This is a genomic window from Puniceicoccus vermicola, assembly GCF_014230055.1.
GTDB lineage: Bacteria > Verrucomicrobiota > Verrucomicrobiia > Opitutales > Puniceicoccaceae > Puniceicoccus > Puniceicoccus vermicola.
The window spans coordinates 1-56,758 of record NZ_JACHVA010000138.1 but is presented as its reverse complement, the minus strand read 5'-3'; the positions used below and the strand labels follow the sequence as shown (position 1 = coordinate 56,758).

53 protein-coding genes (1 of these 53 cut by a window edge) are annotated in these 56,758 nt (G+C 56.2%); 36 read left to right on the top strand and 17 right to left on the bottom strand.

Annotated features, from left to right (window positions below; all coding sequences use genetic code 11):
- Window positions 1–1,339: the final stretch of a response regulator gene (locus H5P30_RS22580; RefSeq protein ID WP_185694649.1), read on the top strand. 1,766 nt of this gene lie to the left of the window's left edge; only the last 1,339 of its 3,105 coding nucleotides appear in the window; its start codon lies beyond the left edge, outside the window; it ends in the stop codon at window positions 1,337–1,339.
- Between the two features lie 168 nt (window positions 1,340–1,507).
- Here the strand turns inward: H5P30_RS22580 and H5P30_RS19785 are convergent, their stop codons facing one another.
- Together H5P30_RS19785 and H5P30_RS19780 are read right to left on the bottom strand one after the other, a co-directional pair.
- Window positions 1,508–1,951, bottom strand: coding sequence for a hypothetical protein (locus tag H5P30_RS19785; RefSeq protein WP_185694648.1), 444 nt, complete (start codon window positions 1,949–1,951; stop codon window positions 1,508–1,510).
- A gap of 80 nt (window positions 1,952–2,031) precedes the next feature.
- Entirely contained in the window at window positions 2,032–2,475 is a 444-nt protein-coding gene (locus tag H5P30_RS19780; RefSeq protein ID WP_185694647.1) for a helix-turn-helix domain-containing protein, read from the bottom strand.
- A gap of 532 nt (window positions 2,476–3,007) precedes the next feature.
- Here H5P30_RS19780 and H5P30_RS19775 point away from each other — a divergent pair.
- The 5 genes from H5P30_RS19775 (at window position 3,008) to metG (ending at window position 10,096) form a co-directional block, all read left to right on the top strand.
- On the top strand, window positions 3,008–4,435 hold the full coding sequence (locus H5P30_RS19775; RefSeq protein ID WP_185694646.1) for a sensor histidine kinase: 1,428 nt from the start codon (window positions 3,008–3,010) through the stop codon (window positions 4,433–4,435).
- Between the two features lie 97 nt (window positions 4,436–4,532).
- On the top strand, window positions 4,533–5,240 hold the full coding sequence (locus H5P30_RS19770) for a type 1 glutamine amidotransferase domain-containing protein (protein ID WP_221774419.1): 708 nt from the start codon (window positions 4,533–4,535) through the stop codon (window positions 5,238–5,240).
- Between the two features lie 151 nt (window positions 5,241–5,391).
- Window positions 5,392–6,729, top strand: coding sequence for a sensor histidine kinase (locus H5P30_RS19765; RefSeq protein WP_185694644.1), 1,338 nt, complete (start codon window positions 5,392–5,394; stop codon window positions 6,727–6,729).
- 85 nt (window positions 6,730–6,814) lie between these two features.
- Entirely contained in the window at window positions 6,815–8,428 is a 1,614-nt protein-coding gene (locus H5P30_RS19760) for an ATP-binding protein (protein ID WP_185694643.1), read from the top strand.
- Window positions 8,429–8,566: 138 nt separating this feature from the next.
- Window positions 8,567–10,096 carry a methionine--tRNA ligase gene (gene metG / locus H5P30_RS19755; RefSeq protein ID WP_185694642.1) on the top strand — a complete coding sequence of 510 codons (1,530 nt, stop codon included), beginning with the start codon at window positions 8,567–8,569 and terminating at the stop codon, window positions 10,094–10,096.
- 4 nt (window positions 10,097–10,100) lie between these two features.
- Here the strand turns inward: metG and H5P30_RS19750 are convergent, their stop codons facing one another.
- The 4 genes from H5P30_RS19750 to H5P30_RS19735 form a co-directional block, all read right to left on the bottom strand.
- A complete protein-coding gene (locus H5P30_RS19750) occupies window positions 10,101–11,411 on the bottom strand; it encodes a hypothetical protein (RefSeq protein WP_185694641.1) in 1,311 nt (436 codons plus the stop codon).
- 29 nt (window positions 11,412–11,440) lie between these two features.
- Entirely contained in the window at window positions 11,441–12,127 is a 687-nt protein-coding gene (locus H5P30_RS19745) for a hypothetical protein (RefSeq protein WP_185694640.1), read from the bottom strand.
- 121 nt (window positions 12,128–12,248) lie between these two features.
- Window positions 12,249–12,464 carry a hypothetical protein gene (locus H5P30_RS19740; protein WP_185692507.1) on the bottom strand — a complete coding sequence of 72 codons (216 nt, stop codon included), beginning with the start codon at window positions 12,462–12,464 and terminating at the stop codon, window positions 12,249–12,251.
- A 261-nt stretch (window positions 12,465–12,725) separates the two neighbouring features.
- Window positions 12,726–13,829 (bottom strand): hypothetical protein, encoded by a 1,104-nt coding sequence (locus H5P30_RS19735; RefSeq protein WP_185694639.1) that lies wholly within the window; start codon window positions 13,827–13,829, stop codon window positions 12,726–12,728.
- Window positions 13,830–13,986: 157 nt separating this feature from the next.
- Between H5P30_RS19735 and H5P30_RS19730 the strand changes: the two genes are divergently transcribed.
- From H5P30_RS19730 to H5P30_RS19710, 5 genes are all read left to right on the top strand, one after another.
- Window positions 13,987–15,078, top strand: coding sequence for an Mrp/NBP35 family ATP-binding protein (locus H5P30_RS19730; protein WP_343075456.1), 1,092 nt, complete (start codon window positions 13,987–13,989; stop codon window positions 15,076–15,078).
- Window positions 15,079–15,097: 19 nt separating this feature from the next.
- Window positions 15,098–15,334 carry a hypothetical protein gene (locus H5P30_RS19725; protein ID WP_185694638.1) on the top strand — a complete coding sequence of 79 codons (237 nt, stop codon included), beginning with the start codon at window positions 15,098–15,100 and terminating at the stop codon, window positions 15,332–15,334.
- A gap of 149 nt (window positions 15,335–15,483) precedes the next feature.
- Window positions 15,484–15,852, top strand: a complete 369-nt coding sequence (locus tag H5P30_RS19720; protein ID WP_185694637.1) for an ArsR/SmtB family transcription factor — start codon at window positions 15,484–15,486, stop codon at window positions 15,850–15,852.
- 22 nt (window positions 15,853–15,874) lie between these two features.
- Window positions 15,875–16,387 (top strand): arsenate reductase ArsC, encoded by a 513-nt coding sequence (locus tag H5P30_RS19715; protein WP_185694636.1) that lies wholly within the window; start codon window positions 15,875–15,877, stop codon window positions 16,385–16,387.
- Window positions 16,388–16,566: 179 nt separating this feature from the next.
- Entirely contained in the window at window positions 16,567–17,517 is a 951-nt protein-coding gene (locus H5P30_RS19710) for a permease (protein WP_185694635.1), read from the top strand.
- A gap of 60 nt (window positions 17,518–17,577) precedes the next feature.
- On the opposite strand, the gene rpmG is transcribed toward H5P30_RS19710, so the two are convergent.
- The 3 genes from rpmG to H5P30_RS19695 are packed head-to-tail and all read right to left on the bottom strand — an operon-like array spanning window position 17,578 to window position 19,571.
- Window positions 17,578–17,754 carry a 50S ribosomal protein L33 gene (gene rpmG, locus H5P30_RS19705; protein ID WP_185694634.1) on the bottom strand — a complete coding sequence of 59 codons (177 nt, stop codon included), beginning with the start codon at window positions 17,752–17,754 and terminating at the stop codon, window positions 17,578–17,580.
- Window positions 17,755–17,805: 51 nt separating this feature from the next.
- On the bottom strand, window positions 17,806–19,161 hold the full coding sequence (locus tag H5P30_RS19700) for a diadenylate cyclase (RefSeq protein ID WP_185694633.1): 1,356 nt from the start codon (window positions 19,159–19,161) through the stop codon (window positions 17,806–17,808).
- 35 nt (window positions 19,162–19,196) lie between these two features.
- Window positions 19,197–19,571 (bottom strand): NADH-quinone oxidoreductase subunit A, encoded by a 375-nt coding sequence (locus tag H5P30_RS19695; RefSeq protein WP_185694632.1) that lies wholly within the window; start codon window positions 19,569–19,571, stop codon window positions 19,197–19,199.
- Window positions 19,572–19,740: 169 nt separating this feature from the next.
- Here H5P30_RS19695 and H5P30_RS19690 point away from each other — a divergent pair, with 169 nt between their 5' ends.
- Window positions 19,741–20,514 (top strand): DUF3108 domain-containing protein, encoded by a 774-nt coding sequence (locus tag H5P30_RS19690; RefSeq protein WP_185694631.1) that lies wholly within the window; start codon window positions 19,741–19,743, stop codon window positions 20,512–20,514.
- A 6-nt stretch (window positions 20,515–20,520) separates the two neighbouring features.
- On the opposite strand, the gene glmS is transcribed toward H5P30_RS19690, so the two are convergent.
- A complete protein-coding gene (glmS, locus tag H5P30_RS19685; protein WP_185694630.1) occupies window positions 20,521–22,374 on the bottom strand; it encodes a glutamine--fructose-6-phosphate transaminase (isomerizing) in 1,854 nt (617 codons plus the stop codon).
- A 103-nt stretch (window positions 22,375–22,477) separates the two neighbouring features.
- Between glmS and H5P30_RS19680 the strand changes: the two genes are divergently transcribed.
- The 7 genes from H5P30_RS19680 to purH all read left to right on the top strand — a co-directional run bounded on the left by H5P30_RS19680 (window position 22,478) and on the right by purH (window position 30,710).
- Complete coding sequence (locus tag H5P30_RS19680; protein ID WP_185694629.1) at window positions 22,478–23,761, top strand: glucose-1-phosphate adenylyltransferase; 1,284 nt, start codon at window positions 22,478–22,480, stop codon at window positions 23,759–23,761.
- Window positions 23,758–24,609 (top strand): universal stress protein, encoded by an 852-nt coding sequence (locus tag H5P30_RS19675; protein WP_185694628.1) that lies wholly within the window; start codon window positions 23,758–23,760, stop codon window positions 24,607–24,609. The genes H5P30_RS19680 and H5P30_RS19675 overlap by 4 nt, the downstream gene beginning before the upstream one ends.
- A gap of 645 nt (window positions 24,610–25,254) precedes the next feature.
- The gene (locus tag H5P30_RS19670) at window positions 25,255–26,040 is read left to right on the top strand and encodes a (Fe-S)-binding protein (RefSeq protein WP_185694627.1); all 786 of its coding nucleotides are present in this window, start codon (window positions 25,255–25,257) and stop codon (window positions 26,038–26,040) included.
- On the top strand, window positions 26,021–27,424 hold the full coding sequence (locus H5P30_RS19665) for a LutB/LldF family L-lactate oxidation iron-sulfur protein (protein WP_185694626.1): 1,404 nt from the start codon (window positions 26,021–26,023) through the stop codon (window positions 27,422–27,424). Before H5P30_RS19670 ends, H5P30_RS19665 begins: the two co-directional genes overlap by 20 nt.
- Window positions 27,421–28,026 carry a LutC/YkgG family protein gene (locus tag H5P30_RS19660; RefSeq protein WP_185694625.1) on the top strand — a complete coding sequence of 202 codons (606 nt, stop codon included), beginning with the start codon at window positions 27,421–27,423 and terminating at the stop codon, window positions 28,024–28,026. The genes H5P30_RS19665 and H5P30_RS19660 overlap by 4 nt, the downstream gene beginning before the upstream one ends.
- A 99-nt stretch (window positions 28,027–28,125) precedes the next feature.
- Entirely contained in the window at window positions 28,126–29,082 is a 957-nt protein-coding gene (locus H5P30_RS19655; protein WP_185694624.1) for a transposase, read from the top strand.
- A 71-nt stretch (window positions 29,083–29,153) separates the two neighbouring features.
- A complete protein-coding gene (gene purH / locus H5P30_RS19650) occupies window positions 29,154–30,710 on the top strand; it encodes a bifunctional phosphoribosylaminoimidazolecarboxamide formyltransferase/IMP cyclohydrolase (RefSeq protein WP_185694623.1) in 1,557 nt (518 codons plus the stop codon).
- A gap of 445 nt (window positions 30,711–31,155) precedes the next feature.
- Here the strand turns inward: purH and H5P30_RS19645 are convergent, their stop codons facing one another.
- A complete protein-coding gene (locus H5P30_RS19645; RefSeq protein ID WP_185694622.1) occupies window positions 31,156–31,950 on the bottom strand; it encodes a fumarylacetoacetate hydrolase family protein in 795 nt (264 codons plus the stop codon).
- A 104-nt stretch (window positions 31,951–32,054) separates the two neighbouring features.
- Here H5P30_RS19645 and H5P30_RS19640 point away from each other — a divergent pair, with 104 nt between their 5' ends.
- Window positions 32,055–32,450 (top strand): hypothetical protein, encoded by a 396-nt coding sequence (locus tag H5P30_RS19640; RefSeq protein WP_185694621.1) that lies wholly within the window; start codon window positions 32,055–32,057, stop codon window positions 32,448–32,450.
- Between the two features lie 239 nt (window positions 32,451–32,689).
- On the opposite strand, the gene accD is transcribed toward H5P30_RS19640, so the two are convergent.
- From accD to lpxA, 5 genes are all read right to left on the bottom strand, one after another.
- Window positions 32,690–33,559: an acetyl-CoA carboxylase, carboxyltransferase subunit beta gene (accD, locus tag H5P30_RS19635; RefSeq protein ID WP_185694620.1), complete on the bottom strand. Its 870-nt coding sequence runs from the start codon at window positions 33,557–33,559 to the stop codon at window positions 32,690–32,692.
- A 63-nt stretch (window positions 33,560–33,622) separates the two neighbouring features.
- A complete protein-coding gene (locus H5P30_RS19630; protein ID WP_185694619.1) occupies window positions 33,623–34,378 on the bottom strand; it encodes a ComF family protein in 756 nt (251 codons plus the stop codon).
- On the bottom strand, window positions 34,365–35,117 hold the full coding sequence (truA, locus tag H5P30_RS19625; protein WP_185694618.1) for a tRNA pseudouridine(38-40) synthase TruA: 753 nt from the start codon (window positions 35,115–35,117) through the stop codon (window positions 34,365–34,367). The genes H5P30_RS19630 and truA overlap by 14 nt, the downstream gene beginning before the upstream one ends.
- Window positions 35,114–36,133, bottom strand: coding sequence for a 4-hydroxythreonine-4-phosphate dehydrogenase PdxA (gene pdxA, locus H5P30_RS19620; RefSeq protein ID WP_185694617.1), 1,020 nt, complete (start codon window positions 36,131–36,133; stop codon window positions 35,114–35,116). The genes truA and pdxA overlap by 4 nt, the downstream gene beginning before the upstream one ends.
- Window positions 36,111–36,971: an acyl-ACP--UDP-N-acetylglucosamine O-acyltransferase gene (gene lpxA / locus H5P30_RS19615; RefSeq protein ID WP_185694616.1), complete on the bottom strand. Its 861-nt coding sequence runs from the start codon at window positions 36,969–36,971 to the stop codon at window positions 36,111–36,113. Before lpxA ends, pdxA begins: the two co-directional genes overlap by 23 nt.
- A 246-nt stretch (window positions 36,972–37,217) precedes the next feature.
- On the opposite strand from lpxA, the gene H5P30_RS19610 reads away from it, so the two are divergent.
- From H5P30_RS19610 to H5P30_RS19535, 16 genes are read left to right on the top strand one after another with little or no spacing between them, the layout of a single operon-like run.
- On the top strand, window positions 37,218–37,667 hold the full coding sequence (locus H5P30_RS19610) for a division/cell wall cluster transcriptional repressor MraZ (RefSeq protein WP_185694615.1): 450 nt from the start codon (window positions 37,218–37,220) through the stop codon (window positions 37,665–37,667).
- A gap of 16 nt (window positions 37,668–37,683) precedes the next feature.
- A complete protein-coding gene (gene rsmH, locus H5P30_RS19605) occupies window positions 37,684–38,613 on the top strand; it encodes a 16S rRNA (cytosine(1402)-N(4))-methyltransferase RsmH (RefSeq protein WP_185694614.1) in 930 nt (309 codons plus the stop codon).
- The gene (locus H5P30_RS19600; RefSeq protein WP_185694613.1) at window positions 38,610–38,975 is read left to right on the top strand and encodes a hypothetical protein; all 366 of its coding nucleotides are present in this window, start codon (window positions 38,610–38,612) and stop codon (window positions 38,973–38,975) included. The genes rsmH and H5P30_RS19600 overlap by 4 nt, the downstream gene beginning before the upstream one ends.
- Before the next feature lie 16 nt (window positions 38,976–38,991).
- Window positions 38,992–40,773 carry a penicillin-binding transpeptidase domain-containing protein gene (locus H5P30_RS19595; RefSeq protein ID WP_185694612.1) on the top strand — a complete coding sequence of 594 codons (1,782 nt, stop codon included), beginning with the start codon at window positions 38,992–38,994 and terminating at the stop codon, window positions 40,771–40,773.
- Window positions 40,770–42,359: a UDP-N-acetylmuramoyl-L-alanyl-D-glutamate--2,6-diaminopimelate ligase gene (locus H5P30_RS19590; RefSeq protein WP_185694611.1), complete on the top strand. Its 1,590-nt coding sequence runs from the start codon at window positions 40,770–40,772 to the stop codon at window positions 42,357–42,359. The genes H5P30_RS19595 and H5P30_RS19590 overlap by 4 nt, the downstream gene beginning before the upstream one ends.
- A gap of 10 nt (window positions 42,360–42,369) precedes the next feature.
- Entirely contained in the window at window positions 42,370–43,791 is a 1,422-nt protein-coding gene (locus H5P30_RS19585; RefSeq protein ID WP_185694610.1) for a UDP-N-acetylmuramoyl-tripeptide--D-alanyl-D-alanine ligase, read from the top strand.
- Window positions 43,792–43,794: 3 nt separating this feature from the next.
- Complete coding sequence (gene mraY / locus H5P30_RS19580) at window positions 43,795–44,895, top strand: phospho-N-acetylmuramoyl-pentapeptide-transferase (RefSeq protein ID WP_185694609.1); 1,101 nt, start codon at window positions 43,795–43,797, stop codon at window positions 44,893–44,895.
- Window positions 44,896–44,945: 50 nt separating this feature from the next.
- The gene (locus H5P30_RS19575) at window positions 44,946–46,184 is read left to right on the top strand and encodes a Mur ligase family protein (RefSeq protein ID WP_185694608.1); all 1,239 of its coding nucleotides are present in this window, start codon (window positions 44,946–44,948) and stop codon (window positions 46,182–46,184) included.
- A 60-nt stretch (window positions 46,185–46,244) separates the two neighbouring features.
- Window positions 46,245–47,501 (top strand): muramidase family protein, encoded by a 1,257-nt coding sequence (locus H5P30_RS19570; protein WP_185694607.1) that lies wholly within the window; start codon window positions 46,245–46,247, stop codon window positions 47,499–47,501.
- A gap of 39 nt (window positions 47,502–47,540) precedes the next feature.
- A complete protein-coding gene (locus H5P30_RS19565; protein ID WP_185694606.1) occupies window positions 47,541–48,698 on the top strand; it encodes an FtsW/RodA/SpoVE family cell cycle protein in 1,158 nt (385 codons plus the stop codon).
- Window positions 48,698–49,852 carry a UDP-N-acetylglucosamine--N-acetylmuramyl-(pentapeptide) pyrophosphoryl-undecaprenol N-acetylglucosamine transferase gene (locus tag H5P30_RS19560; protein WP_185694605.1) on the top strand — a complete coding sequence of 385 codons (1,155 nt, stop codon included), beginning with the start codon at window positions 48,698–48,700 and terminating at the stop codon, window positions 49,850–49,852. Before H5P30_RS19565 ends, H5P30_RS19560 begins: the two co-directional genes overlap by 1 nt.
- The gene (gene murB, locus H5P30_RS19555) at window positions 49,849–52,065 is read left to right on the top strand and encodes a UDP-N-acetylmuramate dehydrogenase (RefSeq protein WP_185694604.1); all 2,217 of its coding nucleotides are present in this window, start codon (window positions 49,849–49,851) and stop codon (window positions 52,063–52,065) included. The genes H5P30_RS19560 and murB overlap by 4 nt, the downstream gene beginning before the upstream one ends.
- Window positions 52,062–52,988: a D-alanine--D-alanine ligase family protein gene (locus H5P30_RS19550; RefSeq protein ID WP_185694603.1), complete on the top strand. Its 927-nt coding sequence runs from the start codon at window positions 52,062–52,064 to the stop codon at window positions 52,986–52,988. Before murB ends, H5P30_RS19550 begins: the two co-directional genes overlap by 4 nt.
- Window positions 52,985–53,890, top strand: a complete 906-nt coding sequence (locus tag H5P30_RS19545) for a cell division protein FtsQ/DivIB (protein ID WP_185694602.1) — start codon at window positions 52,985–52,987, stop codon at window positions 53,888–53,890. Before H5P30_RS19550 ends, H5P30_RS19545 begins: the two co-directional genes overlap by 4 nt.
- A 45-nt stretch (window positions 53,891–53,935) precedes the next feature.
- Window positions 53,936–55,144 carry a cell division protein FtsA gene (gene ftsA, locus H5P30_RS19540; RefSeq protein WP_185694601.1) on the top strand — a complete coding sequence of 403 codons (1,209 nt, stop codon included), beginning with the start codon at window positions 53,936–53,938 and terminating at the stop codon, window positions 55,142–55,144.
- Between the two features lie 2 nt (window positions 55,145–55,146).
- A complete protein-coding gene (locus H5P30_RS19535; RefSeq protein ID WP_185694600.1) occupies window positions 55,147–56,334 on the top strand; it encodes an FtsZ/tubulin family protein in 1,188 nt (395 codons plus the stop codon).
- Between the two features lie 168 nt (window positions 56,335–56,502).
- Here H5P30_RS19535 and H5P30_RS19530 read toward each other — a convergent pair.
- Window positions 56,503–56,758 (bottom strand): integrase core domain-containing protein (locus H5P30_RS19530; protein ID WP_185694572.1); only part of this gene is annotated, 256 nt, incomplete at its 5' end.

Genomic DNA, 56,758 nt, shown 5'->3' with positions numbered 1-56,758 from the left:
TTTAAGTGGAGAAAACTTTACGGAGGACTTGGAAATTCGGACACTTTCCGGAGATCGGCATCGGGTCGTCATTTCGGGATATGCAGAACCACGGGAGGACACAGGGTTCTGGGTCTTTGGATCGGTTCAACTGGCGGATCGAGAGCATCAATTGCAGTTGGAGTTGCAGCAAAAGACTCGTTCGCTGGAGGCCGCTCTTTTCGCCCAGAATCGAGTTCTTGCTAATATGGGGACACAGCTTCGGATTCCGATGAATGTATTGATTGGGATGACCGAAGTTCTCTCCCGGAAGAGTTTGTCTGAGGAGGAAACAGGTTGGGTGCGATCGGTTTCGGAAATTGGTGAGATGTTCCTTTCGGCTTCCGACGACTTGGTGGAGATATCCGAGATGCGATCCGGAAATTTGATCCGGAAACCTGTGGACTTCCGGCTTTCAAAACTAGTGCGCGAATTGAGCGAGTCTTTTCTCCCCCGGATGGAGGAGAAGGGATTGGTTTTCCGGGTCCATACAGCGCCTAACGTTCCGGATCTCCTTTTTGGGGAGCGAATCCATCTGCGGAAAATTTTGGCGAACCTTATCGAGAATGCTTTGCGCTACACGGAAAAGGGGGCGGTCGACCTCCGGTTCTCGGTCGATCGTAGAGACGGCAAGAATTTGACTCTTCTGTGTGAAGTGGAAGACACCGGAATGGGGATTTCTCCGGAGAATGTGAAAGAGATCTTTGATCCTTTCGTTTGCCTGAGTTCGGATGAATCTGCGGGAGAGTCTGGATTGGGATTGGGGCTCACGGTTTGCCGGGCCATGGTCGATTGGCTCGGAGGAGATATCGGTGTGGAGAGCGTTTCCGGCGAGGGATCGCATTTCTGGGTTTCGGCCCCTCTCAAAACTTGCGGAGAAGAGGTCAAAGTCGATGACAAGGGTTGGGCGGATGTGAAACTGAAGGGCCAGAAGGTTCTCGTGGCCGAGGACAATCCAATCAATCAGGAGGTTATCGAGATGATCCTTAAAAAGGCGAATCTCTCCTATCAAACGGTTCGCAATGGCCAGATTGTCCTCGAGCTCCTGCCTAAGGAACCATATGACCTTATCCTCATGGATGTTCGGATGCCAGTCATGGATGGAATCGAAACGACGCTGCGCATTCGGAGTGGAGAAGCAGGTGAGGCATTTCGGGATATTCCCATCATTGGAGTGACGGCAAATGCTATGAAGCATCAGATTCGCGAATGTGTCGAAGCTGGCATGAACGAGGTTTTGGCCAAACCGTTCTCAGTTGAGGTTCTCGTCGACTTGGTCCGTCGCTATCTCGACGGGCGTACCCTCGAAGAGAGTTTTTGATTCGGCGGATCCTTGGAAATGGGAAGTGTTGAGCGCAGACCCGTTTGCAGAGCGATCGTCGGATCGCGGAAAAGTCGATTCAAGGTAGCACAGGCTGCCAGCCTGTGGCGTTTCCCGTGAGCGGCCCCCGCAGCTGAGGCGGTTGACGGGCCTCGGGGAATCGGAAATTTAGATCCGGAGTCCGATGGAGACTGCGCCGAGCCATCCGTCTCCGTCGCCTTCTACTCGACGGTATCCACCGAGCGAGAGGACAAAGGAAGAGAGACTTCCTTGAAGCTCGACCCCCATGTAGGTGACGTTTCTATCGGCACCAATTGGTTCGAACCAGGTCCGGAGAACACTGGCCTTAACGCCGAAACCGAGACCATCGCCGATCGAGTCCATCCCGATCATCACTTTCCCTCCACCGATGCCGACTTCTCCTTCCAGCACAGGACGCAGGGGAATGCTTCCGACCTCGACCTTGTCGCTGAGATAGAGCCCGGCGTTTCCACTTAAAATCAGGGGGCTCGAGAGATTTACTCCGACGAATGTCTCTCCGCGAGCTGCGGTGAAAGGGGCCAAGGCGGCGATGAAAAGGACTAGGGCTAGAGAGCGAAAGCGATTGTTCATGGGATGATCCCGTCGAAATGGGAACCAAGAGTCAAGGCCGGGAAGCTTCCGGCCATCCTTTTATAGATTTTCTAAACTCTTTAATGCTGGGCCTGTGAAGCGTCGGATGATTTGTCGGCCAATTGATCTTTCGCAAGTCGGGCGACATCCGAAAGGGGTAGGTGTAAGCGGAGCTGGATAAGCGCGTGATCCACCGCTCCGGGGACGGTTGCAGTTCGGTCGAGGTATTTTTTTAGATGCTCCTCGCACTCCTTTCTCCGTTTTAAGTACTCGTTTCCGGAATCTTCGTTAACTTGGTGTGTGGCCGGGAGGTCGGTTTCGTCTGATTGAGGAGAGTTGCCTACTGGGTTAATATTGGCACTTTCAAAGAGTTCGATAATCTTCTGTACGTGACGACCCGGTTCTCTGCCATTTTCGAGCTGGCTTAAATAATCACGGCTGATGCCCAGGCGTTTGGCAAATTTTTCCTGAGAGATCCCGTAGGAATTGCGAAGTTTGCGTACTCTATCGGCGAAATTTTGCACCTTGCTCCAATTTTATGTTGACTGAGTTAATGTTTTGGCCTGTTTATGGAGTAAGCAGTTAAGACGTAGGGACTGTCCCGCACAAGAGAAATGGGATATTCCAAATGGGGAATTCAATATTTCACAGAATAGCTTAGGTTACCTTGATTCTTTTAGACCAATTTCAGCAGGGCTACGCAGCGCGGCATGTACGTGCTGCTTGTTGGCAGCAGCCGCTTGGGTCTCGGAGAAGAGGTCGCTTCATCCCATGAAATTCGTCGATCATCAGATTTGTTTTCTGGTCGAATGCGCCCTTGAAGGCGTGGAGGATCGATCTGCCGAAGAAAGAATCGTTCTGTATGAAGGAGTAGCAAAAATCCATCCGGATCCCAAGATATCCCAAAAAGCGTTGGAATGCGCTCGGGCGATTCGGGAAGCAGAATGTTCGCAAATACAATTCCTCAAGGATTGTGAATCGGTGGTTCGGAACGGTGGTTAGGATCTCAAATGGTCTCGATCTTTCTCCCTCCTCAGGTGGCAAAAAAATGCAGGTATGGCTGTTTCTCCTCTCATTTTCCTACAGCGATGGCGTTGGTCTTACATTCTCTCAATGATTGAGCGTTCCCTGTTGCCGAGCTGGTTGAGCATTCTCAATTTTCGCATGAAAGGTAGCCTGCCAATTTCGGAGAAGGTTCGGCGGTATATTCTCATGGGATTGTCCATCCCGATGTCGATTGGCGGGTTCGTATTTCTCGTTTACAATTTGTTTGCCAGAAACGATGTGCTGCTGCCGCTCAATCTCCTGTTGATGACTGGCGGATTGAGTGGGATCATTTTGGGGGCCTTCCAACTGCATCGGACGGCCTTGGGTATAATTTTGATGGTGGCGATGATCGCCTTCGCTTCGTCGGCCATTCGTTTCAACAATGGTGCCGAGAATTTCTTAATCATGGGGATCATCGCGTCGATGCTCATGTTCGACAATCGACTGGTGCGTTGGTCTATCGCGGTAATTGACGGAATTTTTCTGAATGCAGCGAAGTTGATCCTTCTCGGGAGTCCGGGCTCGGATGATCTCGCCATCTCGCCACTCTACTATTCCGTCAGCCTTTGGGTTTTTCTTTTGGGGACGATCGCCTTTCTCGAGGTCTTTCGGGTCGTGAATCAAAAATCTCGTTTGCAGATGGAGAAGGAGCACAAAAGCTTGGAACAGCAAGCTGAAGAGCTGACGCTCGCCAACGAATCGAAAGAGAGCTTGTTTGCTATTCTTGGCCATGATCTTCGGGGGCCAGTTGGAAATGTGCGATCCTTTCTGGAATTCCTGCAATCGGACGATCTCTCTCAAGAGGATCGCCGGAAACTGCAAGATGAGTTGATTCAGGAGGTTGGAAATCTGGAGGTTTTACTCGACAATCTTCTGGGGTGGGCTTCGACCCAGTTGCAGCAGTTGGTTCCGTATCCTGTGGACTATCGGTTGTGCGATCAGGTTGGAGAGGTGTTACAGGTGCAGTATGAATCAGCCTCGCGGAAGAATATTCGTCTAATCAATGATGTCGATTCTACGCATTGGGTGTGCGCAGATCGGGCTCAAATCCAGACGGTCTTGCGGAATCTGGTGTCGAATGGGATTAAGTTCACTCCTCAGGAAGGGGAGGTGCGGGTGTCCTCCAAGGATCGAGGAGATATGATCCTGATCATGGTGGTGGACAGCGGGATTGGAATTTCCGCGGAGAGGATTGTCACCTTGCGCAGCGGCAATATTCAGAAACCGTCTCGAGGCACGAACCGGGAGAAAGGTTTCGGGATCGGACTCAGGATCTGTGATCAATTTATTTCAGCCAACGGGGCACGATTGTCGATCGACTCAACGGATGGTGAGGGGAGTCAATTCTACTTTTCTCTGCGGAAAGGTAGGACTGATGAGTCAAATCGTGCCGATGGGGATCTGGACTTGGACGGTAGAGCTTTGAGCGCGGAATAGAATCTTCAATGTCAGTTGAAACTGTCCGGGCTTTGGCTTGTTTGCTTCTATGTCTCGCCAATCTCTTTCACTCATTTTCATTTCAATTTTGCTGGCTTTGCCGATTTCTGGTCTCTGGGCGAAGGATTCCATCTTATTGGTGGTGACGAATCACTCCGAGCTGGGAGATACCGGTAAAGAAACGGGGTATTTTCTCTCCGAAGTTGCCCATCCTTGGAAGGTTTTCCGTGATGCGGGCTATGAGGTGGTGTTCGGGAGTCCGGAGGGAGGTTTTGCGCCGATGGACCCCAAGAGTTTTGATCTGGAGGATTCGGTAAACCTTGAATTCTGGCAAAACCTTGATGCCGTCGAGGGCCTCGCTACGACTCTCTCTTTGGAAGAAGTCGATCCGGATGAATTTGCTGCTGTCTTTTTCGCCGGAGGTCATGGGGCAATGTGGGATTTTCCGGAAGATTCCGATCTCCAGGAAACGGCGGTCTCCATTTACGAAAGCGGTGGCGCGGTCGGGGCGGTATGTCATGGTCCTGCGGCGTTGGTCAATATTCAGCTCTCTGATGGATCTTACCTGGTTGAAGGGAAGAAGGTCGGGGGCTTTACCAATTCAGAGGAAGAGGCTGTTGGATTGACCGACACGGTTCCGTTTCTTCTCGAGAGCCGTCTCGAAGAACGCGGAGGCGATTTTGTCGCTGGTGCGGATTTTCAGGAGCAGGTCGTGACGGATGAACGCCTGGTAACAGGTCAAAATCCGGCTTCGGCCGAAGCGGCCGCTGAGGCGATTGTGAAGATTCTTCAAGGATCGAAGTAGAGAGACATTTTTAGCATCGATTCATCTCCGGGGCGTTTCAAAAGGAACGTTCTCGGAGATTTTTTATTTTTGAGTCAGGGGGCGGAATTGACCGCCGCCTTTATTGGGTTGGAATCACGGCTCCGATAGGATCAACTTCCGGAATCATTCGATGAATTCTAATTCGCTTTTACCGGCCTGGCTCAAATTTCTCGACTTTCGGGCCGAGGACCATCTGCCGATCGCAGAGAAGATCCGCCGGTACATTACTTTCGGGCTCTCCGTGTCGATGGCGATCGGAGGATTATTCTTCACGGTGTACAATTCTCTGATCGGGAGTGATTTTCTCGTTCCCCAAAATAGGCTTCTTTTTATGGGAGGGGTGTTTGGGGTAGTCCTGACTTTGATTCAAATGTACCGGGTCTCCTTTGCCGTGATTTCGGCTTCGGCCATGGTCTCGTTTTTTGTCTCGTCAGTTCTTTTCGATAATGGCGCGGAGAACTTCTTGGTCACCGGAATCGTGGCCACCATGTTCATGTTCGACAATCGGCTCACTCGCTGGTCGATCTCTGTCGCCGAGGGAGCCTTCTTTATCTATGCGAAGTATCTTCTGTATGAGAGCTGCGGAATGAGTAATTCGGGCGTCTCATTTTTACACCATGCGACCAATCTTGTTCTTTTTCTCCTCGGACTGGTCGCTTTCCTCGAGGTTTTCCGTGTCGTGAATCGCAACTATCGGCAGCTCCTCGAGGAACAGCATGGACAGTTGGAGAAACAGCATAAGCAGTTGGAGGAGCAAGCGACCCAGATGGCGGAAGCCAATGATTCCAAGGAGCGGCTTTTTGCGATCCTCGGCCATGATCTGCGAGGTCCGGTCGGTAATGTTCGGTCTGTGCTGGATCTGTTAAGGGCGGGGGAGTTGACCCAGAAGGAAAGTGAAGAATTCTTGGAAGAGTTGGGTCAAGAGGTTGGAAATCTGGAAGGGCTGCTGGAGAACCTTCTGGGATGGGCGTCTACCCAGTTGCAGCGAATCGAGCCGTATCCCGTCGATTATTCTATTCGGAATCAAGTGGAGGAGGTTTTTCGGATCCAAACCGAAGCGGCGGGTCGAAAGAAGATTCAATTGGTGAACGATGCCGACGAGAAACACTGGGTGCGGGCAGATCAGGCCCAGATTCAGACGGCACTCAGGAATTTGGTCTCGAACGGAATCAAATTTACTCCGGGAGGTGGAGAGGTTCGGATCCATACCGAGCTACGGGGAGGAAAGGTTCTCATCGTTGTATCCGATAGCGGGGTGGGGATTTCCGAAGAGTCGATTCGCGCTATGCGGCGGGGCCAAATCCAGAAGCCGAGACGGGGAACTCACCAGGAAAAGGGCTTCGGAATCGGGCTGCGAATTTGTGACGAATTCATCTCCGCGAATGGAGATCGTCTCTCTATCTCTGCAGAGGAAGGAAAGGGGAGCGTCTTCTATTTTTCTCTGCCGCTAGGTCATTTGACTGAATAGCTCCGGTGGCGGTGTGGCCCCTCAGGAATAGCGCGATTCATTGAATTCGGTTGATGGGTGGGCTTATTGCAGGCATCCTGTAACCGTGTCATTAGACAAAAAAGAAGGTAAGCGCCGTTTCGCTCTGTCGATCTTGTGCGGGATGATATGTTTGATCGTTCTCTGGGTTGGAATCTACTCCTACATACGCTGGTCAAAGGAGATTTGGGAAAAGGATGAGAGAAGCCGAATCGGGGAGGTTTTGGTTTCCTTGAGGTCGAGCTTGGAGAATCAGCTCTACGCAAGGATTTACTACACCAAGAGCGTTGCCGCCTATGTTTCCCTCCATCCAGAAATTGAAGACGATGAATTTCACAATCTCGCCGCAGAACTGGTGGGGACGGATGAGGTCATCAATACCATGTCATTAGCTTCCGATGGGGTGATTACCGCAATCCATCCCACCGAAGGTCACGAAGCGGCGATCGGCTTGAACCTTTTGGATCACCCGGAGCGCCGCCGCATCGTCGAACAAACGATTCGTACCGGGAAGACCTATGTCGCCGGACCTGTCGAGTTAGTGGAAGGCGGGATCGCCTTCATCAGTTACACTCCGATTTTCGACAAGACGACCGACGGCCCGTGGGAATTTTGGGGAATGACCGATATTGTCATTCTGGAGAGTGAGCTCTTCGCTGCCGCTGGGCTGAGTGAAACGGAGGACAATGCCAGAATTGCTCTCAGAGGCTATGACGGAAAAGGGGAGGCGGGAGCTGTCTTTTTCGGGGATCCGGCAGTTTTTGACAATAATCCCGTCAAGGTCGCGATTCAACTGCCCGATGGTGAATGGATCCTCGGAGGATACCCCGTCGGTGGTTGGTCGGGATACTTGGACCAAGACCGGACCATGCTGATTCTCATGGTGGGGAGTTCGGCGATTATCGCGGTCCTGATAAGCTTTCTGGCTGGAGCGATCATGAAGTTGCGAACCTCTCGTGAACAGTTGAGGGAGCTGGATGAAGACAAAAATCGGCTGCTTTCCGTGATTGCTCATGATTTGCGTTCTCCGATTTCGGGAGTCTCTTCCCTTTCTCACGAGTTACTCGAGCCGGGCGATTCTCCATTGTCGGAAGATCAGCGGGAGATACTGGAGATGATTCACCAGAGCTCCAATGAAAGCCTTTTCCTTCTGGAAAATCTGCTGAACTGGGTCCGTTCCCGTGAGCATGGGAGGATGACGCACGCCGAGGAGGTTGACCTCGGCCTCTTGTGTGAGGATGTGAGATCGTCTTTCCAGCCCGCTTTGCGGAGTAAATCTCTCGTGGTTCACAATAAGGTTCCCGAGGGAACAAAAACCTTCTTTGACCGACGGATTCTCGAGACGGTCCTCCGCAATCTGACCTCGAATGCCATCAAGTATTCACCGAAAGGGTCTATGATCTTGATTGGCGTGGGAGAGGAAACCGACGAGACCATGGAGATCTTTGTGCGGGATGAGGGCGCAGGTATGAGCCCGCAGCGGATACGGGAAATACTGACCGCTGGCAGAAATCGAGCTTCCTTGCCGGTGGGGCGCGAGAAAGGATCGGGAATCGGGATTCTCATTTGCCGGGACCTTCTCCGCCGCGGTGGTCAGGAGATGCGGATCGAGAGTGAGGAAAAGAAAGGGACGACGGTCTGGTTCTCTCTGCCGAAACATTCTCCCTCGGGCGAGGAATGATCGCCCGCGTTGGGGCGAGAGATCGCTTCGAGGTTTGTCGTTGGCCCTGATTTTTGCGGTGAATCTTCCTCTTTGACCCGATCCGGGAATTTCCGGGGTTGAGTTTGGGCCGGGGTGGGGATTCCCTAGAGGTTTTCGATGAAAAAGTTCTACATAACCACCGCTATTGACTACGCCAACGGCATGCCCCACCTCGGGCATGCGTATGAGAAGGTTCTGACTGACGTCATTGCCCGGAGTCGTCGAATGGTCGGCGAGGACGTGTATTTCCTAACCGGCATGGACGAGCATGGGCAGAAGGTCCAACAATCTGCGCAGCGTCAGGGGATCCAGCCTATCGAATTCACGAACGGGATTGCCGAGCATTTTCTTGGTCTCTGCAAAGACCTGAATATCTCCAACGACGACTTTATTCGGACCACCGAAGAGCGCCACCGAAAGGTCGTGCAAGAGCTTCTGCAGCGCCTCTACGACGCAGGCGAGATCTATGAGGCTGAGTATGTTGGTTTTTACAGCACCCGCGCCGAACAGTTCGTTCTCGAAAAGGATAAGATCGACGGTGAGTGGCCTGAAGAATTTGGCGAAGTTCAGGAAATTAAGGAGCGCAATTACTATTTCCGTCAGAGCCGCTATCAGGAATGGTTGATTCAGTTTTTGCGGGACAATCCGGATTTCATTTATCCCCGTTACCGCCTGAAGCAGGTTCAGGAATTTCTCAAGGAACCTCTGAACGATCTCTGCATTTCGCGTCCGATCGAGCGACTCTCTTGGGGGATTCCACTTCCGTTCGATGAGAAATTTGTCACCTACGTGTGGTTTGATGCATTGGTGAACTACATATCGGCCGTGGGGTATGGCACGCCTAAGTTTGATGAAGTTTGGCCCGCGGACTATCACGTCATCGGCAAGGACATCATGCTTCCTCCGCACTCGGTTTATTGGCCGATCATGCTGCACGCTTGTGGAATTGAGTTGCCGAAGCACCTTCTTGTTCATGGCTGGTGGACACTCTCAGGTGCGAAAATGTCCAAGAGCACGGGCAAGGTCGTCAATCCTCTGGAGATGGTGGATCAGTTCGGCGCCGATTCGTTCCGCTACTTCGTCATGCGGGAGATGACTGTCGGCCAAGACAGCGATTTCTCCGAAGATCTATTCCTGAACCGCTACAATGGTGAGCTCGGGAATGACTTGGGCAATCTCCTGAGCCGTCTCCTCAACATGGGAGGTCGCTATGCCGGCGGACAGGTGCCGGCCGCAACGATTTCCGAGGAGCCCGAAGAAATCTTAAAGAAGAGCTGGATCGATTGTTGGGGGAAGGCCCGCGAAGCGTTCGACGGTTTCCTCTTCCACATCGCACTCGAAGAGATTTTCAACTTCATCAAATCGATCAATCGTTATGCTGAGGTCAGAGCTCCTTGGAAGTTGGCCAAGTCGGAGGATCCGGCCGATCGTGTCATTCTCGAAACCTCACTGGCGTTAATGGCTGAAGGCTTGCGTTTGGCTGCAGGAGCCCTGCGTCCGGTGATGCCGGAAATCTGCGAACGGATTTTCGATCTCGTTGGCGCGCAACCCGTCGAGCTTTGGGATGATTCGATGGAGTGGGGCTCTTCCCTGGAAGGAGCGTCTCTTGGGGAGAAGACGATTCTTTTCCCCCGTCCGGAACGCTGAGCGCTTAGGAATCGTCCTTCGTGGCCGCAGAGGGAATTGCACTCGCGGGCACATTGGTCGCCGGAGCCGCTGCATTGGAAGGCTCTGGGTCTTGGCTGCCCTCATCCGAAGGCTTCGCCGGAGCCGGACTCGGTGTGGGAAGAATCGCTTGAGGATTTTCGGAGAGCATTTCTGCATCGCGGGCTAGATTGGCGGCAAAATCGACTTCTTCGGAAAAGCTCTTCGCTGCTTTCTGGAACTCGTCCTCGTTTCCGTCCAGAAGGGATTGGAAGACGAGACCAAGGCTACGGAAGGCGTTGTAGAAGACTGGATTGACCCTGGGCAGTATGCTCTCAATGTCGCGGAGTCGGTTGGTGATGGATTGCTTGATCGTCGCATTTTTCCGAAGGTCCCACAACTCGACCGAGGTGGTGATGAGTGGAACGCCGTTTTCGATCAGTTCGAACCGGTCGAGAATGAGTAGTTGTTTGGCGCTTCGGGTGATGGGAAGCACGATTCCGTTCTCCCGGTGAACAATGTCTTGGAATCCAATCACCCACCATCCTTCAATTCCGCCAGGGAAGGTGCCGATCTCCTCGTCCAGCTGCAGCAGAACTTCCAGTGGTGAACGTCCGGCGACGATGCTGTCGAAGTAGTTGCGGATCGCTTTTTCTTTGCCCAGTTGACGGGTGACAAGTTGTAGAAACCAGTAGGAGGCAATGCGCTCGGAGGGTGTCAATTGATCGAGGTCGGTCTTGTTGACCATCTCCTCCAGCGAAACCATCTCGGATTCTTTTCCGAGCTCTTTAAGATATTCTTCCAAAGCCGGGCGGATGCCGACCTGTACCTCAAGATTTGCACCAGCGATCAGCCAGGCAGGAACTTGCTCGGCTCGCTGTCGGTCGGATAGGGTGTACACGAGCTGCCGGAGGTATGCCTCTGTCAGCACTTGGGTGAAGAGGGAGGCGGAGAGATTTTCGTTCCAGGCAATGGCGAGGCCGTAGTCTCCCGCGATGTCTTGATACAGCATGTAGGATTGGCCCTCCAGATTTCCGGATCCATCGGGGGCCAGTTTTACGGTGATGATTGGGATTCGTTCCAGCGGCGGGGTCAAGAGTCCGTCGCAGACTTCCAGAACTTGGCGCCCGATCTTGCGGGCGATCTGCAGAGAGCCTTGGTCGGCCGCTACGAACTCAAAAGTACCGGCGCGGCCTTCGAAGATTTGGGGCTTGTCGTCTGACTGGGGAGTTTGGCCAACATCTAGGGATTTTTGAGCCCAGCTGGCAGAGATTCCCAGCGTGAGCAGGGAAACGAGGGATGCGGAAATCCATTTCATCGGTCGAGGGAAACTGGAGTGGAGCCGGATTACCGGGGTTGGAGAGTCATGGTGTCGTTCTCAATCGAGATCGACTTTATCTGTGACCAGGCCGTGACGATCGGAGAGTCGCTGGACATCTCTTGTACGGATGTGGCGAGCCGCGAGACAAAGAGCTTCGCGAGAAAAGGAGGAATGCGGGCTGAGTTGATCCAAGCTTCTCCAACCGAATAGTGAGGGCCTTCTCCACCATTAGTGAAGTCGCCTTGGGCAATCAGAAATCCTTCGGCTTCCATACCGAAAAAAAGCACCTCAAAGGGGATGATCATTTGGAGGTCGCTGTCCGAGATGGCGAAGTTGGGAGTGTCGGGCAGCAGGGCGTAGGAAGGTGTCTCGTTCTGCTGGGATTGTTGCTTTCCCAATGTGAAATTTAAATATTGGCTGGCGATCTGGTTGAGCTCCCCCTCGCGTAGCCTGATACTTTGGTTGCTCGTCAAACTATTCTGGGCGGATTGCATGAGTTGCTGCCACCCTCCCGAGGAGCTCGTGCTGCCGAAGCGGAATCTCTCTGTGAGAGGATCCTTTTCGCTTTCTAAGGCTGAGCGGGAGCGGACTAAATCGGGAGTTCTGCGGACCTCGTAGGTGAAGCCGAGGATGACTCCGAGGATTGCGGCGGCGGCGGCTCCGATAAGGACGCCAGTGAGGGTAGCTTCTTTATTCTTACTTGTCCGAACCATTCGAATCAAAATCCTGTGAGGATCGGCGGCGAAAGGCAACCGTTTGCTTGCGGGGACAAAGCGAAGTTCGGGAAGTCTCAAACCTGCCTGATCTTATACCGAATTTAGTAAGTTTTGATCCTTATGGTGCAGCGTAGAATCGAAGCAGCGCAAGGCGCAGGGATCGGATTCGTATCGAGATACGCTCCGATCCCTGCAACGCCGCGACCTTCGATTCTGGGGCATCCCCCTGGGACGGGCGGGAAATGAGCCTGAGCAGCGTTAGCCCAAATGGCACGGGTCGCAGACCCGCCTCCAATTGGGCCGCCTCGCTCAGACTCATTTCCCATCCCGCCATAACTATCAAAACTTCCTAAATTCGGTATTTAACCCTTCGCCCGGTTCTCCTCGCGTAAATCCTCATCAGGCTGAGTGATCCCTTTTTGAGGAATGGGGCATGAGGTTCCAGATGGTTCAGCCCATCTGGACCGTATCTGAGCCGGCTCGATTTTTGATCGTGGTGCGCGTAGATTCTGTCTGCGGCGGAAGAAACCGAAACAAAAGAGGGGAAGTGCCAGAGCACTTCCCCTCTCGGAATCGAAAAGGATCGATCGAACGACTAGTTCGCCACGGGAATCGTCAAAACCGGAGTCTGACCTTGGGCATCGCCAGTGCGGAGCGCGAACATTTGCGATAGAAGCATAAAGGTGGCCTTACTCAGAAGGTCATCATCCTTGATGTAGAACCAAGTCCCCCGGTAGCGCACCGCGGTGGATGCGTTGTCGGGCTCACTGTTGGAGCTTTCGACACGGAAGAGGCCGTCCAGCGGCTCATTCCAATCGAAGACGGTCCCATCGTCGTAAAGAGTCTTCGTGACTTTGCCGGATTCAACATCCTTTTCGGGTACGTTGACGCCCTGGGAAAGGAAGAAGAGAACCCCGAGAAGAGAGCGGGTGTTGATCTCGATCAAGTCCCCATTGGAACTCGGGACTGCCGCTGCACCCGGTCTGACCCGGTAGACGTCGAGTTCCGGATCGAGCGAGAGGAGTTCGCGCAAACGATCGGCATCTTCATTGCTGCCTGGGGCGGGAAGAAAAATAACGGGTTCGTAACCGTTCTCGGACTGCACTTCCCCCATTTGAATCGCGTTGTGTCGTTGGAGCTGAAAGAGCGTATCGGCCACCTCACGGAATTCCTTGAACTGGGGCAGAATCTCCGGCGTCGGACCTGAGGCACCCATCGCATTGTTCATGCCATTGGTGCGTTGAATGACCATGCGGGAAACGGTGTCCATACTCCAACCGGAATTTGTCAGGAGAGAAATGTCTTCAAAAGTAATCCGGCCGAGAAGACGGTTGAAAAAATCATCTCCCTGGAGAGGTGTATAGGAAATGGTCGGGCGTTCCGCAAAGCTGATGCCAGTGTTCCCGGAAAGTGCATCCGGGGCGCTGCCCGAGAGAGGAAAGGTGCCAGCCACCCCGAGGCTGCTGTTCAGATCAAGTTGGGAGGTAATGGAAGAGGCTTCGAAAAAGTATGGAGCGTCGCGGTAGCGGAGGCGGACGATGTTGAGGAGCAACTGCTCCTCGCCTACCTTTTGCATGGCGACATTGTATCCGTTCGCAGTCCCCCGGTAAGTCGATGGAGAGATCGTGGCGCACCCACTTAGTAATAGGGTGAGTATTGCCGGAAGAAGGAAGAGGAGATTGGGTTTCGGTGTTTTCATAAAAATCGGTTACTATAAATGGAGAGCGTAAAGGCGAGGATTTATTCCCTCTTTCATAGCGGGGATGGGGCGGTCGGATGTCTCCAAATATTGAATTCTTTCGGGAACGCTTCGTTTCCCTTTGCAATCAAGGTTACGATTCTGTTGAAAGGAGGCTGTGTCAGCAGTTACGGAAGAAATGGTTCGCAGCGCGTTGTCAAAGGTGCCCTATCCAGGGTTCACCAGAGATATCGTTTCCTTTGGTATTGTGAAAGCCGTCGAGGTCTCTGGCGGGGATGTTTCCGTATCCCTTGCTCTGACCAGTTCAGATCCGGCGGTAGCCCCAGCGCTGAAGAAAGAAGCGGAAGCGGCGATTTCTGCGATCGATGGCGTCACAAAAGCCGAGGTGATGGTCGCTGTGAAGTCGAAGAAAAATCCGCAGGAGGAAGAGCAGTCTGCCCCTGAGGAAAGTCCGATGCAAAAAGTGCGGATTGCTATTGCTGTCGCCAGCGGCAAGGGCGGAGTCGGTAAATCGACGTTTACCGCGAACCTCGCTTGCGCAATGGACCGCATCTTGCGGGAAGAGGGCAAGCCCTCATCGGTCGGAATCATGGATTGCGATATTTACGGCCCCTCCATTCCGTTGATGATGGGGGTCAACCGTCGCCCGGAAGTGGTGGACGGGATGATCCAGCCGTTGGAAAATTTTGGGGTTCGGGTCATGTCTATGGGTTTTCTCGTCGAAGAGGATATTCCCGTCATCTGGCGTGGACCGATGGTGATGAAGACGATTCAGCAGTTCGCCAGCAATGTGGATTGGGGGGAGCTCGAGATCCTTTTTATCGATTTGCCGCCGGGAACCGGAGATGCCCAGCTCTCGCTCGTCCAGACCGTGCCGCTTGAAGGTGCTGTCGTCGTTACGACTCCCCAGTTGGCCGCGGTTAATGTCGCCCGTCGAGGGGCGATGATGTTTGATAAGGTCAGTGTCCCGCTGGTGGGAGTTGCCGAGAACATGAGCTACCTGCTGGATGAAAAGTCGGGAGATCGTCAATATCTCTTCGGCGAAGGGGGCGGGGCTCGTACCGCTGAATTTCTCCAAACCGATTTACTGGGCCAAGTTCCACTCGATCCCCGGATTCGGGAAGGCTGTGATCATGGCGTGCCCATTGTCGTCAGTGATCCTGATCTCGAATGTTCCCAAGTGTTCCGCCAAATCGCTCAGAAGATTTGGGATAAGTTCAAATTGACAAAGAATGATCAATCGAATTAGCCTTTCTGTATAGGTGGTAATGAGATCGCCGAAAAAATCCTCAGAGAAAAAACCCGTGGCCGACTTCGCTGGGCAATCAAGTCTCTATAAAGAATTCCTCGCTGAGAGGGAAGAGATCTTGCGCCATAAATGGATCGAGTCCGAGAAGCAGGGCACTGATATTGGGTTTGAGAAAGCGCTGCTCGATTGGATTCGCAAGCATCGCGAACAGTGGCGCTCGGCTCGTCGCGAGACGAAGAGCAATTCATTAAAGTAATTCGTAGGTAGGCTTCGGTAGGTGAGGCCTTTTTTTGTGCCCGCGGATTTTAAATGCGATCCTGCGTAGGCAGTCGTTCTTTCTCGGTTTTAATCTGTAGTTTACTATATTCTATTGACAGAATATTCTATAGGTGGAATATTGCGTGAATGGATGTCGTTCGTGTCTATAAGTGTCTATGTGATGTGCAGCGGCTGCGTATCCTGAATTTGTTGCGGGAGGGGCCGCTCTGCGTTTGCCACCTCATGGAGATTCTCGAAGCCGATCAGGTAAAGATGTCGAAGCAGCTGCAGTATATGAAGAAGCTGGGGATGCTGGAGGTGGAGAGAGTTGCTCAGTGGAGGATTTATCGCATTGCGACTCCGACGAATCCGCTGGTGGAGGAGAATCTACGGTGTCTTCAGGATTGTGGCCCCGAGGATCTGCGGTTTGCCGAAGATCTTCGAAAGCGCAAAGAGGTATTGGCGAGGAGCGATGAGGGCGTGGTTTCTGCCTGCTGCGCCAGTTGTTCTGAATAAGTTCTCTCAAAAACGAAAAATCATGGAAAAGTTAAAGATTCTCTTTCTCTGCACGGGGAATAGTGCGCGCAGCATCATGGGGGAGTATATCCTTCGGAAAAAGGCATCTTCCCGTTTTGAAACCTACAGTGCGGGTGCAGCTCCCAAGGATGGTCCTCATCCGTTGACCCTGAAGGTGCTGAGAGAGCGGTTCCTAATCGACGCTTCGGATGCGCGGAGCAAGTCGTTGGATGAATTCAAGAACGTCCAGTTCGACTTTGTCATCACTGTGTGTGATAACGCTCGGGAGAGCTGCCCTGTTTGGCCGGGGCAGCCCATCCTTGCTCACTGGGGCTCGCCGGATCCGGCTGAATCGAATTCGGAGTCCGTGTTCATCGCAGTGGCGACCGAGATCGCCCGCCGAATCGATCTCTTTCTCAACCTGCCCCTGAGTAAGCTCGACCAACTCCGGGCTTCGATTGAGGAGGAGACCCGCAAAATCGGGGAAATGACGTTGGCGGAGCAACCTTGTCCTTCTCAAACCCAAAGTATCTAAGAAAAACCAAATCAAAGAATGAGTGCTGAAAAGAAAGATGCGAAGTCATCCAACTGTGAATCGCCAAAGCCGGGGCTTTTCCGACGCCTAATGGCGAAGCTAGATTCCTCTCTGAAGGAGAAGGCTGAAAAGAGCGAATGCTGCTGTGGTTCCGAAAAAGACGGGGGCAAGGGCGGTAAATGTTGCTGAATGCCGCGGATTGGCTCGTTTACGGTCTTCTCGGAATAGATCCCAACACCCGCTTCGGCGGGGCGGTTCAGTTCTTCGTCTATGATTCGATGAAGATCTTCCTGCTGTTGGCGGGGATGATCTTCATCATCGGCGTACTGCGCACCTTTCTCCCGGAGCGGAAGCTTCGGGAGTGGATGGGCCGCGGAGGGGTTTGGGGGAACGTCATCGCGGCGGTTTTTGGCGCGGTGACTCCGTTCTGCTCCTGTTCCTCGATCCCGATTTTTATCGGTTTTCTCCGCGCCGGGGTGCCGTTGGGGATTTGTTTCTCCTTTCTCATCACTTCACCGATTATTAATGAGTATCTCGTTGTGCTCATGGCTGCCGACTTCGGGATTCCCATCACCCTGGTTTATGTGGGGAGCGGGCTGTTGATTGGCGTCGTTGCTGGATTTGTTCTCGGGAAATTAAAGATGGAGAAACATCTTGAGGATGAGTTCGCCGAATCGTCGGTTCCCGAGAGTCGCGGTCCGGAGAATTTTCGCGAACGCATCCGCTTTGCGGTCGGCGAGGTCGTTGGTGTGATCCGGGCGATCTGGATCTGGGTGCTTGTCGGAGTTGCGATTGGCTCTTTTCTCCACAACTACGTGCCCCAAGAGACGATCCATCGCTGGATGGAGATGACGGGAGTCTTTTCGGTGCCAATCGCGACTTTCCTGGGGGTGCCGCTCTACGGCAGTTGTGCCGCCATTGTTCCTGTCGCCGTAGTCTTGTTTGAAAAGGGCATTCCCATTGGGACGGCGCTTTCCTTTATGATGGCCATGTCAGCCCTCAGTCTACCCGAGGCCGTGATGCTTCGGCGCACAATGAAACTGCCGTTAATCGCGTTGTTTTTCGCGATCACGGCAGGTGCAATTATGGCAACAGGTTACCTGTTGAACGCCCTCGCTAGATTTCTCTAGGAGGGAGGAGGCGACTGGACGTCGCCTCGATAAGTCGTTCGGGAAAAAGGGAAGCCTACCTTACTTGGCGCTCTTCAGTTCCTTATGAACTGTGTGGCGCTTCAAGTACGGGTTGTACTTCTTTTTCTCGACCCGCTCGGTCTGAACCTTCTTGTTGCGGGTGGACATGTAGCGTGAGGGACGCTGGTTTTCTTTGCGGGCCTCAGTGCACTCTAGAATGATTGTATCGCGTGGCATGATGAAAATAGGAAAACCGCTGACAAAAAGGCCTTTCGGACCTCTCTGCAATCAAAAATTACCACCAACTGGGTGGCCGAGAAGAGAAACCATGTCTCCGTGTGAGAAAAGGGTAACTTGGCCGGTGCTTTCCGAGACGACGATGGCCAGGCTGCGGGTGCTCTTCGTGATCGCTGCGGCGGCAGCGTGGCGCGCTCCAAGGCCTCCTGGGAGGTCGGGATATTCGGGCGCGCGGAGGAGGGTGCCGGCGGCTTCGATGACACCGTTGCCCCGGATAATAAAGGCTCCGTCGATCGAGGAAAATTCTTTCACCGTTTCGTCCATGAAGGGATTCAGCACGTTGCGGTCTTCCTCGCGATATCCGTAAAACGGGTTGAGGACGAGAGGCTTCGAGTATTCCAAGACCTTTTGAGTGTCGCCGAGGACGAAGAGGCAGCCCACTTTCTTGCCTTCGCGGCCTTCCAACCCGAGCTCCATGGCAATGGCAAGTACCCGCTCCATGACCTCAGGGCGAAGAGAGGGCGGCAATGTATGGCTTTTATCCGAGAAGAGGGTCTGGAATTCCCGAGCCACATCGACGACGAGGATCGAATCAAAGCGATTGCTTTGAGGTAGCCCGCCGACGCAGCAAATGAGTTCGTCCGGTTCAAAAATTCCCCGGGTCAGGCCGATGAGGATCGCCGATCGCAGCTGCGACATCCGGTGGTGGGAAAACGATCGAATCGGGAGAAACTCGGTGACTTTCCCGCCGTCCTCGACCGTTTCGGCCCCCGCTTGGGTGACGAGGATCGTCTTCAGATCTTTGAAACTACGCGTGAGCTCAACTCCTCCGGCAAAGGTGTCGCCAAAAATAAGAACTGACCGGCAGCGCGCGCTCATGGCGATTTTTTCCGCCTCCCGGAGGATGAGTCGATTGATTCGGGTCGGCTTCTGGCGGGGCATCTGCGGATCTCCACCCAGCGTGGCCTTAATGTCCGTGCGGAAATCGTTCAGCGTGCCCGGCATCATTAGCCGCTCGACGACCCGCTTGTCTTGGAACACTCCGGCGATGGCGGCCAAGGCGTTGAGATAGTTCCGGGCGTTTTCGGAGGCGAGGAGGAGAAGGACCAGCTTTACGTCGCGGTAGTCATCCGACCCGTCGTAGGTCAGGCCTTCCGGGCAGCGGCCTATGGCCATGATGTAACGACGCTTCATCGGAACGCGGACGTGGGGGAGAGCCACTCCGTTGCCGAGGTTGGTCGTGATCGTGTGCTCGCGGTCGAGCAGTTCTTTGAGAAGTTTCTTTTTGCCGTATTGCTCGAGCTCTTCGACGTCGCAAACGCTGAGCAGTTCTTCTAGCGCACCCAGGAGGTCCTTGCTCGTTATCTCAACGATGCGTGATTTGGTGATGAAGCGCTCAAGATGCATGTAAGAGGGGGCAGGTCGCTAGCAATAATTCTACCTTAGCGCTCCCATTCGATGGCACCTTTCTTCAACTCGTAAACGAGGCCGAGGATGAAGATTCCAAAAAATACGGCCATAGGGGCGACGATCGGGATGCTGTTCACGAGAAACTCGCGATAGCTGAGAAGCCATGGGATGAGGAAGACCACTTCGATATCGAAGAGGATAAAAAGCATCGCCGTGACATAGAATTTGACCGCGTATCGAGTCCGCGATTTTCCGGCGGGCGGCACCCCGCATTCGTAGGCCGTGTCCTTGATCTTGTTCTTTCTGCCGCGTTGACCGACAACGACGCTGGCCAGGATGATCACCGCTCCAATCACAACAGCGAGACATACCTGGATCAAAACCGGAAGAAAGTCAGAGATTGCCATGTTGTTTTGAATACGTGGGTTTTTGGCTCGGAACAAGTGTAAAGCTTAATTTTCTAAGGCGAAGAGCCTCGAGATCTCCTGATTTTTTCGGGAGTCGCCGGAGGGAGCCCTGAATGGATTTGCCGGAAGTGTTTGCGGTTCGCAGTCTTCGCTCCATGATCGTAGACCAATGAAACTCCGCCTTCTCTACCTTTTCCTCGGGGTGTTGTGCCTTGGGATCTCTCAATCCTCCGCGCTGGAGCCTAATTTTAGGCCGGGCGAAGCGTTGCGCTATGATCTGAAATGGAGTGTTTTTCAAGTGGGCTATGCCCGTCTTCAGGTCCACGATCTCGAAGAGTATCAGGGTGAGCCCGCTTGGCACTTTTCGTTTCACGTCCGCACCAACAGCTTTGCCGATAAATTTTTCAAGGTGAGAACTCGAATCGATACGTGGGTCTCCGAGGATCTCACCCGAACCCTATATTATAAGGAGAAGAAACGGGAGGGAAAGACCAAACGAGACATTGAGGTGACCTTTGACTGGGACAAGATGGAGGCCACCTACGCCAATCATGGGAAGAAAAAGGAACCAGTTGCCCTCCCTGAGGGGCCTGTGCTCGACCCCGTCGGCGCGGTCTATTATTTTCGCAGCATCCCGCCTGTGAAAGGAAGCACCTACACTTTTGCGGTCACCGATGGGAAGAAAGCGGTGGCGATTTCACTTCCGATCAATAACGAGGAGAAGATCAAAGTGGAGGCTGGGCACTTCAATACGTTCAAGATCCAGCCGCAAACCGGAGAGCTCGGGGGCGTCTTTGAGAAAAGCAGCGACTCAGAGGTGAACCTTTGGTTTACCTCCGACCGCCTCAACTATCCGGTTCAGGTCCAGGGTGAGGTAACCGTCGGTAGTTTCTGGGCGGAGCTGACCAAGATCGAGTGGCGCACTCCGGAAGAGCTGGATTGATCGGCCTTACTCTACGGTGACCGACTTCGCCAGGTTACGAGGTTTGTCGACATCGCATCCCCGCGCCACGGCGATGTGATAGCTGAGGAGCTGGAGGGGGATGCTCATGATGATCGGCAGAGCCGGGTCGTCGACCGCCGGAACCACCACCAACTCGTCGACCAAGCCGTCCGGAATCACGCAGTCGTCGGTAGCGATCGCGATCACCTTGCCCTTGCGTGCTTTGACTTCCTGCATGTTGGCAATGGTCTTCTGGAAGATTTCTCCGCCCGAGACGAGGAAGACGGACGGGCATTCCTCGCAAATCAGTGCGATCGGGCCGTGCTTCATCTCCGCGGCGGGATAGCCTTCCGCGTGGACGTAGGAGATTTCCTTTAGCTTCAGGGCTCCTTCGAGGGCCACTGGGAACATGAGCTGACGCCCGAGGAAAAGACAGTCGTCGAACTGGGAGTATCGGTTTGCGATCTCCTTCAACTGATCGTTGACCAAAAGGGTTTTCTCCACCAATGCCGGAAGCTCCCGCAGGGTGTTCACGAAGCTGACTCCCGCACTGAAACTCATGTCGCGAAGGCGGCCGAGGTGAAGGGCCACCATGGAAACGAGGACAAGCTGGGAGGTGAAGGCCTTTGTCGAGGCCACTCCGATTTCCGGTCCGGCGTGCTGGTAGATGCCCCCGTCCGTTTCCCGGGCGATGGTTGAACCGACGACGTTGTTGATGGCGAGGGTGCGGTATCCCTTGCGCTTCGCCTCGCGGAGGGCAGCCAGGGTGTCGATCGTTTCCCCGGACTGGCTGACCACGAAGATGAGGGTGTCCTTATCCAGCGGCGCGTTGCGATAGCGGAACTCCGAGGCGTATTCTACCTCGACCGGGATGCGGGCGTATTTCTCAATCAGGTATTCCGCCACGAGGCAGGAGTGCCAGGCCGTGCCGCAACCGCAGAAGACAATCCGCTCGACTTGTCGAAGTTCGCGCGCCCCGATATTCAGGCCGCCGAATTTGGAGGAGCTTCCGTCCTGCGAAAAGCGTCCACGCATCGCATTCTCCAAGGCGCGGGGCTGCTCGAAGATTTCTTTGAGCATGTAGTGATCAAAGTCGCCTAGCTCCGAGTCTTCGACTTCCCAATCGACTTGGTGAATGACCGCGTCGACCCATTCCTCATCGGCGGTGATCACCTGGTAGTTGTCCCGAGTCAGCTCTACGAGCTCGCCATCATTGAGATAGATTACGTTCAGGGTCGCTCCCACTAGGGCTCCGACGTCGCTGGCGATGAAATTTTCTTCCTTGCCGAGGCCTACGATCAAGGGTGAACCGAGCCGGGCACCAATCATTACATCCGGGTAGTCCGCACAGATGACCGCGATCCCATAGGTGCCTTCTACGTGGAGAAGCGCCTTGCGAACACTCCGGAGGAATCGGCTTTCGCCATTCTCGTCCTCGGGCTCTTTGGCGTAATGATAGGCGATGAGGTTAACGAGCGCTTCGGAATCCGTCTCCGAGCGGAAGGTATAACCCTTGCCCTCGAGAAATTTCCGCATCGAGGAGAAGTTTTCGATCACCCCGTTGTGCACGAGCGAGAACATGCCGTCTGAGCTGATGTGAGGGTGGGCGTTCTCCTCGGTCACGCCCCCGTGAGTCGCCCAGCGGGTGTGGCTAATCCCGACTGTGCCGTGCAAAGGGTCGCTTTGCAAAGCTAAGGAAAGGTTCTGCACTCGTCCCACCCGGCGGAGCTTTTCGATGCCTTTCTCCGTGCGGATCGCCATCCCTGCGCTGTCATAGCCTCGATACTCCAGACGTTTTAATCCGCGAAGGAGGATGGGGCTTGCTTCTTTATTTCCGATGTAACCGACGATTCCGCACATTTGAGATTTTGTGGATTTGTTTAAGAAAATTTTACGAGAGAAGTAAAATGAAACGGAAATGATGCTGGAACTTTCCCGGTGATTCAAGTAGTGTTTCTCCCATATGCGGAAGCGGATTATTTGCGTGATCATGGGCGGTGGCAGAGGCTCCCGTCTTCGACCCCTCACCCAGCAGCGTTGCAAGCCGGCCGTTCCTCTCGCGGGGAAGTATCGTCTCGTCGATATACCGATCAGCAATTGCCTAAACTCCGGCCTGAACCAGATTTACGTTCTCAGCCAGTTTAACACTGCTTCGTTGCACCGACACATTCAGGAGTCCTACAAGTTTGACCCCTTTGGCGGTGGATTTGTCGACATCCTCTCGGCGGAGCAGACCGAATCCGGTGACACCTGGTATCAGGGGACGGCGGATGCAGTTCGTCAGAATTTGATGCACTTCGGAGCCCGGGATTCCGATCTCTTCCTCATCCTTTCCGGGGATCAGCTCTACCGGATGGATTTTAACCCGATGATCCGCCAGCATATTGAAGGGAAGGCCGACATCACCGTGGCCGCGACGACCGTTTCCAAAGACCAGGCCCCGGCCTTCGGTCTGATGCGGGTCGAGGACGATTTTTCCATCCAAGAGTTCGTGGAGAAGCCGGAAGATCCGGCTTTGATCGATAGTCTTACGATTAGTGAAAAATTGCAGGGATCTCTGACCCAAGAACATGACGGTGGGGTCTGCCTCGCCTCTATGGGACTCTATCTCTTCAATGCCGGTGTCCTGCGCGAAGCGCTGGCATCGAACGACGCTGATTTCGGGAAGGAGATTATTCCGAATCTACTCGGTCAGAAGAAACTGGATAGCTATATTTTCGACGGTTACTGGGAAGATATCGGGACCGTGGCCGCCTTCTTTGAGGCCAACCTTCGCCTTACCGATACCGTTCCTCCTTTCAATTTCTTCGACCAGGAGAATCGTATTTACTCCCGGGCGCGGTTCCTTCCCGCTTCCAAAATCAACGGCGCTTCGATCGAACGCGCTGTCCTCGCCGATGGTTGCATCCTCTCTCACTGCTCCCTGAATCGAGTGGTGATCGGGATCCGCTCAATGATCCGTGAAGGATCGAAGCTTGAGAACGTCGTCATGATGGGGGCGGATTCCTTCGAGCTCGAGGACGAAGACGGCAACTTGAACAACAACGGTGCGGTTCCCGTGGGAGTCGGCAAAAACTGTACCATCCGCAATGCCATTATCGACAAAAACGCTCGGATCGGCGATGGTGTACACCTCGATCCGTCCGGTCTTCCGGATATGTATGCCAAGGATGGCGTCATCATCCGTGATGGCGTCCTCATCGTCCCCAAGAGTGTTACCGTACCCACAGGATTTAGTCTCCGATGATTAAGAAAATATTACTTTGCACTGATGGCTCCTCCTATTCTCAGGAAGCCTTAAAATACGCCGCTTGGGTTTCCAAGGTCACGGGAGCCGAGGTTACCGCGCTTTACGTCTCGGACCTGCGCCGATTTGAGCTGCCGACCATTATGGACGTCGGCGGAAGTTTGGGGATTCAGCCATATCAAAGCCTAATCTCCTCCCTCCAGGACGCCGAAAAGCAAAAAGCGGACTTGATCGAGGATTTTACCCGCAAGGCATTTGCCAGCGAAGGCATTACCGAGGGGATTTCCTTTAAATCGGAAACCGGCTTGCTCTCCGACACCATTGAGGAGTTCGAAAAGGATTTTGATTTGGTCATTCTCGGCAAGAGAGGCGAGTCGGCCGAACACGCGATGAATCACATCGGCTCCACTCTGGAGCGGGTCGTGCGCGCTAGCAGTCGTCCCTGCCTCGTGACCAATCGACAGTACCGTGAGGTCAAAAAAGTCGCCTTTGCCTTTGATGATGGGGCCAGTTGTCGGAAGCTCCTCTCCGTTCTCGAGAGTTCGGAGTGGTTGAAGAAGCTTCCCATTCATCTGCTTTCCGTTGCGGAAGACTATGAAAACGAAGGGGAGTGCGCCAAAAAGTTGAAAGAGACCGAAAAGCGCCTCATCGATGCGGGATATCAGGTGGACGCCGAGATGCTGGGCGGAATGGCTGAAGAGGCCATTGCAGACTATGTCGAGCGAAAGGATATCGACCTGCTTCTAATGGGCGCCTACGGGCATACCCGCATCCGCCGCTTTCTCATCGGTAGCACCACCACCGAAATGCTCCGCCGCTGCAAGATTCCTGTCCTCTGCTTCCATTGAGCGAGAAGGGAGCCTCCGGTCCTAGCCGACCCAAAAACTCCCCATTCTTTCCATTGGAAAAGTGGACCCCACCACTCTCCGCGATAGGGCTAAGAAGTGCGGAGCGGAATAGCGATAGCCATTTCGACGCGTAGGAGAAGCGCGAATCCACCGGCGTTAGCCATTCGGGCTGTTTGAGAAGTGTGTAGCGGAATGGCGATAGCCATTTCGGCGCGTAGGAGAAGCACGAATCCCCCTGGCGTTAGCCATTCAGGCTAGTTTGAGAAGTGCGGACCGGAATGGCGATAGCCATTTCGACGCGTAGGAGAAGCGCGAATCCCACCGGCGTTAGCCATCCAGGCTAGTTTGAGAAGTGCGGAGCGGAATGGCGATAGCCATTTCGACGCGTAGGAAGAGCGCGAATCCACCGGCATTAGCCATTCGCGGTAGTTTGAGAAGTGTGTAGCGGAATGGCGATAGCCATTTCGACGCGTAGGATGAGCCTCGCGTCCAATCCGTCGCGATCCCCTCGGTCCGACTTCAGCTCGAATTGCCGATCTCCCGACTCGGAATTTGGGAAATTGTGGGAAAAGCAGGGTTTTTGTGGGAATTCTCGAATCTTGGGTTTGCGTTCCTGTGGATAGTTTTGTGTATCTATAAACGAGCATGTTGGATCGTCCTCCTTTTCCCCGCCCCCCTGAACGCGTCTTGTTCATGGCCACCTGTCTTTGTGACGCCTTCTTTGATGAAGCGGCCAAAGCGTCTGTAGAAGTGCTTGAAGGCCTCGGCATCGAGGTCGTCATTCCCCAAGCGCAAACCTGTTGTGGCCAGCCCGCATTCAATGGAGGCGACTGGAAATCGAGCCGGGCGGTCGTCCGTCATACGCTCGAAGTCTTCGCCGGCGACGATCCTATTATCGTTCCCTCCGGATCCTGTGGCGCCATGATGTTTCACGGGGCTCCGCTCGAATTTGAAAAAGAGAAGGACCTGGACCTCGTCAAGCAGACCGGAGCCCGCACTTGGGAGATTTTCGATTTCCTCTATCGGGGACTTGGAATTCGGGAGTGGACTGGGTCTTGGAAGGGCAAAATTGCTGTCCATAGCTCCTGCCATACCCGCGGAACCGGGACTCCGGAAGCGATTCGGAGTTTGCTTGGGACCATTGAGGGACTCGAATTGGTCGATTTCGCTGAACCCGAGCAGTGCTGCGGTTTTGGTGGAACCTTCTCAGTCGCTTTTCCCAACATTTCCCGGAACATGGGAACTCTTAAAATCGGCAATGTTCTCGAAACCCAGCCAGATCTTCTCGTTTCCGGTGACATGAGCTGCCTCATGCACCTGAAGGGACTTGCTGAGAAATCTGGACGAAGCCTGCCCGCGAAGCATGCCATCGAATTGCTGCGGGACACCATGAACGAATCCTCCCTAAGCTATGTCCTCGCAAATCATTGATCAGTTCGCCGCGGATCTCGATGGAGAGGTCCGCACTTCGGTTCGCTCGGGAAGTGCCGCCGGAACCGATAAACGCCACAAGGTCCTCTTCGAAGATTTCCCGGAGGCCGATCGGATGCGGGAGCTGGCTGGCAAGGTGAAGCAGCATACGCTCGATCACTTGGATAAATATTTGGAGCAGGCTGAGGCTGCTTTGAAGGCGAATGGAGCCAAAGTCCACTTCGCGTGGGACGCCAAGGCGGCCTGCGATGAAGTCGAGGCGATCCTGCGTCAGTCCAATGCCAAGACGGTTACGAAATCGAAGAGTATGGTCAGCGAAGAGGTCGGCTTGAATGACAGTCTGGCTGAAAGAGGCTTTGACGTCGTCGAGACAGACTTAGGCGAATTCATCCTCCAGCTCGACGGCGATCATCCCAGCCATGTTGTTAAGCCGATCATTCACAAGAACCGGTCGGAAATCGCCAGAACCTTCGAAAAACATGGGCTAGGGGAGTACAACGACGAACCGGAGACCATTACCCGCCGCGCTCGTCAGTTCATGCGCAAGAAGTATCTGCAGGCCGAAGCGACCATCACGGGTGCAAATTTCGTGTCTGCCGAGTCGGGCCGGATGTGCGTGGTCACCAATGAGGGGAATTCCCGTTTCGGCTTGGCCGGATCACGCGTCCACATCGCTTTGGTGGGGATCGAGAAAATTGTCCCGCGGGACATCGACCTCTCCCTTCTTTTGAACCTGTTGGGCCGCTCGGCGACGGGACAGGCCCTGACCGTTTACACCGAATTCATTGCTGGGCCGAAAGCCGAAGGTGCCGTATCCGGCCCGGAAGAATTTCACGTCGTCTTTGTCAACAATCGCCGAACGGAAGTGTTGGCCTCCAATTGTCGGGAAATTCTCCGCTGCATCCGTTGTGGAGCCTGCATGAATGTCTGCCCAGTATACCGCCAAGCGTCTGGACACGCCTATCGCAGCGTCTATCCCGGACCTCTTGGAGCAGTCCTAAGCCCGCTCCTTGCCGGAGCCGAAGGCTTTCCCGAACTGGCCGATCTCCCCAAGGCCTCGAGCCTCTGTGGTGCGTGCAACGAAGTGTGTCCAGTCGACATTCCCATTCCGGATCTCCTCTTGAAACTGAGAGACCGCGGGAAGCAAGAGCACAACGCCCAAGCCGCTGCCGACACCCCTCCCATGGGAGCATGGGCTTGGGTCGCCCAATCGCCAGCCTTGTGGCGTGCCTCGTTGAAGTCGGCCAACATGTTAAATCTCCTCCCGTACGAAAAAATCCCCTTTGGCCCATTGGGTCGTTGGACCCGTGACCGAACCCTCCCCGCATGGCGCGGCGGAAAATTCCGGTCCTGGGCCAAAAACCGAAAGAAGGCGGCAAAATGACTGATCGCGAAAGAATCTTCACGGAACTCCGCTCGGCTGTCGCCGAAAAGGAAACCCCCGAACCCCTCCCAGACCTCCCGCTGGACGACTTCATCTCCCGCCCCCGCCGGGGAACCGGAGATTGGGAGGACTTCAAGCGCAACTTCGAGGGGGTCAACGGAGACTACTTGGAAACCGGAGAAGACCTGAAAAACCTCCTAATCCGCGAAAAGGCGAGGGTAGGCTACTGCCCAGAAGACCTCCAAGAAATCATATCCCCCTGGCTCCCGGAAGGAGTAGAACTCCGTTCCACCTTCGACCGTTCCCTCGTCGACGAATACGATTTCGGCGTAACCCGAGGAACCTTCGCCATCGCCGAAACCGGAACCATAGCCCTCCAAGACCAGAAAACCCCGGACCGGCTGGGCGCCCTGGCCCCATGGACTCACATCGCCGTAGTCGAGAAGTCCAACCTCCTTCCCACAGTAGTCCAAGCCATCCAATCCCTGCCTAAAGACCCCAACGTAATTTGGGTAACAGGCCCTTCCAAAACAGCCGATGTCGAAGGAATCCTGATCGAAGGAGTCCACGGTCCGGGAATTCAGGCCTGCTTTCCGATCTAATCGGATCCATTTTCACTAGGATTCGATCTTAGATCTCCATTTAATAAACCAGACACATTTAGGTTTGACTGACATGGGTCGCATTGTTGAATTGGATGCATGAGAAGGCGTCGATTTAAAGAACAGGAAAATACGGCTTACTATCATCTGATGAGTCGGACGGTGAATGGTGAGGCTTGGTTTGGTGGGCGTGAGAGGGAGGTCTTGCGGAAGATCATTTGGCAGGTGGCCGAGTTTTCGGGGGTTCGGGTGATTACCTATGCGGTCATGAAGAACCATTTTCACTTGTTTGTAGAGGTGCCTGGGGAGAGAAGTGTTTCGGATGAGGAGTTGGTGCGGCGGTATCGGATTCTTTATCCCCGGCCTACTGCATGGCAACCGATGAGTGCTGATGTTCTGGCTGAGCATTTGGCTTCTGGGAGCAGTGAGGGGAGGGATTTGCGGAAGGCATTATTGGGGCGGATGCATGATATTTCCTACTTAATGAAGACGTTGAAGCAGCGATTCTCGATTTGGTTCAATGGATCGCGGGAACGGTTTGGGCCGGTTTGGGCGGATCGGTTTAAGAGTGTTTTGGTTGAGGGGGATCGGTGGGCTTTGCGGACGGTTGCGGCATATATTGACCTCAATGCTGTGCGGGCTGGGTTGGTCAAGGATCCGAAGGATTATCGGTTTTGTGGCTATGGCGAAGCGGTTGGGGGCGGTCGGCTGGCGCGGGCTGGGCTTTCGATTGTTGATTCCGACTTGGCCGGGTATCGGCAAACGCTCTATGGAACCGGAGCAGGGGCTCGGGAGGAGAAGGTTTCGCTTTCTCGTGAGGAGGCTGTGCGGGTGTTGATGAAGGAGAAGGGGAAATTGCCCCTTTCGGTGGTTCTTCGCTGTCGCGTGCGGTATTTTACAGACGGAATGGTGTTGGGATCTCCGGATTTCGTGAATGAGAGAATTCAATCCGAAGAGGGTGCCGAGAAGCGTTCGCGGAAGGCGCATGCGATGCTCGGCTCGGATTGGGGCGGTTTGGCGGTCGGAACTGGATTACGGAAGGCCTTGTTTCGCTGATCAGCGACTTACTGAGGTTGTCGGCAATGAAAAGGTTGCCGAGGCAGTGCGGCAGGCGGTAGAGGTTTAGGATGAAGAAAAACGCGCTTATTTCGGTTTCTGATAAGACGGGGCTTTCGCCTTTCGTCAGGGAGCTGGTCGAGAAATTCGATTATCGCATCTACTCTACCGGCGGAACGGCCCGGTTGCTCCGAGAAGAGGGGATTGAGGTCACGGATGTGAGCGAAATGACTGGATTTCCGGAGATCATGGAAGGCCGGGTGAAGACCCTGCATCCCAAGGTGCATGGAGGTCTTCTCTGCCGCCGCGATAAGCAGGACCATCTGGATCAGGCCGAAAAGCAGGGGATCGACATGATCGATCTGGTGGTGGTCAATCTTTACCCTTTTGAGGAGACGGTCGCAAAACCGGGCGTCAGCGAAGAGGATGCCATTGAGAATATCGATATCGGAGGTCCTTCGATGTTGCGCAGTGCTGCCAAGAATTTTGCCTCGGTCACGGTCGTATGTGAGGCCGGAGACTACGACGAGGTTCTCCAATCATTCCGCGAAAATGATGAAAAGGCGTCGCTGGCTTTGCGCCGTCGTCTTGCCCGCAAGGTCTACCGTCGGACTTCTGAATACGACCGGGCCATTACCGAATATCTAGAGAAGACCGAAAGCGATGAGCCCGATCTCGGGTCGATCTCGGGTTTTCCGGAAATCTTCCGCACGGAAGCTCCCTTGGAGCAGAAGCTGCGCTACGGGGAGAACCCACATCAGCAGGCGGCCCTCTACGGAAGCTTCTCTGAAGCGTTTCGTCAGTTGCAGGGCAAGGCGCTTTCTTTCAACAACATCATTGATATTTCGGCAGCTGCATTCCTCATCGGTGAATTTGAAAAGCCGACAGTGGGAATCCTGAAGCATACGAACCCTTGTGGTGTCGCTTCGGAGTTGGACCTTTGTGATGCTTGGGAAAAGGCGTTTGCGACCGACCGTCAGGCTCCCTTCGGCGGAATTATCGTATGCAATCAGAGCGTAACCGGTGAACTCGCGGAGCGCATTGCGAAGATTTTCTGTGAAGTCATCATTGCACCCGACTTTTCGAAGGAGGCTCTGGACATTTTCTCCAAGAAGAAGAATCTGCGTTTGATTGTCGCCCAGTCGGGGCTGCGATCGAGCTCGCTTCAGGACATTCGGAGCGTTGCCGGCGGACTGTTGGTTCAGGACCGCGACCAAAAACGTGTCCAACCCGGTGCTTGTAAAGTGGTGACCGATCGTCATCCGACCGAGGAAGAATGGGCGGCGATGATGTTCGGCTGGAAAGTTGTGAAGCACGTCAAGTCGAACGCGATTGTGTATGCGGGTGCCGAGCACACGATTGGAATTGGCGCCGGTCAGATGTCCCGGGTGGACAGCTCACGCATCGCGGTCTGGAAGGCCGGTGAGGCGGGTCTCTCCCTCAAGGGTTCGGCAATCGCCTCCGATGCTTTCTTCCCATTTGCCGATGGGCTTGCAGCGGCGGCTGACGCTGGGGCAACGGCAGCGATTCAGCCTGGCGGTTCGGTCCGGGATGAAGAGGTAATTGCCGAAGCGAATAAGCGCGGCATGGCCATGGTCTTTACCGGAGTCCGCCACTTCCGCCACTAAGCGGAAAAATCGAAATCTTCGTGTTTTTCAAAAGCGGGTGTGTCTTGTGACGCATCCGCTTTTTTGTGGGGTCCTATTGGGTGTCGGGATCGGAGAGGACAAAGCTCCCCGTCGTGGCCAGATAATACCGAATTTAGGAAGTTTTGATAGTTATGGCGGGATGGGAAATGAGTCTGAGCGAGGCGGCCCAGTTGGAGGTGGGTCTGCGACCCGTGCCATTTGGGCTAACGCTGCTCAGGCTCATTTCCCGCCCGTCCCAGGGGGGATGCGCCCAGAATCGAAGGTCGCGGCGTTGCAGGGATCGGAGCGTATCTCGATACGAATCCGATCCCTGCGCCTTGCGCTGCTTCGATTCTGCGCTGCACCATAACGGTCAAAACTTACTAAATTCGGTATGAGAGAACAAAGCTCCCCGTCGTCGTCAGAGTAGGTGCCAGTTTCGCGATTAATTGGCCTGAACGGGATTCCGGAGGGAGCCGATTCCTTCGATTGAAATTTCGACGACATCTCCATCCTTGAGGTAGACGGCTGGATCCCGCGCGACCCCAACTCCCTGAGGGGTGCCGGTGAGAATAATGGTTCCGGCGGCGAGGGTGGTATCCTTACTCAAGAATTCGATGAGGGCTGGGACGTCAAAAATTAGGTCCTCGGTTTTGGAGTCCTGCATGGTCTTTCCATTCAGAGTGGTCGAGAGCCGGAGTTGTCCCGGATCTCGTATTTCGTCTGCGGTGACGATTACGGGGCCGAGAGGGCAGAAGGTGTCGAAAGTCTTGGCCCGGCAAAACTGTCCCCCTCCGCGTGGGGTTTGCCAATTGCGGGCACTGACGTCGTTGGAGCAAGTGTAGCCGAAGACTACCTCGAGGGCTTTCTCGCGCGAGACGTTCTTGCAGTCCTTCCCAATAATGACGGTGAGCTCAGCTTCGTAGTCGACGGTCTGGGTGACGGATTCGTCAGGGAGGATAATCGGCTTTTCCGGGTGCTGCAGGGCGGTTGGGGATTTCATGAAGACGACAGGAAACTCCGGCACTTTTTTCCCGGTCTCTTCGGCGTGGGCCCGGTAGTTGAGTCCGATACAGTAGATGGTCGGGGGAACGAGCGGGGTGAGGAGTGAGCCTTCGATCGCTTCTCCCGTATCGTGTAGATCTCCGAAGAGGTCTCCTTCGAGTCGGGAAAATCCTCCCCCGGCGTGTTGAACTGCATAAGTCGGGCCGCCGACCGTAAGGATTCTCGCGATTCTCATAACGCAAAACTGACGCCATCCCGCCGGGCTTTCAAACATCTTTGCTCAGGGACGAGTTTCGCACTCAAGCTTGCCGCAGGGAGGAATTCGCATAGGATCAGTTTATGAGCTACGGAGATCCGCACACCGAACTGCAACAGAAGCAAATTCTGAAGGAGCTGAAAACGTCTTCGGGTGACACCTTTGACGGGGATCAGTCGGGGATGTCGGAGCGTCAGTGGCTGGAGGAGGAGAAGCAGAGCCTCGGAGACTGGCGGATGCGTCTTTGTCTCCCGCTGGTCGGGTTTGGTCTGTTTGTTCAGATCATCGGGTTTGAGACCGTCCGTCGGGTCCAGGAAAACTCCGAAGGGAGCTCTCGAGGATTTCTGAATTCATTCTCGTTTTCCTCAATCTTCTGCATTGGATTCGGTCTCTGCCTGTTTGCGGTCGCCGCGGTGATCTTTGCGAAGAATTCGAAGAGGATCCGGAAGTTGCAGGAGCGGCTGGAAGCTTTGGGTTGAGGACTGGGTTTCAGCGTATCCCCTGAGAGGCTCGCGAAGAGTTGACGCTCCGCGCGGAGGGGAAGGAGGTCTCCCCCGAGATGAAGGGATCCTTTGGAGGAATCCTCACAGGCTGGCAGCCTGTGGTACTTTTCCTCGGCTGGCCTGTTCAGCGGCTAGAACTTTTCGGAGGGTTGGTTCGCCCTGTGATGAACGCACAGGCTGGCAGCCTGTGGTACGCTTTTTCTCTGAAGCCTTTTTTAGGAGGCGGCGGTCTCTTCGAGCTTCCGGCCGGTGAAGGCGGTGAGGAAGTGGGTGAGACGGGCCTTCATCTCTAGACGGGGGATGATTTGGTCAATCAGCCCGTGATCGAGAAGGAATTCGGAGGTTTGGAAGCCGGGCGGTAGGTCTTGCTGCGTGGTTTCCTTGATGACGCGAGGACCGGCAAAACCGACTAGGGCTGCGGGTTCAGCGACGATCAGGTCTCCCAATGAGGCGAAGCTGGCCATGACGCCAGCCATCGTGGGATTGGTCAGGATAGAAATGTAGGGCAGGCGGGCTTCGGCGAGTCTGCCGAGAGCGGCGCTGGTCTTGGCCATTTGCATGAGGCTGAGAATCCCTTCGTACATGCGGGCTCCACCGGATGTGGAGACGATAATGACCGGGGTTTTCTCATCGAGCCCACGTTCAATCGCACGGGTGATCTTTTCTCCGACTACCGAACCCATGGAGGCACCAAGGAAACGGAAATCCATGACGGCCAGGTTCACCGGAATCCCGGAGAGTTCACCGTGACCCGAGAGAACGGCGTCCTTCAGCTGAGTCTTTTTCTGATACTGCTCCAGCTTCTCCGGATAGGAGGAGGAGGGGCCACGGAACTGAAGAGGATCGACCGATACCAGATCGTTGTCTTTTTCTTCCCAGGTCCCCTCGTCGATCAGAGAATCAATGCGGGCTGGCGCGGGAAGTGGAAAGTGGTAGCCGCTCTTGGGCACCACCATCAGGTTCTGCTCGAGCTCCTTATTATAGATGATTTCGCCGGATTTTGGACATTTCGTCCACAGCCCCTTGGGGATGTCCTTGCGATTAACGGTGACTCGGGAATAGTTCGGTTTGCTGAAAAGTGCCATGTATTAGGGAAAGGATTAACTTACTACGCTAGACGACGGCGGCTTTTCGAGGCGAGGAATTTTTTATCCATGTGCAAAGGCAGCGACATCAATTTGCCGAATTCCCGCTTTGTTAAGGATTTGAGCACAGGTATTGAGAGTCGCTCCGGTGGTGAAAACGTCGTCAAAGATGAGGCAGCGAGTCTGAGAATCGGGGATCTCTGCGTTGGGAGCGATCCCAAAGGCTCCTTTCACGCGTTTCATCCGCTCCTGCCGATCGGCCCGCGTCTGTGAATCGTTGTCGACGAGCCTTTGAAGCAGTGGACGGATATTGAGTCCTCCGGGCACATGGGGTTCGAGGTGACGGAGAATCTCTTCGGTCTGGTTAAAGCCCCTCTTCCGGAGTTTTCTCGGGTGGAGGGGGACTGGGACGATCACCGCATCCTGAATAAATTCGAGGAAGCCGGGGGCCTTGGCGAGAAGGAGGGCGATGTCCGGGGCCAGATAGGCCTTCTTGCGATATTTAAAGGAGTGAAGAATTGTCCGAGTATCCCGTTTGAGAAGGTAGCCACAGCGGCCTTGGCGGAAAACGGGGCGCAGGTTTTCGCAATGTTGGCAGACGGGGCTCTCTTCAATATCGCCGAAGAACGGGTGCCCACAGACGGGGCAGCGGGGATCGCGGATGACGGGCAAGCGGCGGGAAACCCAGTCGGTCAGGTAGAGAAACTCGCCGTCGCCGAGGGGTTCTCCGGAAAGGAGGCAATTGCGGGGATAGAAGAGGTCCAGCAGAGACTTGGCCCAGTGGGAGAAGGCGGATTTCTGGAGCTTAGGAGAGGTCATCCTCCTCATAGAATACCTCGTCGAGAAAGAGACCGCAGGCGGGAGCGGTATGGACCTCGGGAGTCCGTTGCTTTTCTTCGAGGAGGGCCCCGATTCGCGCGGGGGCAAGTTTTCCGGAGGCGACCCGTACCAAAGTACCCGCCAGGGAGCGGACCATGCGATAGAGGAAACCGTTGCCTTCGACGCGGAGGATCCAATCTCCGCCGCCCTCATCAATCAACTCGGGGACCTTTAGCGTCTTCACCGGGTTCTCCGCGTCGATGACCTTTCCGGCGAAGGCGGTGAAATCGTGGGATCCGGCCAGAACGGGGAGAACCGGGACCACCTTGCCCGGGTCAAAGCTTCCTGGAAGGTTCCACCGGTAGCGGATCGAGAATGGGGTCGCGGGATTCTCGCTGAAACGGTATTCATAGCGTTTCCCCCGGGCGGAGAAGCGAGCGTGAAAGTCATCGGAGACGCGCTCCACCGTCACGAGTCGAACCGTTCCCGGAAGTTTTGTATTGATGGCTCGGACGAGGGCCTCACCCGGATGTTTCCAGTCGTGGTCGAAATGAAAGCACTGGCCCCGCGCGTGAACTCCCGCATCGGTCCGCCCGGCGCCGTGGATCCGGATCGGCTTGCGGAGGACCAGGCTGAGAGCGTGCTCGAGAAAATCCTGAACCGCATCCCGGGTCGACTGACTCTGCCAACCGGTGAAATCAGTCCCGTCGTAGGAGCAGATGGCCTTCCAGCGGCTCATTCTTGCGTCGCGGTGGCGGAGTCCCCCTGATCCTCGCGGTGGGTGATGAGGAGCCGGGCGAGATGAACGGAGTTGCAAAAGCTTTGAGGGGAGGCCTCGCGATGGCCCGCGAGGGCGAAGGCCGTCCCGTGGTCGGGGCTGGTCCGGACATAGGGGAGGCCGAGGGTGACGTTGACCGCCGAATCAAAGTCGACTGTCTTTAACGGCCCCAGCCCCTGATCGTGATAGAGCGCGACGACCACATCGAATTCGCCCTCCAAGTGGCGGAGGAAGAGGGTGTCGGCTGGCAGGCACTCGGAGAGACCGGGAAATTCCGGCTGCAGTTCTGCGAGAATCGGATCGATGAAATCTCTCTCTTCAAGACCGAGGACACCATTTTCACCCGCATGGGGATTGAGCCCACAGACTCCAATGCGCGGTTCTTGGAGATCGGCGGTGGCTCGGGCGAGGATCGCGGCATGGCGGATCGTGCGGACCAAGTTGGCCCGGCTGATCGCCTGCGGGACCTCCCGAATCGGAATGTGCCAAGTGACGAGAGCGACCCGCATCCGCCCTCCGGCGAAGGCCATGGTCGGATCGCCACCCCAGCGTTCGGCGAAAAATTCGGTTTGTCCCGGATGGGGAAAGCCAGCTTTGGCGAGCCAGGACTTGCTGACAGGTGCGGTGACGACTCCACTATAGGAGCCGACGAGGCAGCCATTGGCGACGGACTCAAGGCAGCCGTAGGCCGTCCGGGCTGTTTCGAGGGTAGGGCGGCCGGGGGTAGTGCCAGTTCGTCCGATCTCCACTCCGCGCACCGGACGGATGTGGTTGAGTCGGGTCAGCCAGTCCGGAGGGCCGACGAAGACGTAGTCCGTGAAATTCGAAGTTTGCTTCTCCCACCAGGCCTCGACGATCTCGGGTCCGATGCCTGCCGGGTCTCCACCGGTAATGGCGATCGGTTTTGGCAGGGGCCGGTCGGCGGCCTCCTGTGGCTTGGGTTGCGTTTCAATCTCAGGCGACGACGTTTTTGGCATATCCTCTTTTGCTTGAAATAAAGAATTCCTGGAAGGTCCGGGCCTCGGGACTGGAAGGGCGGGTTTGTTGGGCCGCGTTCTCGATGGGGTTCCCTTTGCTCCGAAGGATGGCGTGATACAAATGCTTGAGCTCCCGGATTGTCTCGGTCGGGACCTTTCGGCGGCGGAGGCCGATAAGATTGAGGCCGCTGATCTCGTCCCGCTCCCCGACGAGGATGAAGGGGCCAATATCCCGGGTGATGCGGGACAGTCCGGCGACCATCGCCCCTTCGCCAATCCGGGCGAACTGGTGGACCATCGCGCCCCCGCCAAAAAAAGTATCGTTTCCGACCGTGACATGGCCCGCCATCGCGCTCGTGTTGGCCATAACCACACGATCTCCGATGATGCAGTCGTGTCCGAGATGGGAATTGGCCATCATGAAGACCTCGTCGCCGACCGTCGTATGGGTATCGGCGTGGATGGATCGGTGGATGGTCACGGATTCACGGATGACGCAGCGGTCGCCGAGAGTGACTCCGGAAGGCGTGGCCGGGTCGAAGCCGAGATAGTTGGGCTCGCCACCGATCACTGAAAAGGAGTCGATTTTACAATCCGCTCCGATCCGGGTGTTCTTCCGAATAATGGCATTCGGGGCCAGGTGGGTCCGATCCCCGATTTCGACTGCTCCTTCCACAATGCAGAAAGGGCCGATCTCGACCCCTTCTCCTAAGACTGCTCGTTCGTCGACGATCGCTGTCGGATGAATCATGCGGCGACCGTAAGTCGGGAGGATTCTCTGCGCAAGGAAAGAGATGACGCCATCATGCGGGACTCGGTTGGAAGATTCGTTCGCCATTCTGCCGCTCGGTTGGGCGTCGGTGGTGGGGAATGGGTGGGGGAACGCCCCACCGCGACCAGACAGACCTGTTCATTTATCTGTAAGATACTCGAGTAGAGTTTCTTAAGGCCGGTCTGAGGGGCATCTGGATACCCTGAATTGTGAATAACTTGGGGGTTCTGAGGGGTGCAAATGTGTTGACAGGTGGGGCAAAGTGGGGAGAAATGGGGCAAATCGGTTTTTAATGGGTTCCTAGGGAAATAAATGGTCGCGGCAGAAAGAGCTTTTTACGTCGGGGAGTTTTCGCACTCCGTTGACGCGAAAGGTCGTCTCACGATTCCGTCCAAGTGGCGGTTTCAGGGAGACGATGCCGAAGTGTATCTGGCCCTCCCGAATCCCGGTGGTTTCATTACGGTTTACCCGCCGAAGATGATCGACCGCTTCGAGGAGCAAGTTTCCAAGATCAGCCTCGGCGATGCCGAAGGTCAGAAGCTCATTACCCAACTCGGTTCGATGGCGCACTCCTTCGGCTGCGACAAGCAGGGGCGCATCAATCTGAACGACAAGCTGATCTCCCACGCGGGGATCGGAAAAAAAGCCGTTCTCGTCGGGAACTTCAGCTACTTCAGCATCCATTCCGCCGAGAAGTACGAAAGCACGGATCTCAACGATCCGGACCTCATGAACCGCATCCTGAAGCAGATCAATGTCTGAGGCACAGGAACAGAACATGAAAACCTCCGGACACGAGCCCGTCCTCTTGCAGGAATGCATCGAAGGACTCGGCGCTGACCGTGGCGGCCGCTTCCTCGACACGACCTTTGGCGGGGGAGGGCACTCCCGTGCCATTCTCGAGGCGAATCCGGCAAACCACCTGACCGCACTGGACCGTGATCCGGCTGCGGGGGAGCGGGCTGCGCGTTTCGCGGAGGAATTCCCCGGGCGATTCTCCTTTCATAAGATGGACTTCGGCGATCTCGGCTCCCTGGAGGAGTCAGACTTCGACGGCATCCTCTTCGACCTCGGGGTTTCTTCGTTCCAATTGGACGAAGTCGACCGCGGGTTCTCCTTTCGGGGCGACGCTCCTCTCGACATGCGGATGGATCCGACTCAAGGGATCTCGGCTGCCGAGTTTCTGGAAACCGCTTCGGAAGATTCCCTCGTGGAAGCGATTCGCGACCTCGGGGAGGAAAAGTTCTGGCGACGCATCGTCGGAGCGATTCTCGACGCTCGCGGAACCGGAAAGCTCAGCCGCACCTCAACCGTAGCGGACCTGATTCGCTCGGCCGTGCCTGCGGCTGCCGCCCGGGGACGACTTCACCCGGCGACTCGAAGCTTCCAAGGGATCCGCATCGCCGTGAACGGTGAACTGGACGCCGTCCGTAGCGCTCTGCCGGCTGGCTTCCTCAAGCTCGCCCCCGAGGGCCGCATGGCCGTCATCAGCTTCCATTCGCTGGAGGACCGCATCGTTAAACGTTTCTTCCGCGCCCGGGCTGGCCGCCCCGTGGGGGCGAACGATTCCCGTCCGCAGGAAGAGCGGACGGTTGAAGCCAAGCTTCCTTTTACCCGCCCGCTCCGCCCGACGGAGACCGAAATTCAAAACAATCCCCGCAGCCGTTCATCCCGGCTCCGGGTTCTCGTCAAAATCGCTGTATCATGAAAACTTCTCCACGCTCATTTCTCCCACCCTTGAACCTGCTTTTACTCGGGGTGTTTCTTGCCGTTTCGTTGCTCGGGGGGTTGTCGCAGGTCTGGATTCAGCGCCAGATCAGCCGGACCGCTAGCCTGATCGAAGAACACGAGAAGACCCTGCAGGACCTCGAGCGCAAGAACCGCTACATGAGCAGCCGTCTGGCGGAAGCGCATCGGCCGGATGAATTGATCCGTCGCGCTGGAGCGGGCCTGAAGCGTCCCGACTGGCATCAGATCGTTCAAGTGGAGCGTTCCTTTGACGCGGATGGAAACCGCGTAGTTCGTTTGGTTCCTTACGGGGAGCCTATGGAAGTGGCCTTCAACGATTGATGAGGACGACTCGACTGTGCTACCTCCATTCATAGGGGCTCTTCGCTATGGCCTGATTCTTACCGCGATCTTTCTCGGCTTTGCCGGTGTCTTTGCGCGGTTGCTGCATTTGCAGGTTCTGGACCGTGAGCACTACGCACAGTTTGCGGAAGAAAGCCGCGATCGCTATGATCGTTTGGTGGCCCCGCGTGGCCCGATCGTCGACCGCTCAGGCAATCTTCTGGCCTCGACCCAGACGGTCATCGAGCTGGGGGTCGATCCACAGTCATTGGTGCGCGAAGACTTTACCAAGATCCCCGAATTGGCTAAGATCCTCGATATTCCCGAGGAAGAGATTCGCACTGCCTTTGAAAAGAGAGAGCGGCGCAACTCACAGACTGGGGAAGTGCGTTCTGTGCGCTGGGTGAAGCTCAAAGATGCGGTGTATCCCGAGGAGTATGACCAGATCCGTGACCTCGATATCCGCGGCGTCTATGGAAACTATAAGAACCAGCGGATTTATCCAGCCGGTTCGATGGCTGCTCACTTGATCGGATTTGTTGCCGACGACGGGAGTGGATACTACGGCGTCGAGCAAGCCATGGACTTCTACCTTCAAGGCCAGGACGGATGGCGTGAGTCGGAAAAGGATGGTCGCCGCCGTGAGTTGGCACAATTTCGTTGGCGTGAGGTCGCCCCGCGCCCCGGGCTGGGAGTGGAGCTGTCGCTGGATCTCGTTTTGCAGACCAAGGTGGAGTCGGAGCTAGATCTCATCATGGACGAGTATAGCCCCCAGTCGGCCTCGATCATCGTCTCGGATCCGGACACCGGAGAAATTCTGGCCTTGGCAAACCGCCCGACCTTCAACCCGAATTTTCACGGCGAGTCGCCCAAGTCTTCTTGGATGAACCGAGCCCTGACGACCGTCTACGAGCCTGGCTCGACCTTTAAGATCGTTGCTTCGGCCGGTGCCATGAATGATCACCTGGTCGAACCGGACACGATTTACGACTGCGGCATTTCCCGTGTTGAATACGAAGGACGCACCGTTCGTCTACCCTCCGATAGCCACGACCACGAAGAGCTTTCGGTGAAAGACATTGTAATCAAGTCCAGTAACCGCGGGGCCGCTCTCCTCGGGATGACTCTGGGGGATCAGAGGATGTATGAGTATGCGCGCGCTTTCGGCTTTGGCGAACGCACTGGTTTACGCCTCGGGGCGGAGTCTCGCGGCATCCTTCACCCGGTGAAGGATTGGGATGGGCTCACCATCTCCCGTCTTCCCATGGGACACGCGGTTTCAGCGACTCCGGTCCAGGTCCATTCGGCAATGTCAACGATTGCTGCCGGAGGGGTGCGTCGCCCATTGCGACTCGTTCGCCGTGCCTTTGATGCCGAGGGAGAGACCGTCTTGAATTTTGATTCCGGCGAGGAGCACCGTGTGGTCTCGGAAGAAGTTGCCGAGACTATGGCAGGATTTCTCGAAGGAGTTGTCGGCCCACAGGGAACCGCGCGTCGCGCCTTCCTCGACGGCTTCCGAGTCGCCGGAAAAACCGGGACTACCCAAATGATTGTCGATGGCCGGTATTCGCGCCGCCATCACGTCGCTTCTTTCAGCGGATTCCTTCCTGCGGATCATCCCGAGGTGGTCATCACCGTCGTGGTTGAAGATCCTCAGCTCAAAGGCGTTGGATATGGCGGAGTCGTTGCGGCTCCCGTCTTCCGGCGCATCGCAGAAACCGCTTCTCACCACCTACACATTCTTCCATCAGGAGTCATTGGCGGCCCCTTGATGGCTCTCACGGAGAACACCCAATGAGACTACCCGAAATTCAAATTAGTACCCTGATCGAGAACCGCTTTTGGTCACCGACCGTCGTCCCGTTTGGAGGAGGGGGCACCCCTCCGAGTCAGCCCGCTGGTCAGCGGATCAAGGACATCCTTGCCGGAGTCGACGTGCTGGTGCACAAGGGTCCCCTCGACCAGGAAGTCCGCTCGATTATCACGGACAGTCGTCGCGTGATTCCCGGTAGTCTCTTTTTTGCGCGGAAGGGTCTCCGCACAGATGGTCGCCTCTTCGTCGAAGAAGCCATCGACCGCGGAGCTGCCGGAATCGTTTCTGAGGATGCCCCCGGGATGCACTCCGGGGTGGTCTTTCTCCAGGTGAAATCGGTGCCACGGGCTTTGGCGGCCATCGCCGGAAATTTCTATCAATGGCCGGATCGCCGTTTGCGCACGGTCGGTATCTCGGGGACCAACGGAAAAACAACCGTCTCTTGGCTGGCCCGCGAACTGCTCGCTGCCGAGGATGGAAAGACAGGGCTGATTGGTACGATTCACTACGATCTCGGCGGCCGCACCGTTCCTTCCTACAAGACGACTCCAGAATCTGTAGATACCTTTTCGCTCTTCCGCCAGATGATCAATGCGGACTGCAAATCGGCGGTCATGGAAGTGAGCTCACACGGCATCGACCAGTGCCGGGTTCAAGGCATGAGCTTCGATCTGGCTGTATTCCTCAACCTGACACAGGACCACCTCGACTACCATGCGAGCATGGAGGAATATTACCAAGTGAAGCGCCGCCTTTTTGACGGCGGTATTGGAACCACTCCCAAGCTTTCAATCATCAATCTGGATGACCACTACGGGCGCCGCCTCGCCGGCGAACTCGCCGAAGGCCCAGGATGCATCACCTTTGGGACTCATCCCGAAGCGAGCTATCGGGCCGAGGATGTAAAGTTCAGCCGTACCGGAGTGAGCTTTCGTCTCGTTACGCCGAAGGAAGAAATCGCCTTGGAAGCCAACCTGGCTGGCCGATTCAACTTGTCGAACATCCTCGCGGCTCTTGCCGTCGCGGCGGAGTCGGGTTGCGACCTCAAGAAGGTGGCAGCGGTCCTGAAGAAATTTGAAGGAGTGCCGGGTCGTCTGGAGCGGGTGGAGACCGGACAACCTTACGAGGTTTTCGTCGATTACGCTCACACCGATGATGCCCTCCGTTCGACTCTTGAAGTTCTCCGCGAGATCACTCCGGGGAAGGTTCATCTGGTTTTCGGATGCGGTGGGGATCGTGATCGCGGCAAGCGTCCGTTGATGATGCACGTCGGGCAGACCTTTGCCGATTTCTGCTGGGTGACTGCCGATAATCCGCGCTCCGAGTCGCTGGATCAAATTTTCGACGACATGCAAAAAGGCGTCTCTAAGCCGGATCAGGTCGAGTTTGTGGAAGACCGCCGCCGCGCGATTAGCCTCGCTCTCGATGCAGTCGGTCCGGACGACACCGTGTTGATCGCCGGAAAAGGTCACGAAGCATTCATGGAGTTTGGGGACACGATTGTTCCTTTCGACGACCGTCAGGTCGCCCGTGAACTGATTAAAGTGAAAGAACTCAAACCAGGAGCTTGAAGACTCAACGATGAGGGAAGGGGAAATCGTAGCGGAAGGCGGAGAGGCGCGAGTCTTCGACCTGTCTTTTCTGAACGAAGTCCTGCGTCCTTCCTGGGTTCACGAGGAAAATTTTGCCGGGGCGAGCGGCTTCTCGATCGACTCGCGCTCTCTGCAAGCCGGGGAGATCTTCGTCGCCTTGCGAACCGAGAAGCGGGATGGCCATGAATTCCTCGGCCGTGCTCAAGAGAGTGGGGCAGCGGCAGCGCTCGTGAGCGATCCCGATCCGCAACTTTCCCTTCCGCAAATCATTGTCAGCGATCCGCTCCAAGCTCTTCAGACCCTCGGGGCGGCATGGCGTCAACGATGGGGAGGTCGGGTAATCGGCGTCACCGGAAGCTGTGGTAAAACCTCCACGAAGGAAATGCTCGGTCTTCTTCTGGGTCGGGAGGAGACCTATGTCACCCCTGGCAACCTGAACAATTTTATCGGGATCCCTCTCTGCGAGCTGCAGTTGCGTCCCCATCATCGGCGGGCGGTTCTCGAGGCCGGTATCAATGAAGGGGGCGAAATGGCCAAGCTGGCTGAGATGTTGTCTCCGGAAGTGGCGGTGGTGACGATGGTAGGGCCGGCTCATTTGGAAAAACTCGGTTCCGTCGAAGGCGTCGCCCGCGAGAAGTCGGTGCTGCCGTCCCGGGCGAGTGAGAGAGTTTTTCTCGGGCCCTCGTGTGCAGCCCACCAAGCCTTTACCGAAGCTTCATTTGCCGAGACGCATTGGATCCTCCCACAGTCGAAATCGGAATGTCGCCCGCCCAAAGGGGATTTGTGGACCTACGCCCTGAGCCGCTTGGTCGGCCTCGAGGGGTGCGAAGTACATTTGCGCAATGGTTCGGATCTCGTCTTTCCCGCTCCCGATGGCACCGCCGGAATGATCGAAAATGCCTGTCTGGCGATCATGGTCGCGCGGGAAGAAGGGATTGCCGACGATTTGATTTTGCAACGTCTGGCCGAGTGGCATCCGACTGCTCAGCGCGGGGAAATCGTGGAGATCGGGGAGCGAACGATTTACGCCGATTGCTACAACGCCAATCCTTCCTCCTTTGCCGATGCCGCGAACTATTTTCACCGTTGCTTTCCGGAACCCGGTCGCATTTGGGTGATTGGGGGCATGGAGGAGCTCGGTCGTTCAAGTGCGGCTTGGCATCGCAAGCTGGCAGCCGGTTTGCCGGTTGTCCCGGGCGACCAGGTTTTTCTGGTCGGAGGAATGTCCTCGGAAATGGCTTCGACACTCCAGGCGAAAATGGGGGAGGGCGACCGCCCGACGATCGCCGAAGATGTGGACGCGATCGTTTCCACGGTTCTGGACCTCGACGGTGTCATCTTTCTCAAAGGCTCCCGGAAATACCGATTGGAAAAGATTCTCGATTCTCTAACGGGTAACCTTAGATCATAGTTAATGCTCACTTTTCTCGAACAGTTTGAATCCTACTGGGGGCCCTTGCGCCTCTTTGGCTTCATCACCGTGCGCGCGGTGATGGCCGGGTTGTTTTCTTTTATTTTGGCGCTCGTTCTGGGGCCGAAGATTATCCGGTATTTGCAGAATCTCCGGATGCGGGAAGCAGGACGTAGCGAGGAAGTGGTCGGGCAGCTGGCCGTTCTTCACGAAGGGAAGAAGGAAACGCCGACCATGGGCGGGCTTATCATTTTCAGCTCGATCACGATCTCGATCTTTCTCTTTGCCGTGCCCAACGTCTACATTCTCGTCTCCTGGTTTGTGTATGCCGGGTTGACGGCAATCGGATTTATCGACGACTACCGCAAAGTCAGCCGAAAGAATAGCGACGGCCTGAACGGTCGCTTGAAGCTTCTCGCTCAGGCCGCTATCGCCGCGGTCGCTCTGACGGTGTTGCTCCTGCACCCGGCAACTTCCGAGAATGTTCGCGAACTGTGGGTTCCATTTTATAAGGACGTCGTTCTGTCTTCGATGCCGATCTGGGTCCTCTTTCCTTTTCTCTTTCTCATCCTCTCCGGATCGAGCAACGCCATCAACCTCACGGACGGCATCGATGGCCTCGCGATCGGCTGCACGGTGACCTCAGCCATGGCTTTCGGACTCATGGCTTACTTCTCCGGCAATGCGATCATTTCGGACTATCTGTTGATCAGCTTTTTGCCGGGAACAGGGGAGCTCGCGGTTCTCTGCGCTGCACTTCTCGGGGCCAGCCTCGGATTCCTTTGGTATAATGCGCACCCGGCCGAAGTTTTTATGGGCGATACTGGCTCACTCGCACTCGGGGGACTGGTCGGCATCGTCGCATTTTTGATCCACCAGCCATTCACGCTCGTGATCGTCGGGGGAATTTTCGTGCTCGAAGCGGTTTCAGTGATTCTCCAAGTCGGCTCCTATAAAACCCGGCGGAAGCGAATTTTCCTGATGGCACCCATCCATCACCATTTCGAACTGCGGGGATGGCATGAGAACAAGGTCGTGATTCGGTTTTGGATCATCTCCCTGCTCTGTGCAATCGCCGGATTGGCTTCCCTCCGTATACGCTGATGGCTTGTGGGTGTTCAGGCAAGAAACGACACCGGATCTCACCGGAGGATTTGAAAGGGCAACGCATTCCGGTTCTCGGAGCGGGGATGAGTGGTCGCGCCGTGGCCACCTTGCTCGAACGCCGCGGGCTCGAGCCGCAGCTTTTCGACGAACGGGCGCCGGAGGCTTCGCGGACTTTTTCCCCGAAGCGGGGCGAGTGTCCCTTTTGCGTGATCAGCCCAGGGTTTGCCCAAAACCATCCCTGGCGCGCAGTTGCCGCGCAGGCGGGTATTCCGTTGTTGGGCGAATTGGAACTCGGAGCCTCGGCTTGGGAGGGTTCGCTTCTTTGCGTGACCGGCACAAACGGGAAAACCACTCTTACCTCTCTGCTGGAGCAGGCCCTCAATGCCGCGGGAGAGACGGCGGCGGTTTGTGGAAATATTGGCAAGCCCCTCTCGGCCTTGGCCGCCGAGGAATCGACGGTGGAGTGGGCGGTCTGCGAAATGAGTTCCTTCCAACTCTTCGACTGGGCGGATCCGGTCGCGGAAGCCGCGATTTGGACCAATTTTGACGAGGATCATCTCGATTGGCATCCGTCGTTGGAGGATTATTTCCGTGCGAAGTGGAAACTGGTCGAAAGCGGGATGCCGGTCTACGCAGGTCCGGATGTCGAGATTGCGGCGCGATCCTTTGGCCTCTCCATCCCCGGGAATTTATTCTCCGTCGCGGAAGTCGCAGCGGATCGGCCCGCCTCTGGAATCTTCTCCCGCGCGCCATTTTCCCGGCTCTATGATTTGGCCCACGCCTGGTGGATCGCCTCCGGAAGAGATTCGCGTTCGCTGAGGGAGGTGGCTCTGAAATTTAAGGGATTGCCGCATCGCTTGGAGCCCATCGGTCAGCATGAAGGGCGTTCTTTCTTCAACGACTCGAAGGCGACCAACTTCCATGCGGCCTTGGCGGCCTGCGACTCGATCGAGACTCCCATCTGCTGGATTGGCGGAGGTGCCCCCAAGGGCGGCGATTTGGGAGCCTTTGCGGCTGAGATCGCGAAAAAGATCGATTCGGCCGATCTCTTTGGGCGGACCGGTCCAGAACTGGCTGTCTTCCTGGAAAAAACCGGGATTCCGGTGCGGGTTCACAGCTGCCTCGAAGAGGCCGCCAGCTCCGCATTTTCTCATTCTTCTTCCACGGCAAATCTTCTCTTCAGCCCCGGATTTGCCAGTTTCGACCAGTTTTCGGGTTATTCCGAAAGGGGAGAAGCTTTCCGGAAGTGGGTTTTGGGGCTTTTAAACCGCGTAGAATCTATCTAAAATTGAATTTAACGTTTGCTAGAGGGGTGCTCTCGCAGTGAATCTTCTTATTCCTCGCTCATGAAGTTTTTCAAAGTATTTAGCCTAGTTGTCGTCGGTCACATTCTCCTCATCGGAGCCTTTCTTCTCCAGCAGGGGTGCCAGTCCATTGATCGTCAATGGGAGGAGTATCGACGCGAGAAACAAAACGTCACCGTCCCGAAAGCGGTCTTGGCCCAGGAACAAGGTCTCCCCGTTGATTCGAAGGATATTGATCCTTCGTTTAATAACGGGTTTTCCGGATCCGGTGAAGACGGCCGCGCGACCCGCGTTCGTTCGACTCCCACGCGTCCCACCAGCACCGCGGGTGGCATGGGGAACATGGGTACGGACCCTGAGCCGATGGAACCTCTTTTCGGTCCTGAGCCTTCGGAGCCGTTGTTCAATCCCGGCCTTGGGGGAGGGTTCAACAGTGGAGCCTCGCCTATGGATTCCGGACCGACGGCCGGCTACGTTCCTTACACCGTTCAGAGCGGCGATACCCTCTGGGGATTGTCGAAGGAGTACAATGTTTCCTTTCCGGCGCTTCTCGAAGCAAACGGGATGGACCGCAATAGCCAGTTGAAAGTGGGGCAGGAGATCCTCGTTCCCTCCGGTTATGGCGAAATTTCGGAAACCACCACCGTGATCGAAGAAGAAACGGTGCCGGGCACGACCATTTATGAAGTGCGCCGAGGCGACACTCTTTCGGAGATCGCCGTGCGTGCCGGAACTTCGGTTTCCCGCATTAAGAATTTGAACAACATGTCCAGCGACCGGATCCGCATCGGCCAGAAGCTGATCGTTCCTGGTGAGATCGTGGTTGTCGAAGAAGAGCAGACTACCGTTTCGGTCAATCCTTCGGAGTTTACCGCCGTTCATGAAGTGAAGTCCGGAGAAACTCTTTCCGGCATCGCCAATCGTTACGGGATGAGTGTTTCCGAGTTGCTGGCCGTGAATAACATCTCGGATCCCCGCCGTCTTCGTGCGGGGACGGATCTGAAGGTCCGCCCGGCTTCGGCGACCTCCAAGCTTTCCTCGCCGTCATCTTCAAACACCACGCCGTTCCTTCCGGCCCGCGCCCCGAGCGCCATGGACTCCTTCAACGTTACGGAGGAGGAGACGATTACGGCTGAGGAAGTCGGACCGACCGCACCGGAAATCATTCCGGAAAGCGGACCGAGCCCTGTCGAATCCGAGGCACTCGGAGAAGATGAAGGCTTCGGCGCAGAAATCTTTGAGGACTTTGGTGGAGTGGAAGAAGTTCCGGTCGAACGCCGCGATTCTACGGGCGGTTGATCCGGGCCGGTTCAAGGGCCGTCCACTCCTTTAATTCCGGTGAATGATCGCAATAAAGGAGAGGCCAGAGGATGGAGTAGCCTGCGAAGCTTTCCCATCCGGGGCTGGCTTCTATTGCTTTGCGTACTGGCGCTGACCTCGATCGGCTTGACGGTACTCCTCAGCGCGGGGGGATCGTCGGACTCGCTCCTCGGTAGTTACTTCGCCCGTCAGCTGGTTTGGTTTTCAATCGCACTCGTCGGAGGTTTGGTGGCCTTTCTCTTTGGAGTCCGTCGCATGCGATACATTCTCTGGCCCGCAGCCTTGCTCGCGCTCGTAGCGCTGGTATTGGTTCTTCTCCCGGGAATCGGAGTCGAGGTGAATGGGGCGCGACGCTGGATCAATCTCGGCCCGATGCGATTCCAGGCCTCCGAGTTTGGGAAGATCGGCTTCCTCTGTCTCTTTGCGTGGTATGTTCATCGCAACGGTCGGCGCATGAATGAGTTCATTCGCGGTTTTATTATTCCGGCTCTTCTGGTCGCTCCCTTCGGGCTGTTGCTGATCCTTGAGCCCGATCTGGGGACCACCGTTTTGTATCTCGCCGTGGCCGGCGCGATCCTCCTTGCCTCCGGAACACCGTTTCGCGCTCTTTTTCTCGCAGTCCTCTTCCTCGCGGTCGCGATCACCGTCCTTATCCTTCACAGTCCGGAGCGTATGGACCGGGTGACCTCGTTTCTCGATATGGAGGGGAATCGCAGCGAGGGTGGCTACCAATTGTGGCAGGGGATTCTCGGCTTCAGCGTCGGAGGACTGGAAGGGGCCGGCCCCGGAAGAGGGCGGCAGCACCTCAGCTTTTTGCCGGAGGCTCATACGGATTTCATTTTTGCAGTGGTTGGCGAAGAACTCGGTTTCTTCGCCACCGGAGGCGTCGTTCTCCTCTTCACTGGATTCACCATCCTGGCCTTGTCCCAGCTTCGGAAAGCCCCGGACCTCTTTGAGTTTAACGTCGTCTTCGGGGCGTTGTTATTCATCGTCGGACAGGCCATGATCAATATGGGAGTGGTCACCGGACTTCTCCCGACCAAGGGGATGTCGCTACCATTTTTAAGTTACGGAGGATCGAATTTAGTGGTCGTCTGCTTCCTCACCGGGATTATTCTCAGTGCCTTTCGCGATTGGGAAGCACCTGTCATTCAGCGACCCGTCGAAATCGAATAATGGGCAAGAAATTCCTCATCGTCTGTGGTGGAACCGGAGGGCACCTCTCTCCCGGGATCGCTGTTGCGGAAGAGCTTCTCTCCCGTGGGCACCAATGTGCCCTCGTCATCAGCAATAAGCAGGTCGATTCGCGGCTCGTGCAGCGTTATCAGCATCTCGATTTCGTCAAGGTGCCGGGGGTTGCCTTTGGAAAAAGTCCGGCGGAAATCGCCCGCTTCTTTCTCGGGTTCTTTCGGGGACTCTTGGCGGGCTCCGGGATCATTCGGCGCGAGAAGCCCGACGTCGTCCTGGCCTTTGGGGGCTTCCTCTCCCTCGGCATTGTTCTTTTTGCCTCCCTGGGCGGAATTCCGATCGCTCTGCACGAAGCCAATCGTAAGGCGGGGAGAGCTGTCCGACTGCTCAAACGCTTTGCCACCCGGATTTACTTGCCGACAGGGGTCCGCCTCTCCCGCGTCTCCGTGGGCACGGTTCGCTACTACGGCTATCCGGTTCGCAAAGAGTTCCGACGCACTCCGCGGCGATGGGCCCGGGAAAAGCTCGGCTTGCCCCGGGATGGATTCCTTCTCGTGGTTTTTGGCGGCAGCCAGGGAGCCTCGGCCTTGAACGGGTGGGTCGATTCTCACTGCAAGGAAGTCCTTTCCGAGGGGATGGACATTTACTGTGTCCGCGGATTGGGGAAGGGTGCGGAAGGCGTGCTGGAGGAGATCGATAGCCGGGGGCAAACCCGCCGCTACGAGTCGGTTGGATTTTGCGATTCGATGCATCTGGTCCTCTCGGCGGCGGATCTGGCGATTTCCCGCGCTGGGGCCGGATCGATTGCAGAGATGGCGCGATGCGTCATCCCGTCGGTCCTCATCCCGTTTCCCTACGCTTCGGACAATCACCAGATGGAGAATGCCCGCTACTTCGAGGCCCAGGGGGGCTGTATCGTGCTGGATCAGGCCTATTTGGAGAATCTCTTTGACGAAGTGGTTTCGATTTACCGCAACCCCGACTTCCTCGACCGCATGCGCGAGAATCTGATCATGATCGAGGATGCGAACCGCAAGGAAGACCTCGTAGCCGATCTGGAACAAGTTGCGGCAGATGGGCCGAATCAGAGTTGGTGGCGCTTTTGGCAGAAGAAGCCCGCCCCGGAAGGAGAGGCTTTGTGAACCTGACCGACCAGAAGTTTTTCTTTCTAGGTGTGGGCGGCATGGGAATGCTGCCCCTCGCTCTTTTTGTGCGAGAGGGTGGTGCAGAAGTCGAAGGGCTCGATGATGGCCTCACGCCTCGAGCCGAGACCTTGTTGCGCAGTGCCGGAGTGCGGTTGTGGGACTCGCTCCCCACCTCGTCAGATTGCACGGTTCTCGTCATTTCCAGTGCCATCCGCCCGGAGCATCCGGTCTTGCAGACCGTGGGCGCGGGCGAAAATCCTCCGATCATCCTCCGGCGAGGGGAGCTGCTGGCCAAGTTGGCTGAGACCCGCCGATTTATCGCCGTTGCTGGAAGTCATGGTAAAACCACGACAACCGCTTTGCTGGCTCACTTGGCCGTGCGCGAGAAATGGGACGCTGATTTTGTCATTGGGGGTCTCCCCGAGCGTGGCCTGACGCCAGCGCGAAATCGCGGCAGCGAGTGGTTGATCGCAGAGGTCGATGAGAGTGATGGCACCATCGAAGGCTTCTCCCCGGAGATTTCCGTTTTTCTCAATTTCGACTGGGACCATGCCGACCGGTACCGCGATCCCTCCGCCATGCAAGGGGCATGGAGTCGCCTCGCCGAGCGGACGACCGGTACCGTGATCCATCCGCAAACTCCCGCGGGTGCCCTCGAGCCGACTTGGTTGCCCGATCGGGCTCGCGTGAGCTTTGACGATACCGCTGCCGATTTCCTTGCGCGCAATGCAAACGCGGCCGACCTGGCCTTTGCCACTGCGACCGGATCAGCCCCGTCCTCGAGCGCTTTGGAGGGATTCCCCGGCGTCTGGCGGCGACAGACCTTTCATGCGCGCGCGACTGATTTTGCCGTGGTCGAGGACTACGCCCATCATCCACGCGAAGTTTCGGCCTTCCTGTCTTGGCTCGAGAGCCAAAATCTTCCTCAGCCCCTGCGTGTCTTTTTCCAACCCCACCGCTTCAGCCGGACGACCCGATTTGTCGGCGAATTTGTCGAAGCGCTGTCGGGTCTCGATGAAGTGGTTCTGCACTCGATCTACGGGGCGGGGGAAAACCCGGGACCGGGAAATAATCCGCTGAAATCCATCCGCGAGGGACTCGAGGCGCGAGGAGTTCGGGTGAAACGGGTCGAGAGGCTCGGTGATTTTCCGCCGCATTCGGGAACATTTGCCTTCATCGGCGCCGGGGATGCCAACGAGTGGGCTCCGATTCTTGCCGCTGTTGAAAAGAGCCCAACCCGCGTCGCAGCCCTGGCCGATCTTGCCCGCCGAGCCATCGATTTGGGAACCGTGCGGGAGCAGGAGAAACTGGGCCCGCATACGACGATGCGGATCGGCGGAGAGGCGGCGCTGTGGGTCGCCCCCGGATCGATTGCTGAACTGCGCTGGCTCCTCCGCACCGCTCATTTGCTGGAGGTTCCGGTCGAGTTTGTCGGCAACGGATCGAATCTCCTCGTCTCGGACGAGGGATTTGAGGGGCTTGTAGTGCATCTCGGGGGGAATCCTTGGGAGGGCAAGCAGGTCTCCGCCGACGGCACGTCGGTCTCGGTGGGGGCCGGAACGACTATGCCGGGCATGGCCCGCTGGGCCGCAGGGCAGGGGCTTGAGGGTTTTTCTTTTATGGAGGGGATCCCGGGCACCATTGGCGGAGGGCTCCGGATGAATGCGGGCTCCATGGGAGGCTGGATGGGCGATCTCGTCCAGCAGGTCGACGCCGTGGATGCCGCAGGACGTTTAGTTTCATTTTCGCGAGAGACGCTATCCTTTGGCTATCGTTCTTGCCCTCAGTTGGAAGGCCTTTGCATAATCCGCGCCGTGTTTCATATTTGCGGAACAGACCGACCGGAGAATATCCGGGAGAAAATGCGGGAGTTTGCCTCCCGTAGGCGGGCGAGCCAGCCCGGCGGCCCGAGCGCGGGATGTCTCTTTCGCAATCCCGAGGGCGATTCGGCGGGCCGGCTCATCGATGCAGCGGGGCTCAAGGGCCAGGGCATCGGGAAGGTGCGGATCTCGGAGAAGCACGCGAACTTTATTCAACCCGAATCGGGCGCGAAGGCGGCCGAGGTCGTGGCGGTCATGAAACGGGCCCGCGACGAGGTGCGCGAGCGGTTTGGGGTAACTCTAGAGCCCGAGGTCAAGTTTTTGGGCCGTGAGGGCTTCCGGTCGATTTTCTCCGAAGAGGCGTCCCGGGAAACGGAGCGTGCGCGATGAAGGATTTTGCTGGCGAGATTGCCGTCCTCTACGGGGGCGTGGGTGCGGAGCGTGATGTTTCGATCGTCACCGGAAAGGCGGTTCTGGAAGCTTTGTCGTGTGATTTTAAGGTCCGCGGCATTGAGTTGCGCGAGGCTTCGCTGCCCAAGGGATTGGATCCCCGGGAGAGCCTGATCTTTCCGGCCCTGCACGGTGAATTTGGGGAGGATGGCGGCCTCCAGTCTCTCCTCGAAAAGGGAGGCTTTGAGTATTCTGGATCCGATTCCATTTCGAGCGCTCTTTGCATGAACAAGGCGCAGGCCAAAAAGCGGGCCGATGCCGCTGGGGTCCGGGGAGCGGATTCGATGGTCCTCTCGCCGGGAGAGGTGATCGATTGTCGGGCGATCTGCGAAAAGCTTGGTCGCCGGATCGTTGTCAAACCGGTCGACGGCGGCAGCAGCACTTTTCTCTCCATTGTCGAGGGGGCAGGGGAGTTGCAGCGGCGTCTCGATACTTTGCCGAACCGCCACTGGTTGCTGGAGTCGTTCATCGAGGGTCGTGAGGTTTCGATTGGCATCCTCAACGGCTTGAGCATGGGGGTGGTGGAGATCGTCCCTCAGGGGGGCGTCTACGATTATGAGCACAAGTATACGGCCGGGAAGACGGAATACCGGTCCCCCGCGGTCTTGGAGCCGGACGAGGAGAGCATGATCCGCCACTGGGCCGAGACGGTCTTCGCCGTTTGCGGTTGCCGGGATTTTGCCCGGGTCGATTTCCGGCTGAGCGACGACGGGCCTCGATTCCTCGAGATCAACACCATTCCGGGGCTGACAGCCGAGAGTCTTCTCCCCAAAAGCGCGGCCTGTCGTGGTTTGTCCTTTGAGGATTTGGCGGTGGAGCTGGTGAGTCCCGCCGTTAACCGGTTTCAAAGACGGAGAAGATGAGTTCACGACGGCGTAGTCAGGGACCCACACAGGTGCGGTCTTGGAAGAGTATTCAGCAAAAGGTGCCGCGTTCGGCCGGAACCCGCCGTCGTCGTCGCGGAAAAGACATCCTCGTCTGGGTCGGTGCGATCGCTTTCTCGGTCGGATTGATCTTCGTCTCCTTCCTCCTGCTGTTTGAGCCGGAGAGTGTCTTTCAGGCCGGCGGAGAAGCCCCCGTCGAAGAGTTGATTTTCGAGACCGACGGTTCCCTGGGCCGGGATTGGTTGATCGCCCGCTTGGAGCTCCCCGAGGATCCCGATCTGAATGTCCTCGATATCTTCGACCTCAAGAGCCAGATCGATGGTCATCCACAGGTCAAAAGCTGCATCATCCGGAAAAAATTTCCCTCCACTCTCTACATTGAGATCGAGGAAAGAAAGCCCGTTCTGCGTCTGCGCGTCCGTGGACCCGATGGTGGCCCGGCGACCTATTTTGTCGCCCGGGATGGGACCGTCTTCCCCGGATTGGGCCGCGACCCCTCGGAGACAAGGAGGATGCCTTTCCTCACCGGTGTTCAGCTCGTGGAAGTTCCGGCGGGCTTCGCCCCCATTCCCGGGTTCCGCACGGTCGCCGATTTGATCGATACGGCCAAGAGTGCCTACCCGGGAGTCTATCGCACTTGGCGGATCGTGGATCTGTCCCTTTTTGATCCGGATCCCGCTGCTTCGTTTTCGGCCATCCGGGTTCGGGCGACCAACGTGAAAGAAATCATTTTTGGGGTCGAAGACTTCGGCGCCGAGCTGATGAATTTGAAAGACATTGTCGACCTGACCCGCGAGCGGGGAATGGAAACACTGGAACGGGTCGACCTCCGTTATGATGAAACGGTGCCAGTGGTTGCAGGTGAGCAATCCCGCAGATGAAAAGTCGACAATTAGGCGGTCGTTTGAGAGAAGAGGAAGAAGTAGATGTCGGGTAAGGTTGTCGCAGCGATTGAAATTGGCAGCCAGGACGTAAAGGTCCTGGTCGGCGAAGTCTTTGAGGACCAGAGTCTGAACATCATCGGGCGCAGCCGAGTGGAATCGGCCGGAGTCTCCAAGGGGCGGGTCGTCAACTTCCGGGATGCGAGCGACCAAGTCGGCGAGGCCCTCGATCTCGCCGAAACCAGCGCCGGGGCCAACATTGAAAGCGCCTACCTCGCCGTCTCCGGATCGCATCTCGACGGCATTTCCCATCCGGCGCGAACCCGCGTTCGTGGTCAGGATAACCGGGTCACCCCCGCCGACGTGGAGCGCGTGAACGCGGAAGCCAAGGGCAAGGAGATCGCCTCGGATCGGCTCTACATCCATTTCATCCGCAACCATTACCTGCTCGACGGACGCTTTGTCGAAAATCCCGTTGGCATGGAAGGCGAGGAGCTCGGAGTCACCTACTGGTTGTTGCACGGCAATTCCCAAGCGGTGGCCGAGCATATTCACGTCGTCAACAGCCAGAACATCAAGGTCGAGGACGTCATTGTCGCCAGCGTGGCCTCCGCCTGCATGGTGGCCTCCGAAGAGGAGAAAAAGTCGGGTTGCCTCGTCATTGACGTCGGCCGCGGCACGACCGACTACGCCTTTTACCGCCGCGGTTGCATCGTCCGCACCGGCTCAATTCCAGTGGGCGGAGAGCACCTCACCAACGACCTTTCCGTCGGTCTGCGGATTGTCCGCGAAGGAGCGGAGGATCTCAAGATTCGTCATGGGGCGGCGACGGTTCTCCCCGAGGATCAGGGCCGCACCCACCATCTTTACGGCGATCTCAAGATAGGCGACAAATCGCTCTACGCCTCCTCCATCAACCGCATCCTCGAAGTGCGCCTCGAGGAACTCTTCGAGCTGATCCGGGACGAGTGTGGTCAAAATGATTTGAAGAACGGTGCCGTACGTGCCCTTTTGACCGGAGGTGGCGCGCGGTTGCCTCGCTGTGCCGATCTCGCCGAGCGCGTCTTTGGTTTCTCGGCCCGATTTGCTCAGAACCCGGAGTGGGTGGCGGACGAATTGCGCGGGGCCGAGTATAGCACCGTTCTCGGCGTCCTCCACTACGCCTTGGAAGGCCAGACCGACAAGCGCGTGCAGGCCCCGAAGCGGAAGCCGGAGGGCGTTGTCCGGAAATTTTCACGGCTCTTTAAAGGATGACCATGAGTGAAGAATCCAACAGCGCAAAGAAATCGACCGTCTGTCTCGTCGGAGCCGGTGGGGGAGCGATGCGGGTTCTCGAGCGTTTCCGTACCGAAATGGTCGGCGATATCGACCTCATGGGATTCGACACCGATGCCCGCGAGCTCGACCGCTACCCGGAGATTTCTTCCATGCGCTTGGGGCGCTCGCTGCTCCGTGGCCTCGGTTGCGGGGGGGATGATGAAATGGGCCGCCTTGCTGCGGAAAGCGATCGCGCACAGATTTCCCAAGCCCTGTCGGGCTACGATCTAGTCATCGTCGTCGGCTGCCTTGGGCGCGGTTTTGCCTCGGGTGCCCTCCCGGGGATCACCGCTCTCGCCGGAGAATCCGGGACCCCGACTGTAGCCCTCGTCTCGACCCCCTTCGAGTTTGAGGGGAAACGACCGGCCACCATCGCTCGCAAGGCTCTTTCCGAAGTTCGCCAAGGTGCGGACTGCGTGGTCGAGCTGCCCAATGATCTCCTTTTTCAGGAGGCGGAGGAATCCGATCGCGCCGACCAGCTCTTCGACTCGTCCGATGAATGGATGTTCCGGGCCGTTTCCGCCCTGATCGGGCCGATCTTTCGACCCGGGATCATGTCCGCTGATCTGGCTACCTTTCGCAATGCTCTCAAAGGGGACGAGAGTCGTATGCATTTTTCGACCTGCCGGGTCCGAGTCGAAGAAGGCGTCGAAGCCGTCGCCAAAGCCATCTACAACTGCCCCTTCCGCTCGGCGGGTATGGAGCGCGTCAAAGCGGACCGCCTCATCGTCAGTGTTGGCTCGGGTGGAGGCCTTTCCGTTTCCGGATTCTCTGAACTCACCCAAGCCGTGACCCAACTTTTCGACTCTCGTGAGAGCGCTATCGTTGGTTTTTGGGAGGATCCGTCCCTCGGCGATCAAATCGAAGTCACCGTCTTCGCCCGCACCGACCTCTCCGCCGCTTCCCGCCCGCGCCTCCCCGAGAGAGTCACCGTCCACCAATCCAAACTGGACCAAAAACGCCCGCGTCGCGGAAAAGAACGGGTTCAGACCGAATTCGATACCTTGCTCGAGCACAACGAACGCGGCCTCTTCGGCCGAATGGATGTCGAAGCCTACAACGGAGTAGACCTCGACAAGCCCACCTTCCTCCGCCGCGGAATCAAGATCCCCATGCCCAAGAGCTGATCCGCTTCCCCGTAGCGGAAGCGCGACAGCGATTTCGACGGCCGTTGCGAGCGCGCCAGAATTGTGCGGAACGTTAAACCTCGAACGTCGAATGAGTCGTGAAATCGTGTCCAATCCTGATTTAAAGTTGTCAGTATAGTTTTGGTTATTGTTTGCGTTGTAAGAGGATTAATTAAGGGAGACATTCGCCCCCATGGGGGCGGGGCGGCGATGGACTCGCTCCGGGTAGTTCATTTCCAGAGCACGGTGTGGACGGATCGTATTGAAGCACTCGATAGCGTGCTCTACCATCTTTGCTGCCATCGCTTTTGACGGGAGTTTTCTCCCGAGTCCGTATTCCTGCTTAAGTATGCCGTTGAGCCGTTCGGCCTGTGAGTTTTCGTAGCAATGATTCACTTCGGTCATACTCACCGAGATACCGCGG

Excerpts from the sequence above, each read along its gene's own strand:
- H5P30_RS19785 (WP_185694648.1), bottom strand. The coding sequence starts at position 1,951 with ATGAACAATCGCTTTCGCTCTCTAGCCCTAGTCCTTTTCATCGCCGCC.
- H5P30_RS19775 (WP_185694646.1), top strand. The coding sequence starts at position 3,008 with ATGGCTGTTTCTCCTCTCATTTTCCTACAGCGATGGCGTTGGTCTTAC.
- H5P30_RS19765 (WP_185694644.1), top strand. The coding sequence starts at position 5,392 with ATGAATTCTAATTCGCTTTTACCGGCCTGGCTCAAATTTCTCGACTTT.
- metG (WP_185694642.1), top strand. The coding sequence starts at position 8,567 with ATGAAAAAGTTCTACATAACCACCGCTATTGACTACGCCAACGGCATG.
- H5P30_RS19750 (WP_185694641.1), bottom strand. The coding sequence starts at position 11,411 with ATGAAATGGATTTCCGCATCCCTCGTTTCCCTGCTCACGCTGGGAATC.
- H5P30_RS19745 (WP_185694640.1), bottom strand. The coding sequence starts at position 12,127 with ATGGTTCGGACAAGTAAGAATAAAGAAGCTACCCTCACTGGCGTCCTT.
- H5P30_RS19740 (WP_185692507.1), bottom strand. The coding sequence starts at position 12,464 with ATGGCGGGATGGGAAATGAGTCTGAGCGAGGCGGCCCAATTGGAGGCG.
- H5P30_RS19735 (WP_185694639.1), bottom strand. The coding sequence starts at position 13,829 with ATGAAAACACCGAAACCCAATCTCCTCTTCCTTCTTCCGGCAATACTC.
- H5P30_RS19725 (WP_185694638.1), top strand. The coding sequence starts at position 15,098 with ATGAGATCGCCGAAAAAATCCTCAGAGAAAAAACCCGTGGCCGACTTC.
- H5P30_RS19720 (WP_185694637.1), top strand. The coding sequence starts at position 15,484 with ATGGATGTCGTTCGTGTCTATAAGTGTCTATGTGATGTGCAGCGGCTG.
- H5P30_RS19715 (WP_185694636.1), top strand. The coding sequence starts at position 15,875 with ATGGAAAAGTTAAAGATTCTCTTTCTCTGCACGGGGAATAGTGCGCGC.
- H5P30_RS19710 (WP_185694635.1), top strand. The coding sequence starts at position 16,567 with ATGTTGCTGAATGCCGCGGATTGGCTCGTTTACGGTCTTCTCGGAATA.
- rpmG (WP_185694634.1), bottom strand. The coding sequence starts at position 17,754 with ATGCCACGCGATACAATCATTCTAGAGTGCACTGAGGCCCGCAAAGAA.
- H5P30_RS19700 (WP_185694633.1), bottom strand. The coding sequence starts at position 19,161 with ATGCATCTTGAGCGCTTCATCACCAAATCACGCATCGTTGAGATAACG.
- H5P30_RS19695 (WP_185694632.1), bottom strand. The coding sequence starts at position 19,571 with ATGGCAATCTCTGACTTTCTTCCGGTTTTGATCCAGGTATGTCTCGCT.
- H5P30_RS19690 (WP_185694631.1), top strand. The coding sequence starts at position 19,741 with ATGAAACTCCGCCTTCTCTACCTTTTCCTCGGGGTGTTGTGCCTTGGG.
- glmS (WP_185694630.1), bottom strand. The coding sequence starts at position 22,374 with ATGTGCGGAATCGTCGGTTACATCGGAAATAAAGAAGCAAGCCCCATC.
- H5P30_RS19680 (WP_185694629.1), top strand. The coding sequence starts at position 22,478 with ATGCGGAAGCGGATTATTTGCGTGATCATGGGCGGTGGCAGAGGCTCC.
- H5P30_RS19675 (WP_185694628.1), top strand. The coding sequence starts at position 23,758 with ATGATTAAGAAAATATTACTTTGCACTGATGGCTCCTCCTATTCTCAG.
- H5P30_RS19670 (WP_185694627.1), top strand. The coding sequence starts at position 25,255 with ATGTTGGATCGTCCTCCTTTTCCCCGCCCCCCTGAACGCGTCTTGTTC.
- H5P30_RS19665 (WP_185694626.1), top strand. The coding sequence starts at position 26,021 with ATGTCCTCGCAAATCATTGATCAGTTCGCCGCGGATCTCGATGGAGAG.
- H5P30_RS19660 (WP_185694625.1), top strand. The coding sequence starts at position 27,421 with ATGACTGATCGCGAAAGAATCTTCACGGAACTCCGCTCGGCTGTCGCC.
- H5P30_RS19655 (WP_185694624.1), top strand. The coding sequence starts at position 28,126 with ATGAGAAGGCGTCGATTTAAAGAACAGGAAAATACGGCTTACTATCAT.
- purH (WP_185694623.1), top strand. The coding sequence starts at position 29,154 with ATGAAGAAAAACGCGCTTATTTCGGTTTCTGATAAGACGGGGCTTTCG.
- H5P30_RS19645 (WP_185694622.1), bottom strand. The coding sequence starts at position 31,950 with ATGAGAATCGCGAGAATCCTTACGGTCGGCGGCCCGACTTATGCAGTT.
- H5P30_RS19640 (WP_185694621.1), top strand. The coding sequence starts at position 32,055 with ATGAGCTACGGAGATCCGCACACCGAACTGCAACAGAAGCAAATTCTG.
- accD (WP_185694620.1), bottom strand. The coding sequence starts at position 33,559 with ATGGCACTTTTCAGCAAACCGAACTATTCCCGAGTCACCGTTAATCGC.
- H5P30_RS19630 (WP_185694619.1), bottom strand. The coding sequence starts at position 34,378 with ATGACCTCTCCTAAGCTCCAGAAATCCGCCTTCTCCCACTGGGCCAAG.
- truA (WP_185694618.1), bottom strand. The coding sequence starts at position 35,117 with ATGAGCCGCTGGAAGGCCATCTGCTCCTACGACGGGACTGATTTCACC.
- pdxA (WP_185694617.1), bottom strand. The coding sequence starts at position 36,133 with ATGCCAAAAACGTCGTCGCCTGAGATTGAAACGCAACCCAAGCCACAG.
- lpxA (WP_185694616.1), bottom strand. The coding sequence starts at position 36,971 with ATGGCGAACGAATCTTCCAACCGAGTCCCGCATGATGGCGTCATCTCT.
- H5P30_RS19610 (WP_185694615.1), top strand. The coding sequence starts at position 37,218 with ATGGTCGCGGCAGAAAGAGCTTTTTACGTCGGGGAGTTTTCGCACTCC.
- rsmH (WP_185694614.1), top strand. The coding sequence starts at position 37,684 with ATGAAAACCTCCGGACACGAGCCCGTCCTCTTGCAGGAATGCATCGAA.
- H5P30_RS19600 (WP_185694613.1), top strand. The coding sequence starts at position 38,610 with ATGAAAACTTCTCCACGCTCATTTCTCCCACCCTTGAACCTGCTTTTA.
- H5P30_RS19590 (WP_185694611.1), top strand. The coding sequence starts at position 40,770 with ATGAGACTACCCGAAATTCAAATTAGTACCCTGATCGAGAACCGCTTT.
- H5P30_RS19585 (WP_185694610.1), top strand. The coding sequence starts at position 42,370 with ATGAGGGAAGGGGAAATCGTAGCGGAAGGCGGAGAGGCGCGAGTCTTC.
- mraY (WP_185694609.1), top strand. The coding sequence starts at position 43,795 with ATGCTCACTTTTCTCGAACAGTTTGAATCCTACTGGGGGCCCTTGCGC.
- H5P30_RS19570 (WP_185694607.1), top strand. The coding sequence starts at position 46,245 with ATGAAGTTTTTCAAAGTATTTAGCCTAGTTGTCGTCGGTCACATTCTC.
- H5P30_RS19560 (WP_185694605.1), top strand. The coding sequence starts at position 48,698 with ATGGGCAAGAAATTCCTCATCGTCTGTGGTGGAACCGGAGGGCACCTC.
- H5P30_RS19550 (WP_185694603.1), top strand. The coding sequence starts at position 52,062 with ATGAAGGATTTTGCTGGCGAGATTGCCGTCCTCTACGGGGGCGTGGGT.
- H5P30_RS19545 (WP_185694602.1), top strand. The coding sequence starts at position 52,985 with ATGAGTTCACGACGGCGTAGTCAGGGACCCACACAGGTGCGGTCTTGG.
- ftsA (WP_185694601.1), top strand. The coding sequence starts at position 53,936 with ATGTCGGGTAAGGTTGTCGCAGCGATTGAAATTGGCAGCCAGGACGTA.
- H5P30_RS19535 (WP_185694600.1), top strand. The coding sequence starts at position 55,147 with ATGAGTGAAGAATCCAACAGCGCAAAGAAATCGACCGTCTGTCTCGTC.